The sequence below is a fragment of the Rheinheimera sp. A13L genome (assembly GCF_000217935.1).
In the GTDB taxonomy this organism is placed as follows: domain Bacteria; phylum Pseudomonadota; class Gammaproteobacteria; order Enterobacterales; family Alteromonadaceae; genus Pararheinheimera.
The window spans coordinates 1-57,671 of sequence record NZ_AFHI01000012.1; the positions used below are offsets into that span (position 1 = coordinate 1).

The 57,671-nt window shown below is 45.9% G+C and carries 60 protein-coding genes (1 of these 60 running past the window's edge); 21 read left to right on the forward strand and 39 right to left on the reverse strand.

What is annotated here, in order from left to right:
- Positions 1–42: 42 nt before the first annotated feature.
- Both RHEIN_RS07425 and galU read right to left on the reverse strand, forming a co-directional pair.
- Positions 43–570: an H-NS family histone-like protein gene (locus RHEIN_RS07425; protein WP_008898361.1), complete on the reverse strand. Its 528-nt coding sequence runs from the start codon at positions 568–570 to the stop codon at positions 43–45.
- Positions 571–769: 199 nt separating this feature from the next.
- Positions 770–1,672 carry a UTP--glucose-1-phosphate uridylyltransferase GalU gene (gene galU / locus RHEIN_RS07430; protein WP_008898362.1) on the reverse strand — a complete coding sequence of 301 codons (903 nt, stop codon included), beginning with the start codon at positions 1,670–1,672 and terminating at the stop codon, positions 770–772.
- 190 nt (positions 1,673–1,862) lie between these two features.
- Here galU and can point away from each other — a divergent pair, with 190 nt between their 5' ends.
- Positions 1,863–2,519, forward strand: a complete 657-nt coding sequence (gene can / locus RHEIN_RS07435; protein ID WP_008898363.1) for a carbonate dehydratase — start codon at positions 1,863–1,865, stop codon at positions 2,517–2,519.
- 3 nt (positions 2,520–2,522) lie between these two features.
- Here can and RHEIN_RS07440 read toward each other — a convergent pair whose 3' ends face one another.
- From RHEIN_RS07440 to purU, 3 genes are all read right to left on the reverse strand, one after another.
- Entirely contained in the window at positions 2,523–3,050 is a 528-nt protein-coding gene (locus tag RHEIN_RS07440; protein WP_008898364.1) for a hypothetical protein, read from the reverse strand.
- Positions 3,047–3,532, reverse strand: a complete 486-nt coding sequence (locus RHEIN_RS07445; RefSeq protein WP_008898365.1) for an acyl-CoA thioesterase — start codon at positions 3,530–3,532, stop codon at positions 3,047–3,049. The genes RHEIN_RS07440 and RHEIN_RS07445 overlap by 4 nt, the downstream gene beginning before the upstream one ends.
- Before the next feature lie 97 nt (positions 3,533–3,629).
- Complete coding sequence (gene purU / locus RHEIN_RS07450; protein ID WP_008898366.1) at positions 3,630–4,463, reverse strand: formyltetrahydrofolate deformylase; 834 nt, start codon at positions 4,461–4,463, stop codon at positions 3,630–3,632.
- A gap of 284 nt (positions 4,464–4,747) precedes the next feature.
- Between purU and tsaA the strand changes: the two genes are divergently transcribed.
- The 6 genes from tsaA (at position 4,748) to RHEIN_RS07480 (ending at position 10,588) form a co-directional block, all read left to right on the forward strand.
- On the forward strand, positions 4,748–5,455 hold the full coding sequence (gene tsaA / locus RHEIN_RS07455; RefSeq protein WP_008898367.1) for a tRNA (N6-threonylcarbamoyladenosine(37)-N6)-methyltransferase TrmO: 708 nt from the start codon (positions 4,748–4,750) through the stop codon (positions 5,453–5,455).
- Positions 5,456–5,483: 28 nt separating this feature from the next.
- Positions 5,484–6,539 carry a Kelch repeat-containing protein gene (locus tag RHEIN_RS07460; RefSeq protein ID WP_040554746.1) on the forward strand — a complete coding sequence of 352 codons (1,056 nt, stop codon included), beginning with the start codon at positions 5,484–5,486 and terminating at the stop codon, positions 6,537–6,539.
- A 67-nt stretch (positions 6,540–6,606) separates the two neighbouring features.
- Complete coding sequence (locus tag RHEIN_RS07465) at positions 6,607–8,379, forward strand: proline--tRNA ligase (protein WP_008898369.1); 1,773 nt, start codon at positions 6,607–6,609, stop codon at positions 8,377–8,379.
- Between the two features lie 61 nt (positions 8,380–8,440).
- Positions 8,441–8,734: a DUF6170 family protein gene (locus tag RHEIN_RS07470; protein WP_008898370.1), complete on the forward strand. Its 294-nt coding sequence runs from the start codon at positions 8,441–8,443 to the stop codon at positions 8,732–8,734.
- A 130-nt stretch (positions 8,735–8,864) separates the two neighbouring features.
- On the forward strand, positions 8,865–9,674 hold the full coding sequence (locus RHEIN_RS07475) for a TetR/AcrR family transcriptional regulator (protein ID WP_008898371.1): 810 nt from the start codon (positions 8,865–8,867) through the stop codon (positions 9,672–9,674).
- A 161-nt stretch (positions 9,675–9,835) separates the two neighbouring features.
- Entirely contained in the window at positions 9,836–10,588 is a 753-nt protein-coding gene (locus tag RHEIN_RS07480; RefSeq protein ID WP_202797790.1) for an MlaA family lipoprotein, read from the forward strand.
- Between the two features lie 75 nt (positions 10,589–10,663).
- Here RHEIN_RS07480 and RHEIN_RS07485 read toward each other — a convergent pair whose 3' ends face one another.
- From RHEIN_RS07485 to ccmA, 12 genes are all read right to left on the reverse strand, one after another.
- The gene (locus RHEIN_RS07485; RefSeq protein ID WP_040554748.1) at positions 10,664–11,611 is read right to left on the reverse strand and encodes a Kelch repeat-containing protein; all 948 of its coding nucleotides are present in this window, start codon (positions 11,609–11,611) and stop codon (positions 10,664–10,666) included.
- 159 nt (positions 11,612–11,770) lie between these two features.
- The gene (locus RHEIN_RS07490; RefSeq protein ID WP_008898374.1) at positions 11,771–11,950 is read right to left on the reverse strand and encodes a hypothetical protein; all 180 of its coding nucleotides are present in this window, start codon (positions 11,948–11,950) and stop codon (positions 11,771–11,773) included.
- Between the two features lie 65 nt (positions 11,951–12,015).
- The gene (locus RHEIN_RS07495; protein WP_008898375.1) at positions 12,016–13,434 is read right to left on the reverse strand and encodes a peptide MFS transporter; all 1,419 of its coding nucleotides are present in this window, start codon (positions 13,432–13,434) and stop codon (positions 12,016–12,018) included.
- Positions 13,435–13,676: 242 nt separating this feature from the next.
- Entirely contained in the window at positions 13,677–14,885 is a 1,209-nt protein-coding gene (locus RHEIN_RS07500) for a tetratricopeptide repeat protein (protein WP_008898376.1), read from the reverse strand.
- Complete coding sequence (locus tag RHEIN_RS07505; protein WP_008898377.1) at positions 14,885–15,355, reverse strand: cytochrome c-type biogenesis protein; 471 nt, start codon at positions 15,353–15,355, stop codon at positions 14,885–14,887. Before RHEIN_RS07505 ends, RHEIN_RS07500 begins: the two co-directional genes overlap by 1 nt.
- A 3-nt stretch (positions 15,356–15,358) precedes the next feature.
- Positions 15,359–15,928, reverse strand: a complete 570-nt coding sequence (locus RHEIN_RS07510; protein WP_008898378.1) for a DsbE family thiol:disulfide interchange protein — start codon at positions 15,926–15,928, stop codon at positions 15,359–15,361.
- A complete protein-coding gene (locus RHEIN_RS07515) occupies positions 15,921–17,900 on the reverse strand; it encodes a heme lyase CcmF/NrfE family subunit (protein WP_008898379.1) in 1,980 nt (659 codons plus the stop codon). Before RHEIN_RS07515 ends, RHEIN_RS07510 begins: the two co-directional genes overlap by 8 nt.
- Positions 17,897–18,391: a cytochrome c maturation protein CcmE gene (gene ccmE / locus RHEIN_RS07520; protein WP_008898380.1), complete on the reverse strand. Its 495-nt coding sequence runs from the start codon at positions 18,389–18,391 to the stop codon at positions 17,897–17,899. The genes RHEIN_RS07515 and ccmE overlap by 4 nt, the downstream gene beginning before the upstream one ends.
- The gene (ccmD, locus tag RHEIN_RS07525; RefSeq protein ID WP_008898381.1) at positions 18,392–18,592 is read right to left on the reverse strand and encodes a heme exporter protein CcmD; all 201 of its coding nucleotides are present in this window, start codon (positions 18,590–18,592) and stop codon (positions 18,392–18,394) included.
- On the reverse strand, positions 18,592–19,344 hold the full coding sequence (locus RHEIN_RS07530) for a heme ABC transporter permease (RefSeq protein ID WP_040554750.1): 753 nt from the start codon (positions 19,342–19,344) through the stop codon (positions 18,592–18,594). Before RHEIN_RS07530 ends, ccmD begins: the two co-directional genes overlap by 1 nt.
- 1 nt (position 19,345) lies before the next feature.
- A complete protein-coding gene (gene ccmB, locus RHEIN_RS07535) occupies positions 19,346–20,011 on the reverse strand; it encodes a heme exporter protein CcmB (protein WP_008898383.1) in 666 nt (221 codons plus the stop codon).
- Positions 20,005–20,631, reverse strand: a complete 627-nt coding sequence (gene ccmA, locus RHEIN_RS07540; RefSeq protein ID WP_008898384.1) for a cytochrome c biogenesis heme-transporting ATPase CcmA — start codon at positions 20,629–20,631, stop codon at positions 20,005–20,007. Before ccmA ends, ccmB begins: the two co-directional genes overlap by 7 nt.
- 173 nt (positions 20,632–20,804) lie before the next feature.
- On the opposite strand from ccmA, the gene RHEIN_RS20345 reads away from it, so the two are divergent.
- Both RHEIN_RS20345 and RHEIN_RS07550 read left to right on the forward strand, forming a co-directional pair.
- On the forward strand, positions 20,805–22,838 hold the full coding sequence (locus tag RHEIN_RS20345; protein WP_008898385.1) for a flagellar hook-length control protein FliK: 2,034 nt from the start codon (positions 20,805–20,807) through the stop codon (positions 22,836–22,838).
- 3 nt (positions 22,839–22,841) lie between these two features.
- Complete coding sequence (locus RHEIN_RS07550; protein WP_008898386.1) at positions 22,842–23,171, forward strand: EscU/YscU/HrcU family type III secretion system export apparatus switch protein; 330 nt, start codon at positions 22,842–22,844, stop codon at positions 23,169–23,171.
- Here the strand turns inward: RHEIN_RS07550 and RHEIN_RS07555 are convergent.
- From RHEIN_RS07555 to rnm, 8 genes are all read right to left on the reverse strand, one after another.
- Positions 23,168–23,458, reverse strand: a complete 291-nt coding sequence (locus RHEIN_RS07555; protein WP_158005471.1) for a hypothetical protein — start codon at positions 23,456–23,458, stop codon at positions 23,168–23,170. The two genes, RHEIN_RS07550 and RHEIN_RS07555, sit on opposite strands and share 4 nt — an antisense overlap.
- A 107-nt stretch (positions 23,459–23,565) precedes the next feature.
- Positions 23,566–24,285 (reverse strand): aspartate/glutamate racemase family protein, encoded by a 720-nt coding sequence (locus RHEIN_RS07560; protein WP_008898388.1) that lies wholly within the window; start codon positions 24,283–24,285, stop codon positions 23,566–23,568.
- A gap of 119 nt (positions 24,286–24,404) precedes the next feature.
- Positions 24,405–24,599, reverse strand: coding sequence for a hypothetical protein (locus RHEIN_RS07565; RefSeq protein ID WP_008898389.1), 195 nt, complete (start codon positions 24,597–24,599; stop codon positions 24,405–24,407).
- Positions 24,600–24,770: 171 nt separating this feature from the next.
- Entirely contained in the window at positions 24,771–25,712 is a 942-nt protein-coding gene (rluB, locus tag RHEIN_RS07570) for a 23S rRNA pseudouridine(2605) synthase RluB (protein WP_008898390.1), read from the reverse strand.
- Positions 25,713–25,715: 3 nt separating this feature from the next.
- On the reverse strand, positions 25,716–26,297 hold the full coding sequence (gene scpB, locus RHEIN_RS07575) for an SMC-Scp complex subunit ScpB (protein WP_008898391.1): 582 nt from the start codon (positions 26,295–26,297) through the stop codon (positions 25,716–25,718).
- Between the two features lie 38 nt (positions 26,298–26,335).
- Complete coding sequence (locus RHEIN_RS07580; RefSeq protein ID WP_008898392.1) at positions 26,336–27,157, reverse strand: segregation and condensation protein A; 822 nt, start codon at positions 27,155–27,157, stop codon at positions 26,336–26,338.
- 29 nt (positions 27,158–27,186) lie between these two features.
- Entirely contained in the window at positions 27,187–27,807 is a 621-nt protein-coding gene (locus tag RHEIN_RS07585; protein ID WP_008898393.1) for an L-threonylcarbamoyladenylate synthase, read from the reverse strand.
- Between the two features lie 68 nt (positions 27,808–27,875).
- Entirely contained in the window at positions 27,876–28,739 is an 864-nt protein-coding gene (gene rnm / locus RHEIN_RS07590; protein WP_008898394.1) for an RNase RNM, read from the reverse strand.
- Between the two features lie 515 nt (positions 28,740–29,254).
- On the opposite strand from rnm, the gene RHEIN_RS07600 reads away from it, so the two are divergent.
- From RHEIN_RS07600 to trpA, 6 genes are all read left to right on the forward strand, one after another.
- Entirely contained in the window at positions 29,255–30,832 is a 1,578-nt protein-coding gene (locus RHEIN_RS07600) for an anthranilate synthase component 1 (protein ID WP_008898395.1), read from the forward strand.
- Between the two features lie 70 nt (positions 30,833–30,902).
- Positions 30,903–31,502 carry an aminodeoxychorismate/anthranilate synthase component II gene (locus RHEIN_RS07605; RefSeq protein ID WP_008898396.1) on the forward strand — a complete coding sequence of 200 codons (600 nt, stop codon included), beginning with the start codon at positions 30,903–30,905 and terminating at the stop codon, positions 31,500–31,502.
- Complete coding sequence (trpD, locus tag RHEIN_RS07610; RefSeq protein ID WP_008898397.1) at positions 31,499–32,518, forward strand: anthranilate phosphoribosyltransferase; 1,020 nt, start codon at positions 31,499–31,501, stop codon at positions 32,516–32,518. The genes RHEIN_RS07605 and trpD overlap by 4 nt, the downstream gene beginning before the upstream one ends.
- Entirely contained in the window at positions 32,511–33,893 is a 1,383-nt protein-coding gene (gene trpCF / locus RHEIN_RS07615) for a bifunctional indole-3-glycerol-phosphate synthase TrpC/phosphoribosylanthranilate isomerase TrpF (protein ID WP_008898398.1), read from the forward strand. Before trpD ends, trpCF begins: the two co-directional genes overlap by 8 nt.
- Positions 33,886–35,103, forward strand: coding sequence for a tryptophan synthase subunit beta (gene trpB / locus RHEIN_RS07620; protein ID WP_008898399.1), 1,218 nt, complete (start codon positions 33,886–33,888; stop codon positions 35,101–35,103). The genes trpCF and trpB overlap by 8 nt, the downstream gene beginning before the upstream one ends.
- 10 nt (positions 35,104–35,113) lie before the next feature.
- Positions 35,114–35,917 carry a tryptophan synthase subunit alpha gene (gene trpA / locus RHEIN_RS07625; protein ID WP_008898400.1) on the forward strand — a complete coding sequence of 268 codons (804 nt, stop codon included), beginning with the start codon at positions 35,114–35,116 and terminating at the stop codon, positions 35,915–35,917.
- A gap of 60 nt (positions 35,918–35,977) precedes the next feature.
- Here the strand turns inward: trpA and RHEIN_RS07630 are convergent, their stop codons facing one another.
- The 3 genes from RHEIN_RS07630 to RHEIN_RS07640 all read right to left on the reverse strand — a co-directional run bounded on the left by RHEIN_RS07630 (position 35,978) and on the right by RHEIN_RS07640 (position 37,969).
- Entirely contained in the window at positions 35,978–36,661 is a 684-nt protein-coding gene (locus RHEIN_RS07630; protein WP_008898401.1) for a hypothetical protein, read from the reverse strand.
- A 42-nt stretch (positions 36,662–36,703) separates the two neighbouring features.
- Positions 36,704–37,387 carry a hypothetical protein gene (locus RHEIN_RS07635; protein WP_008898402.1) on the reverse strand — a complete coding sequence of 228 codons (684 nt, stop codon included), beginning with the start codon at positions 37,385–37,387 and terminating at the stop codon, positions 36,704–36,706.
- Between the two features lie 63 nt (positions 37,388–37,450).
- Positions 37,451–37,969: a hypothetical protein gene (locus RHEIN_RS07640; protein WP_008898403.1), complete on the reverse strand. Its 519-nt coding sequence runs from the start codon at positions 37,967–37,969 to the stop codon at positions 37,451–37,453.
- 627 nt (positions 37,970–38,596) lie between these two features.
- On the opposite strand from RHEIN_RS07640, the gene RHEIN_RS07645 reads away from it, so the two are divergent.
- The 6 genes from RHEIN_RS07645 to RHEIN_RS07670 are packed head-to-tail and all read left to right on the forward strand — an operon-like array spanning position 38,597 to position 45,433.
- A complete protein-coding gene (locus RHEIN_RS07645; RefSeq protein ID WP_008898404.1) occupies positions 38,597–39,994 on the forward strand; it encodes an undecaprenyl-phosphate glucose phosphotransferase in 1,398 nt (465 codons plus the stop codon).
- 10 nt (positions 39,995–40,004) lie between these two features.
- Entirely contained in the window at positions 40,005–41,186 is a 1,182-nt protein-coding gene (locus RHEIN_RS07650) for an outer membrane beta-barrel protein (protein ID WP_008898405.1), read from the forward strand.
- 24 nt (positions 41,187–41,210) lie between these two features.
- Complete coding sequence (locus tag RHEIN_RS07655; protein WP_008898406.1) at positions 41,211–41,738, forward strand: polysaccharide biosynthesis/export family protein; 528 nt, start codon at positions 41,211–41,213, stop codon at positions 41,736–41,738.
- Positions 41,738–43,927 (forward strand): GumC family protein, encoded by a 2,190-nt coding sequence (locus RHEIN_RS07660; RefSeq protein ID WP_008898407.1) that lies wholly within the window; start codon positions 41,738–41,740, stop codon positions 43,925–43,927. Before RHEIN_RS07655 ends, RHEIN_RS07660 begins: the two co-directional genes overlap by 1 nt.
- Entirely contained in the window at positions 43,927–44,667 is a 741-nt protein-coding gene (locus RHEIN_RS07665; RefSeq protein ID WP_008898408.1) for a tyrosine-protein phosphatase, read from the forward strand. The genes RHEIN_RS07660 and RHEIN_RS07665 overlap by 1 nt, the downstream gene beginning before the upstream one ends.
- Entirely contained in the window at positions 44,660–45,433 is a 774-nt protein-coding gene (locus RHEIN_RS07670; protein WP_008898409.1) for a hypothetical protein, read from the forward strand. Before RHEIN_RS07665 ends, RHEIN_RS07670 begins: the two co-directional genes overlap by 8 nt.
- Here the strand turns inward: RHEIN_RS07670 and RHEIN_RS07675 are convergent.
- The 11 genes from RHEIN_RS07675 to RHEIN_RS07725 all read right to left on the reverse strand — a co-directional run.
- Entirely contained in the window at positions 45,402–46,832 is a 1,431-nt protein-coding gene (locus tag RHEIN_RS07675; RefSeq protein WP_008898410.1) for a phosphomannomutase, read from the reverse strand. The genes RHEIN_RS07670 and RHEIN_RS07675 overlap by 32 nt on opposite strands.
- A gap of 9 nt (positions 46,833–46,841) precedes the next feature.
- Entirely contained in the window at positions 46,842–48,263 is a 1,422-nt protein-coding gene (locus tag RHEIN_RS07680) for a mannose-1-phosphate guanylyltransferase/mannose-6-phosphate isomerase (protein ID WP_008898411.1), read from the reverse strand.
- Positions 48,260–49,720 (reverse strand): oligosaccharide flippase family protein, encoded by a 1,461-nt coding sequence (locus RHEIN_RS07685; RefSeq protein ID WP_008898412.1) that lies wholly within the window; start codon positions 49,718–49,720, stop codon positions 48,260–48,262. The genes RHEIN_RS07680 and RHEIN_RS07685 overlap by 4 nt, the downstream gene beginning before the upstream one ends.
- Complete coding sequence (locus tag RHEIN_RS07690) at positions 49,717–50,703, reverse strand: glycosyltransferase (protein WP_008898413.1); 987 nt, start codon at positions 50,701–50,703, stop codon at positions 49,717–49,719. The genes RHEIN_RS07685 and RHEIN_RS07690 overlap by 4 nt, the downstream gene beginning before the upstream one ends.
- Entirely contained in the window at positions 50,693–51,091 is a 399-nt protein-coding gene (locus RHEIN_RS21355; protein WP_008898414.1) for an acyltransferase, read from the reverse strand. Before RHEIN_RS21355 ends, RHEIN_RS07690 begins: the two co-directional genes overlap by 11 nt.
- 138 nt (positions 51,092–51,229) lie before the next feature.
- Positions 51,230–52,381, reverse strand: a complete 1,152-nt coding sequence (locus RHEIN_RS07700; protein WP_008898415.1) for a glycosyltransferase — start codon at positions 52,379–52,381, stop codon at positions 51,230–51,232.
- Complete coding sequence (locus RHEIN_RS07705; RefSeq protein ID WP_008898416.1) at positions 52,378–53,493, reverse strand: glycosyltransferase family 4 protein; 1,116 nt, start codon at positions 53,491–53,493, stop codon at positions 52,378–52,380. The genes RHEIN_RS07700 and RHEIN_RS07705 overlap by 4 nt, the downstream gene beginning before the upstream one ends.
- Before the next feature lies 1 nt (position 53,494).
- A complete protein-coding gene (locus RHEIN_RS07710; protein ID WP_008898417.1) occupies positions 53,495–54,550 on the reverse strand; it encodes an acyltransferase family protein in 1,056 nt (351 codons plus the stop codon).
- Complete coding sequence (locus tag RHEIN_RS07715; protein ID WP_158005472.1) at positions 54,525–55,700, reverse strand: O-antigen ligase family protein; 1,176 nt, start codon at positions 55,698–55,700, stop codon at positions 54,525–54,527. The genes RHEIN_RS07710 and RHEIN_RS07715 overlap by 26 nt, the downstream gene beginning before the upstream one ends.
- 56 nt (positions 55,701–55,756) lie before the next feature.
- A complete protein-coding gene (locus tag RHEIN_RS07720; RefSeq protein ID WP_008898419.1) occupies positions 55,757–56,653 on the reverse strand; it encodes a glycosyltransferase family 2 protein in 897 nt (298 codons plus the stop codon).
- On the reverse strand, positions 56,647–57,671 hold the 3' portion of the coding sequence (locus tag RHEIN_RS07725; protein ID WP_008898420.1) for a UDP-glucose dehydrogenase family protein. 334 nt of this gene lie beyond the right edge of the window; only the last 1,025 of its 1,359 coding nucleotides appear in the window; the start codon falls outside the window, past its right edge — the gene reads right to left on this strand; its stop codon occupies positions 56,647–56,649. Before RHEIN_RS07725 ends, RHEIN_RS07720 begins: the two co-directional genes overlap by 7 nt.

The window sequence follows — 57,671 nt, forward strand, 5'->3', positions numbered from 1 at the left end:
CTCAAGCCGGTTTTTTTTACTAAAAAAGTAATTTTAAGAAAATTACTTCTTCGACAGAATTTCTTCGCCATTGGCCTGAGCCCACGCGTTCCACACGTCCACTTTACTATTGAAGTTCTCAACAGCCTGAGTGCCCGCTTCCGCCAATAAAGCTTCGATATCTTTACCGTATTTGCTTTCTACTTTATGGAATGGCACTACGTTGATACCACGGTCTACTAAGGCCTTTTTCATCGTATGGGTTTTCAGTAAATTTAATTTACCTGCGTCCACATAGAAAAACTGACTTTCTTTATTGATGGTTTTGAATTTTGGCTTAACCGGACGCTTGCCTTTAGATTCAGAGTCATCATCATGGCTGACAACTACATCAGCGTTCAACTGATAACCAAGTTGCTCCAGCGTAAAACCTTGTGCTTTAGCTAAAGCACGGATTTGAGACAATACTTCTGTTTCTTTCTGGCGTTCAACCAATACTGAATTTAACGTTTCAATTACTTCATGTAATTTGACCGTTGTGATTTCTTTGGCGGCTTTTTTCAGTTCTTTTTTATCGAGTAACAATGACATGAAAATCTCCCATGGATAAATACTATTAAAGATAGTACAGAATCATTCTTCTAAATTAAAGCTTAAATACAATATTATTCACTAAATAAGATTGAAAGCTACTGAGCTGAGACAAAAGCCAACTGTGCGTTACCACACATACTAAGATTAATGAAAAAAACGATACACAAAAGAAAGAGTGGTTGCACATTTTTTCAATTTAGTCTTTTAACAGAGACAGATCTTTCAAATAGTTACGGAACTCATCTGACAGTTTTTTATCCTGCAACGCGTATTCAACCACAGCTTTGAGATAACCTATTTTACTTCCACAGTCATGTGACTTACCTTGTAAATGATAGGCTTCAATTTTTTCAATTAATAATAAATGATGTAAAGCATCTGTCAGCTGAATTTCACCACCAGCACCAGGGGCTGTGCGACGTAACAAGTCCCAAACTTTGGCTGATAAAACATAACGTCCTGTAATAGCCAAATTGGAAGGGGCATCTTCAATATCAGGCTTTTCCACCATAGTACGGATTAAAGCAGATTGCCCTTGCAACAGCACTTCGCCCGCAATATCGACTATACCGTACTTATTGACGTCCAACGCAGGTACAGGCTCGACCATAATCTGACTGGCCCCTGTAGTTTCAAAACGTTCAATCATGGCTTTTAAATTGTGAATACGGGCATCGGCATGATATTTATCAATTAATACATCGGGTAAAATAACTGCAAATGGCTCATTCCCTACCACGGGTGCCGCACATAACACGGCATGGCCTAAACCTAAAGCCACAGGCTGTCGTACCGAGATCACAGTGACATTTTTTGGGTTAATCGACCGCACATCGTCCAGTAAAGAACGTTTAACCCTTTTCTCAAGCTGGGTTTCCAGTTCAAAACTGGTATCAAAATGGTTTTCAATCGAATTTTTACTGGAATGGGTCACCAGCACTATTTCAGTGATCCCTGCAGCGGCTGCTTCCTCTACTACATACTGGATCAAAGGTTTGTCCACCACAGGAAGCATTTCTTTTGGAATAGCTTTGGTTGCAGGCAACATTCGGGTGCCTAAACCTGCCACTGGGATCACTGCTTTTTTTAGCTTTACCATGCTGTATAGTCCTTGCAATAAGCATTACGTTATTGATAGGGATATCATACCCTGAGCGCCATTAAGCAGCCAGACAGATTTATAGCCGCTGAATTTGTTTCTTTGACGGGTCGGTTTATTGATGGCTGGTCGGTGTTCTCCAACAGGTAAGATCTGTTATGGTAGCGCCAGTTTTCTATAGGGTGATTCCATGCGTTCGTTAAAACACTTATTTGCCAATAACAGATCATGGGCTGAGCGGGTTGAGCAGGAAGCTCCGGGCTTTTTTAAGCAACTTTCAGAGCAGCAAGCGCCTGAATATTTATGGATTGGCTGTTCAGACAGCAGGGTTCCGGCCAATGAAATAGTGGGCTTATTACCGGGTGAACTTTTTGTCCACCGGAATGTGGCCAACCTGGTGCTGCACTCCGACATCAATTGTTTATCTGTGCTGCAGTACGCTATCGATATTTTAAAAATAAAACATATTATCGTCTGTGGGCATTATGGCTGTGGCGGCGTTGCTGCTGCAATGAACAAGCAGCGTATTGGTTTTGTCGACAACTGGTTGCGTAACATCAAAGATGTGTACGCACTGCACAGAGAAGAGCTGGACGGTTTTGCCGATGATGGCGAAAGAGTAAACCGCTTGTGTGAGCTGAACGTGATGGAGCAAGTGCGTAATGTATGCCATACCAGTTTTGTGCAGGATGCGTGGGAAAGGGGGCAACAGCTGACCGTGCATGGTTGGGTCTACAGCCTGCGTAACGGCCACATTAAAGATTTACGCGTCAGTCACTCCAGCGCCACACAAATAGATAATATCTATGCACTGCAACCGACTGAAGAATTTGTCAGCGAAAAATAACAGCTAACGAAACTTCACTTGGGTTTGGGGCACGCGTTTATAAGTAGCACTGTGCCCTTTTACCCAATTTCCGTCTTTTAAATACTCTGAACTGACCTTCAGTGTACCTTGTTCATCCAGTACTGATGAAGAACGCACCTGAGTGATCCCCTGCTTGTTATTCTCAACCTTTTCCAGCGCTTCAATACTTTTGGTAGCCACGTTGTACGTCATAGTGCCATGGGTATAAAAACCTGCTGTAGTGAAGTAGTAATAGGCAATTTTTTGTTGTTTTTGATCCCAGAAAATCATGCTCTCCCCGCCATAATCACCATCATTAATCGAATGCACAGTTTTTATGGCCTGACCGTTTAAAGCTCTGGTCCAGCTTGAGCGATCAATCATTTTTTTCTCTTTGTCCGGTTCTGTTAAATCCCCTTCCCAGTGACTATCCAAAAAAGGCCGGAAAATTTCCAGTTCAGGATGTAACACCGGCTCTGCAGCGGTTAATGAAAAACTAAAAAGCGCAATTATTAAACACAGGGCTTTCATTGGTGGGTCTCCTGATAAAAATCCAGCATGTTTTGTTCTACTTCTTGCGAAAAGGCTTTGGTTTTCACGGCGTAAGCCTGCAAAAATTTATCTTCTTCTGTCTGTGGAACCCAGGCTGGTACTGCCGCTGTATGACCTTCAGCGTCCAAAGCAACAAAGCTGATAATACAATGGTTGGTCTCCAGCATGTCACCCCCTTTGGTATCTCCTGAGCGCACCTGCACCAGCACATGCATACTGGTATTGCCTGTGTAGACAATACGGGCAATCAGCTCCACCTGATGCCCCACCAGAATAGGTCGTCTGAAACGAATAGTTCCTACAGAGATAGTGACACAATACAAACCGCTCCAGCCTGCTGCACAGGCATAAGCCACCTGATCAATCCATTTCATCACCATACCGCCATGTACTTTGCCACCAAAGTTGACATGGGTAGGTTCTGCTAAAAATCTGAATTCAACTTCTCTTTTACCTGACATCTGACTAGTGCCTTATTTTTGTTTTTTTGAGCATAGCCGTTTTAGCAGAAAAATCGAGACAAGCCGCTGATCTGCGGCCCGTTTTATAAAATATCTGCTATAAGATCACTGTTTTATTGCCATGCACAAACACCCTGTCTTCCAACACCAGTTGCAAGGCTTTACTCAGCACGTTTTTTTCCACATCGCGGCCCGCTTTGACCATATCCATAGCGCTGTAGGTATGATCCACTGGCGTCACCAGTTGCTTAATAATAGGGCCTTCGTCCAGATCATCGGTGACAAAATGCGCTGTAGCGCCAATAATCTTGACGCCTCTTTTATGCGCCTGATGATAAGGATTAGCGCCAATAAAGGCAGGCAAAAAGCTATGGTGAATATTGATAATACGTTCTTTATAATGTGCGACAAAAGCAGGGCTTAATACCCGCATAAACTTAGCCAGCACCAGATAATCAGCCTGATAAGGGTCTATCACCTGCTGCAACGCAGCTTCATGTTGCTCACGGCTCCTGTCGATATGACTGACAAAGTGATAGGGAATATCAAACTTCTCTGCCAGGCTTTGCAAATCCGGATGATTACCCACTACAGCAGCTATATCCAGTTTCAGCGAGCCGTCATACACCTTCATTAAAATATCACCCAGGCAATGCGCTTCTTTGGTCACAAGGATCACTACTTTTTTTCGCCCTGCAGCCACTAGCTGACGGCTGCTGCCTTGTGGCAAAGCTCTGTCCAAATCCAGCATCAGGGTTTTGTCATTAAAAATGCCTTCAAGCTGAGTACGCATAAAAAATTGCCCCGAATCCGGGTCTACATATTCGGTATTGCGGATAATGTTCAGCTGGTGTTTGTAGCAAATATTGGTAATCTGTGCGATCAAACCTTTTGAATCCGGGCATTCAATTAATAAAACTTTCTTTTCCATTATCAACTCTCGTCAAGCCATAGCAAAAACGCAGCAAAACGCTGCATAAGTAAAGTGGATTCAGGTGGTTTTGGTTGTTCTCACTTGGGTATAATCCGGCAGCTTTAACCGCTCTTTGCTCTGTGCTACCTGTAAAGTGCAGCACCTGCCTGCTATTAATCCCAAGTTTTAACACTATTGTAAAGTTATTTTCAATCAGAGCTTTGCTTGTCCTTTAAGTCTTGCAACGCCATAATAGACTCCGTTTTTTGCCTATTGCTGGCTTTTTATCTACTGAGGAACTGATGCCCTCTTATCAAATGCAGGTGCTGGGCACCATCCGCTCTCCCTACAAACAAAAGTTCGCCATACCCCGTCAGCCTGGTCTGATTGCCGAAGCTAAAGCTGAACTGGTGTTGGAACCTGGCTATGACGATGATGCTATAGTGCGGGGCATCGAAGCCTTCAGCCACTTATGGCTGGTCTTTGTATTTCATGAAACGGCCGATAAAGGCTGGTCACCGCTGGTGCGGCCGCCACGTTTGGGTGGCAATGAAAAAAAAGGCGTTTTTGCCACCCGCGCCACATTCAGACCAAACCCAATTGGCCTTTCTGTCGTAAAACTTGAAGGCGTAGTACGCAAACAAGGCCGTCTGATCATTCAGTTGTCTGGCGTTGACCTGCTTGATGGCACACCAATACTGGATATTAAGCCTTACCTGCCCTACGCAGATGCCTTGCCGGATGCCGCAGGTGGTTTTGCCGATGCAGCACCAGAAACCGACATGACGGTCAGTTTTGAACCTGCAGTGCTGGAATTTTGTCAGCGGCAAAAAGATCAGCCGGAATTAGCAGTATTGATAGAAAAAGTGTTAAAACAAGACCCGCGCCCTCCTTACAAAAAACAAAAAGCGGAACAACAAAGCTACGGCATGACGCTGTATCACTTTAATATCAAATGGACAGTGAACGGAGTACATAACCATGTTACAGAAATCAGGCAAGTTCCATAAATCAGCCGGGTTAACGAGCAACAGGCTCATGAAATTCAGTCTTTGTCTGAGTCTTAGCGCGCCTTTGTTGCTGAGCGCGGCACAATTGCCCGCATTGCCCGAAGCCGTCAGTAACAATTTGGTGATGAGCACCAGCGTAGCGGGCCGCACTTATGTCAGCAGTTTTATGGGGCTCTCATCAGGTAAAACCCATGCTGATGTGCATAACAGAGTGTGGCAATGGACTGTAGGCGATCCGACCTGGCTGAAAGCGCCAGTAGTTCCAAGCCGCCAACGTTTAAGTGGCCGGCTGGCCAGTACTGGCGTTACCTTACAAAATCACTTTTTTATATTTGGAGGCTACACAGTAGCGGCCAATGGCACTGAAGTGTCCAGCAGCGAAGGCTACCGTTACAGCCCTGTCACCAAAGCCTATAACAAGCTGCCGGATATGCCGGTGGCTGTAGATGATAGTGTGGCTTTGGCTTACAAAAACAGATATATCTATCTGGCCAGCGGCTGGTCTCAGGATGGCAATGTAAACTTAATACAGCTGTTTGATAACTTCACTCAGAAATGGAGTCAGGCGACACCTTTTCCGGGTACCCCCACTTTTGGTCTGGCAGGCGCTTTATCAGGCCAGCATATGCTGTTGTGTGATGGAGTCAAAGTCAGTTATCAAACCTTACCACGTCAGTATGAAACCGAAGCTCAGTGCTGGTTAGGTGAAATCAACACATCCAACCCTAACAGGATCAGCTGGCAGCAAATTCAGCACCCGACAGGCAAAGCCCGTTACCGCATGGCAGCTGCTGCGGTAAAACAGGATGGCAAAGAGTTGATTGTATTTATTGGTGGCAGCGAAACCGCTTATAACTACAATGGCATAGGCTACAACGGTACTCCGGCTGAGCCTTCTGCCCAGGTCTGGGCTTATTCAATTACAGACAAAAGCTGGCTCAAGGCTGAAAATACCACTGCGGTGATGGATTTACGCACTTTAGTGACGATGAACAATGAGCTCTACAGTCTGGGTGGTATGGTGGCGGGGCAAAATCTGACCGCAGAGTGGATAAAACATCAGATTAAACTTCTGCCGCAGTAACGAGCTTGTTACAATAACGGCCAATTTCCAAAGCAATTAAACTTAAAAAACACGGAACTATTTATTTATGCGGACAAGTCAGTATTTACTCTCCACTATGAAAGAAACCCCGGCCGATGCCGAAATTATCAGCCATCAGTTGATGTTACGTGCCGGTATGGTGCGTCGTCTGGCATCAGGTTTATACACCTGGTTGCCCAGTGGCTTGCGGGTTTTACGCAAGGTTGAGAACATTGTCCGCGAAGAAATGAACAAAGCAGGTGCTATCGAAGTACTGATGCCTGTAGTGCAGCATGCTGAGCTGTGGCAGGAATCGGGTCGCTGGGAAAAAATGGACGCTGAACTACTGCGTTTTAAAGACCGTCACCAGCGTGATTTTGTTTTAGGCCCAACTCATGAAGAAGTGATCACCGATTTAGTCCGTAAAGAAATCAGCAGCTACAAACAGCTGCCTGTTAATTTGTATCAGATTCAAACCAAATTCCGTGACGAACGTCGTCCACGTTTTGGTGTGATGCGTGCCCGCGAATTTTTAATGAAAGACGCTTACTCTTTCCACTTAAGCCAGGAAAGTTTGCAGCAAACTTATGACGCTATGTATCAGGCGTACTGCAATATCTTTACCCGCCTAGGTTTGGATTTCCGCCCGGTATTGGCTGATACCGGCGCTATTGGTGGCAGCATGTCACATGAATTCCATGTACTGGCCGCATCAGGTGAAGACGCTATTGTATTTTCTGATGGCAGCGATTACGCCGCCAATATCGAAAAAGCTGAAGCTTTGCCTCCTCAAGGCCAGCGCCCTGCAGCAACGCAAGCCAAAACCGAAGTGGCAACCCCACATGCCAAAACTATTGAAGAGGTCTCTGCCTTTTTAACAGTGGATGCTTCAGCAGTCGCCAAAACTTTGTTGGTTCAGTTGAACCCGGAACTTAGCTTTGATGAGTTAAAAGTCTTATTGGCCGATGCAGATGCTGAAACACTGGAAAACACCTGGCGATCTAAAGTCGTGGCTTTAGTGCTGCGTGGCGATCACGATTTAAACGAAATCAAAGCGGAAAAACACCCACTGGTGGCCTCCCCGCTGCAGTTTGCTTCAGAAGAAGATGTGATTGCAGTCACAGGCGCTAAACCAGGTTCTGTGGGCCCTGTTGGCTTAGCTATTCCTGTTATTGTGGATCATGCAGCCGCCCATTTGGCAGATTTTGTCACTGGTGCTAACAAAGATGGTTTCCACTTCACTGGGGTGAATTTCGACCGTGACATCACGGCTTATCAGGTCGCTGACTTACGTAACGTGGTAGAAGGCGATCCAAGCCCATGTGGCCAAGGCCATTTAGTCATTCGCCGTGGTATTGAAGTAGGTCATATTTTCCAGCTGGGTGACCGTTATTCATCAGCCATGAAAGCTGGCGTATTAAACGAAGAAGGCAAACACCAAATTATGACTATGGGCTGTTATGGTGTGGGTGTGTCCCGTATTGTTGCCGCTGCTATTGAGCAAAATCATGACGAATACGGCATTAAATGGCCTGTGGCTATAGCACCGTTTCAGGTGGCTATAGTGCCGATGAATATGCACAAGTCGGTGCGCATTCAGGAAGCGGCAGAGCAGCTTTACAAAGAACTGACTGCAGCTGGCTTTGAAGTACTGTTTGATGACCGCAAAGAGCGTCCTGGTGTGATGTTTGCCGATATGGAACTGGTAGGTGTGCCTTATCACATCATAGTAGGCGAGCGTAATCTGGATGAGCAGAAAGTTGAGCTGAAAAACCGTCTGACGGGTGACAAAGTAATGCTGCCACTGACCGATGTAGTGGCTCAGTTAAAATCACTCTGATTGCTGCTGTCTGTATAAAAGGCCCTGTGTTCGCGGGGCCTGTTTTTTTGGAGTATGCCCCATGTATTTTAGTAGCCAAACTATTCCTGAACTCAAAGACCTTAAATTTGCACAGCGGATGCAGGTGATCCGAAGTGCAACAGAACAAGTGCCCATACCACAAAAACTGCTGCTGAACCTGCTGAAACTGGCTATTTTAATTCCGTTGTTTTTAGTGATAGCCCAATGGGATTCATGGCAAAGCACCCTCACTATACTGGTGTTGCTGGCCGCTTATCCGCTGTTGACCCGACCTCTGACATTTGCTTTATGCCGCCCTCACTTACAACAAGCCCGCACTAAGCTGAAGTTGTAGTACTTTAGCTATATCCTCACTAAACGCAGGGTTTTGTTATTCCAACAGATAACAAACCCCTGATGAACACAGTTTGGGGTATGCTAAATCAGAGAGTTCTGATGTAAGTGAACAGGAAAAATCATCTTTTATGCTGAAGTTTTTGTGTGACATCACCACTGCAGCTAAGGAAAGCCGCAGCTGCCCTTTACAGCAAAGGTTTAGCAAAAAGCAGCAGGCCATTGCCGATCGTGAACAGGAATTGCTGCACATAGCACAGCAACTGGTTGAAGCTGAAAGTTATGCCAATCTGACAATGGATAAACTAACGGCAGCCAGCCCCTATTCCAAAGGCACTATCTACAATCATTTTTCCAGTAAAGAAGATGTGATCACAGCCTTGTGTAATGCTTCCTTGCGTCATGAAATCAGTTTATTTAAAAAAGCCCTGCGGTTTGAGGGGAATACCAGAGAAATAGCGCTGGCATTGCATCAGGCCTATTTATTAGCGGCAAAACTGCAACCTGTTCTGTTTAGCTGTGTGCTGACGGCCAAATCGCCCTGGGTCCAGGAAAAAAGCTCACCTGCTCGTCTGACTATGCAGCAGGAGCTGGAAAAAGAAGTCACACAGATGATCGATGTTTTACTGCAACAAGCCATAGATGCCAATGAGCTGCAACCTAAAGCCGGGGCTACAGTCGATCTGATGGCCTTTGCAAATTGGGCAATCTCTTTTGGCAGCATAGCTTTGCTAAGCAGTGCCAGTGAAACCTACAGCATCGAACGGCTGCAAGGAACCCATCCTTTTTTGTTTAACTTAAACTGCGTATTGGATGGTATGAACTGGTTGCCATTAAGCTCTGACTGGGATTACAGCCAAAGCTGGCTGAGAGTTGAAAAAGAGATCTTTAGTCTCGAGCAACAACAGTTCTCTGTAGCTGTACCAGAGGTATTAAAATAAGGTATTGTGTTGGTTCAGCTGTATTTTTCAGGCTGTTACAAGTTTTTTTACTAATGAGTACAAATCAATGCAGTAAAGCTGATGATCCAAATCCTGCTTTACAAGTATAATCATCAACCTGTTATTTCCCCCTCAACGGATGCAAATTTATGGTCTTACGCATGAAGCCTGTTTTAGTGTCGTGCCTGGTACTGCTGATGGCAACGGGTTGCGCCAGCAAAAAGGCAGTGGACGAACAACAAGCACAAACCAATTATCAGGATCCCCGGGACCCTTTAGAATCCGTCAACCGTGATATCTGGGATTTTAACTACGATGTGCTGGATGCTTATGTATTGCGCCCTGTCACTGTGGGTTATATGACGGTCGTACCAAAACCAGCCCGTACCGGTGTTGCCAATATGGTCAATAACCTGAGCGAACCAGCCAGTTTCGTCAATGGATTACTGCAAGCTAAACCTAAAAGTGCAGCCATCAGCCTGGGCCGTTTTGTATTAAACAGCTCCTTAGGTTTATTTGGTTTATTTGACGTCGCAAGCCGTATTGATTTAAACGCACAAGATGAAGACTTTAATCAGACACTGGCGGTCTGGGGTGTCGGCGATGGCCCTTATCTGATGATCCCTGCCATGGGGCCAACCACAACAAGAGGTCTGGTTGCTGGTGTGGTCGACGGCCTGTATTTCCCGTTAGGCATGTTAAATTCAAATCTGACCATAACACGTTTTACTGTGTCTGCTTTGGATGGACGTGAACAAATGATGTCGATGGAACAGCTGCTGAACGATTCAGTGGATCCATACGCCTTTATTAAAGAAGCTTATTTCCAGCGGGTTGAATTTAAAGTCTACGACGGCAATCCACCGAAAAAAGCCGAAGAAGATGAAAGTTATCTGGACGAATATTTACCTTAACCAGGGTTTACCTTAAGGGCCAGCTTATGCTGGCCATTTATTGAACCGCTGTTCACACTTTTATGCTGACTAATTTTATTGCAGGCTAAGCTGTTCCAGCACAGCACTGGTCTGTTTTAACCCAGCAGCTGTAGCACCCCCTATCAGATAAATGCTGTTATCCAACACCACAACGCCTAAGCCATGACGTGGTGTGGGCATCTCACCCAACTGCTGCCAACGTCGCTCTGTAAAAGAATAAGCCCATACTTTGCTAAATACGCCACCTCCCTGCTGAAAAAACTCACCGCCCAGTGCCCATAGTTTGCCATTGAGCACTGCAGCAGCTAAGCCGGCCTGAGCTTCCGGCATTGGAGTCAACACCAGCCATGTTTGGCTTTTAGCATCATAACTATGCACATCAGCCTTATTGCCAGCCTGAACTTGCCTTCCACCCAGCAAATAACCTTTTCCTTCATAGACTACTGCAGCAGCACTATTTTTGGCTTGTGGCACTTTCGGTGCTGTTGTGATTGTAAAGCTCTGTGGGTCAAAAACCCAATGTATAGCCACATCGGCCTGATCCTGCCACTGAGCATTTGCTTCAGGTACAGGCGAGCGACCAGAAAGCAAATGAACTTTATCCTCAAGCATTTCACTTAATGGCTGCGGCAGGCTGGCTACTTTTAACCAGCGCTGCTGTTGCAGATCCAGCTTCAGTACATCAGCGCTGGCACTCCAGTTGCCACCATTGGCCTGAATAAAACCACCAAATAAAAACAACTGCTCTTTTACAGCGACCAGTTGGCCATGGTGACGCCCTTCAGGCAAAGCAGGGCCATAACGCCATGTATTGGTTTTTGCATTGTAGATTTGCACTGCGGCCGTCATCTGGCCCTGTTGTTTTGGCAGCTCAGAGCTCAGGCCACCCGCTACATAAATTTCTCCCTGAAATACTGCCGGATAAATTTCCTGTACCGTTAGAGCGTGTTGACGTTTCAGGGTTATTTTTGCAGCAGTCTGGCCGGTTTTTATGCAAGGCAGCGCGAGTGCAGTGTAGTTATTCTACATAAACGAGTGCTAACGCAGCAGAAAGGCCGGCCAGGCGCTGCCCTTCGGGTTCGTCTGGCGGCGCCCTGAACTTTGTTGCCTACATGGATGTAGGTAAGGGGCGTGAGCAGGAGCGGAAGCTTCACTCGTCGCTCATTTAGAATAACTAAACTTCGCTCCTCGTTTCGCGTTCAAAGCGGCGCCAGAACGAACAAAATTTAATCTCGAAACGTCAACACGCTCTAGTAACAGATCCGCTTTTTTCTGCCAGGTCAGGCTGCCTGCCATGAGCTGAAAACTCAATAAACCACAGAACACATAAACTAATTTCATCTTTTACTCCAAAAAATAAGGCCAGAGGATTGCTCCGTCTGGCCTTTATTTATAGCTTTATAGCTTTAGCTTTGCATACGCTCTGCGCCATGCATCCAGCGTACTAAAGTACCGGATAACATCCACAGCAATGCAGCGAAAAATACCAGTGCTACAGCTATGCCACCAAAGACTACCAGTAAACCAGCGTGAGCAGCCTGTACGCCAAAGGAAGCAGCAAATTCAACCACAGCGTTGTTATCACCGGCAGTATCTGAATAAGCGCCAACATAACCTGCCAGATAATGAGCCACAGCAGGCATCAGGAACCAGACACCCATGATAAGCGAAGCTAATTTCACCGGAGCCAGCTTGGTCATTAAAGACAAGCCGACAGGAGAAATACAAAGCTCACCTAAGGTATGGAATAAGAAGGCTAAAGTTAACCACATCATGCTGGATTTAGCTGAAGGATTCACCTGCATTTCAAATACACCAACAATCAGGAAAATAAAACCGATAGAGGTTAGCAACATACCAAACAAAATTTTGATAGGGGCGTCAGGCTGCTTATTCATTGCATTCAGCTTGACCCATAACCAAGCAAATAAAGGTGCAAACATCAGGATAAATAACGGGTTTAAGGACTGGAACCAGCCTGCAGGAACTTCAAAAGCACCTACCATACGGTCGGTATGTTCCGCAGCAAATAAACTCATTAGACCACCAGCTTGTTCAAAGGCCAGCCAGAACATAGTGACAAACACAAACAGGAATAACACTACTCTCAAACGGTCAAATTCAACTTTGGTTAAAGGAGTTGGCGTACCAGATGCGCTGCGGGATGAAATACGACCTGGTACTTTACCTAAGTCACCTAAGTACTTTTGAGCAAACAACAGCTGAATAACCACAGATAAGGTCATACCTATACCTGCAGCTAAATAACCATAACGCCAGCCGAAAGCATCACTTTCACCTAAAGAAGAGGTCACTAAAGGCGCAATAAAAGCACCTAAGTTAATACCCATATAAAAAATAGTAAAACCACCGTCACGACGGGCATCGCCCTGAGGATACAGGTCGCCTACTATGGCAGAGATATTGGGTTTAAATAAACCGTTACCGGCAATAATAAAACCTAAACCTACATAAAATAACGACATGCTGTGTGGCGTGGCAGCAAACAAAGTGTACTGACCAATAGCCATTAAAGCGCCACCCAAAATAATAGACTTACGCTGGCCTAACAGGTTGTCTGCAATCAAACCACCAAACAAAGTAGCGGCATAAACCAAACCTGTGTAGTAACCATAAAGTAATAACGCATCACCATTACTCAGACCAAAGCCCGGGTTAGTGGATTCAGTAGCGGCAACTAAAGTCAGAATAAGTAAAGCGCGCATCCCGTAGTAGGAAAAGCGCTCCCACATTTCTGTGGAAAAAAGCAGGAAGAGTCCTTTCGGATGACCGAATAAAGTCCCCGAAGCTGGCGGTTGATTCATAACGTGATCCTAGATTGTGGGTTTATTTTAATTATGGTTTGGAGTACATACTACCTGTGCAAGCCCATAGTACAGGGGCCAAAACAGCAGGACATAGTTTTTTAGCTGCCGTGTTATAGCCTATTGGACATCAAATGAAAAGAGGCAAAAGGACAGAAGGGGAAAGCAAAAGGCCAGAGCCTGACCTTTTGCTTGTTTAAGCATCAATTTAAAGCGGTATTTTTAGCGAACTTCAGCATGGGTTAAGGCTGCAGGCTAAGGCTCAGACGAAGTGCTGCTTCGTCAAAACTGAGTTCGTCAGACTGTACCTGCGGACCATTTTCATCATTCAGCACCTGACCTGACAACGACAAACGGGCACTGATTTGAATACGATCGGCGTTGGCTAAAGTCCAGCCCTGTTGCATCGCCTGAGCTTCACTGAGGGTAATGGTCTGAGTGCCACTGAATACCGGCAGTTTTTGCACAGCCAATGGCAAAGGTGGCCCGTCCACTGCTTTGGCAAATACAAACAAAGTGCCTGTTTTGTATTTCTCTGCCAGTTCAGGGCTGATGGTTAATTCGATATTAACCTGACGACCTGATACTGGTGTTTCAAAGTTTTGCTCCTCTGCTGGCATCAGCCCCAGCTTTTGTTGCACCAGCGCATAACGTGGGTCAGAGGTCTCCAGCTTAGGCAACAATAACTGCCATGCTTGCTGTGCCTGCTCTTTATCGCCCCGCTCTTCTGCCACCATCGCCAGCATAGAAAGTGCATCCGTGTTGTCCGGGTCCTGTTGTAAGACGTTGGACAAACTGCGCGCAGCTTTCGCCAGATGTTCATCACCAGCAGCCACTAACAAGGCCTGACTGTAGCTGATCAGCACATTGATGCGGTTCGGTGTTAAAGCCAGCGCCTTTTCAAAAGCTTCAATGGCATCATCTAACATGCCTTTGGATAACCAGATGCGGCCAATCACAAACCAGGCAACGGCGTCATCGCCTTCTTTACTGATTTTAGTGCGCAGCGCCAAAGCAAAAAGGTTAATTTCTTCTTCAGTTAAGGGTTCACCTTTATTCAGTAGTGCACGCTCACCGTACTCTGGCAATAGCTGCTGCGCAGTTTGCCAGTTTTGCAGCGCGGTAAAATGGCCGGTCAGACTGTAAAGCCACACTGTGCCTAATAACACCAAAACACTGGTGCCCAGCACCCATGCAGTTGGCGAACCAGAAACCCGCTGTTGGTTTTGTTGCTGCTGCAGGTATTGAGTTTTTAATTCAGCAGCCGCCAGCGTAAAGTCCTGTTCAGCTAATTCTCCATTGTCCCTGGCCTGGGATAACAGCTGCAGTTTTTCTTCAAACTGAACCGCAGGGCTTAGTTGCACTCCAGCCCCTTTGCGGCGGAAAAACAGCAGCAACAGCACAATAAGTACCAGCATTAAAGCGCCAGCAAAACTTAACGACATCAGCATCAGCTTTTTCTCCTGTACTGCTCAATCAACTGATCCAGTTGTTGTTCCAGTTGCGGCGTTGCCTGCTCAGCTGACTCAGTCACAGCACCACTGCGCTCAGCTCTGCGTCGCAGCAGCAATACCAGCACCAGACCAAAGGCCATTAATGCAGGCAACAACCATAAAATCAGCGTAAATTTATTCAGTGGTGGCTGGTAATGCACAAAGTCGCCGTAACGGCTTTTCATATAGTCCAGCACCTGATCTTTGTCTTGCCCTTGCTGCACCAGCTCCAGCGTTTTATTGCGCATATCCACAGCCACTACAGCGTTGGAGTCAGCAATATTCTGGTTTTGACACTTAGGGCAACGTAATTCCTGAGTAAGCTCTTTAAACAAGGCTTGCTGCTCTGGGCTTTGAAACTCAATCAAAGCTTGCGAGGCTTGAGTTGTTGCAGTGAACAACAGCAGGCTTAGAAAAAATGCTTTCATGCCCTACTCCTCTAAACTTTGATAAGCAGCGGCCAGCTTCTGTTGCCAGACTTGCGGATTAATATCACCTATATGGTGATAACGAATAATGCCTTTAGCATCGATCAAAAAGGTTTCCGGCGCGCCTGTGACCCCTAAATCAAAAATCAGGCTGCGGTCTTTATCCAGAATATTCCACTGATAAGGATCGCCTTGTTGTTCGAGCTTCAATGCCACTTCCTGCTGCAGTGCAGTCAGGTTAAATACCTCGCCAAAAGCCGCATCGCTCGGTTGCTGATAATACAAACCTATAATCATCACACCCTGCTCACGCAGTTCGGTCAGATAAGCCAGTTCGGCATTACAGGTCACACACCAGGTGCCCCAGACATTCAGCAAATAAGGCTTACCTTTAAGCTTCTCTGCAGTCCAGAGGTTATCCGGCTGCTGCAGATCAGGTAAGGTAAATGCCGGAAGTGGTTTATTTAATACCGAGGACTCACGCTCCATAGGATCAGAAAACAAACCACTGAATAAAAATACCGACAAGCCAATAAAGAGCACAAAGGGGATAAAAAAAGCCAGTTTACGCATCAGCTTTGTCCTTCTGTTCGGTGGTATCTTTTCGATCAACAGTACGACGACGATAGCGCTTATCACAAAGCGCTATCAAAGCACCCAGCGACATCAGTAAACCCCCTAACCAAATCCAGCGCACAAAAGGCTTCACATACAAACTCAAAGCCCAGCTGTCTTCTGAAAGCGACTCGCCTAAAGCCACGTACAAGTCACGGCTTAAACGGGCATGCACAGCAGCTTCGGTCATGACACTGCGCTGCACTGTATAAAAGCGTTTTTCTGCATGTAAATGAGTAACATAGTCGCCCTGATAACTGACATCCAATTCAGCTGCTTCGCCGCTGTAGTTAGGGCCTTTTAAGTCGTAGACTTCCACCAGCTTAAACTGGTAACCAGCCAGTTCGACCTGATCACCGGCTTTCATTCGGACCTGAGTTTCCACACTGTAGGTTTTGGTCATAGCAACCCCAACCACCAGCACAGCAAAACCAATATGCGCCAGCGTCATACCAAAATGACTGGCATTGAGTTTCGTCAGGCCTTGTGTGATGGAGCCAAACTGCTGCAAACGCTGCAGCAACTCAAAAATAGCGGATGAACCAACCCAGGCGCCTAATAACAAACCTAGCAAGGCCAAATTAGCCTGAATACTTTGGGTTGCAGCCATAGTTCCTAAAGCCAGAATTAAAGTGGCGATAGCAATTAAACTCATCGGCTTTAACAAAGGTTGGACTTGTTGCTGTTTCCAGCGCACCCAGGGGCCTAAACCCAATAACAACGAAAATGGGATCACCAGGTAATAAAACAGTTGGTTAAAAAACGGCTCGCCAATAGAGATGGAACCTAAGCCCAACTCTTTATGCACCAGTGGGAACAAAGTGCCTAGTAACACCACCAAAGTGGCGGTTAACAGGAAAATATTATTGCCCCACAGCAGCACTTCACGGGAAAACAATTCGTAACGGGCCTGGCTGCGTACTGAGTTCATCCGAATGGCGTACAGCAATAAAGAGCCGCCGACCACCACCAGTAAAAATGCCAATAAATACAAACCCCGATCCGGATCGGCAGCAAAAGAATGCACAGACACTAAAACGCCTGAACGCACTAAAAAGGCGCCTAACAAGCTGAGCGAAAATGCGCCTATCGCCAAAAGCACTGTCCAGGATTTAAAAGTACCGCGTTTTTCTGTCACAGCTAAAGAATGGATCAGCGCAGTACCAACCAGCCATGGCATAAAAGAAGCGTTTTCAACCGGATCCCAGAACCACCAGCCGCCCCAGCCTAATTCAGCATAAGCCCACCAGCTACCGAGCATAATGCCCATCGTCAGGAACATCCAGGCCGCTAAAGTCCAGGGTCTGGCCCAACGTGCCCAGGTACTGTCAAACTTACCGCCCATCAGCGCAGCTATGGCAAAAGCAAAAGACACCGCAAAACCTACATAACCCATATACAGCATAGGAGGGTGAATGATCATGCCAAAATCCTGCAACAGCGGATTTAAATCACGGCCATCGACAGGGTAATATGGCAGACTGAGCATAAAGGGATTGGACATAAAGAGCACAAAGGCATAAAAGCCCACTGCTATTAAGCCCATCACACCTAAAATACGGCCCTGAAACTGCAAAGGTAAGCTGCGGGAAAACAAGGCAACTGCACCAATCCATCCTGCCAGAGTAAGCAACCACAGCAGCATGGAGCCTTCATGTCCTCCCCAGACGGCCGTTAAACGGTAGTACCATGGCAATAAAGAATTCGAGTTGCTGGCCACATAAACGACAGTAAAATCATTGGCCCAAAAGGCGTAAGACAAAGCCCAGAATGAAAAGGCAGTCAGAAAAAACAGTGCATAAGCCAGCGGATTACCCAGCTCTAATGCAGTTTGATTGCCTTTAAAGCTGCCATACAAAGGCACTATAGCTAAAGCCAGAGAAACACAAAAGGCAAAGGTTAGCGCCAGTTGACCATATTCTGCAATCATGGCTGCTGACCTTTATCAGACTCTTTATACAACTGCGAAGGCGGTACATGCTTAATACCTTTTAAGGCTTCAGCCACTTCAGGCGGCATATACTCTTCATCGTGTTTGGCTAACACTTCTGAAGCTAAAATGGTGGTTTTATCCACCAGCACACCTTGAGCCACTATGCCCTGCCCTTCACGGAATAAATCCGGCAATATGCCTTCATACTCCACTGTCACTATTGGGCCTGTGTCGACTAAATCGAAGCTGACTTTCAGCGAGTCAGGAGCACGGCGCACCGATCCTTTAACCACCATGCCACCTATACGCAGGCGCTGGCCCACTTCAGGTTTTACTTTTTTATCCCCTATGCCTTCGATCAACTGGCTGGGCGTATAAAACAAATCAATATTTTGTTGCAATGCATACAACATGGCGCCTATAGCACCACCTAACAACAACACAAAGGCCGTTACAGCCACTAAGCGTTTCTGACGTCTCGGATTCATCTACTTCTCTTTCTCCTGATGTTGCCGCACCCGTTGTTCCCGCGCTGCTTTGGCGCGGATTTGTTGTTGTATGTTTTTATGTTGCTGCTTGCTGTACCACCACAAGCCAAGCAGCAATCCATAAGTGGTACCAAATGATAACCAGACAAAAAGAGCGTAACCGCCCATGGCCCAAAAGTCTGCCCAGGATGTAAAAGCCATTAGTTCTGCTCTCCATTCTTTGACTCAACCAGTTGTCGTACCCAGGGTCTGTGTTGTTCAAACATCAAAATCTGACTGCGTAATCGTAAACAGGTGAGCGCCGCCAGCAACAAGGCAAAACCTAAAAGGCTGATCAACAGTGGCCATAACATCGACGGGTCAATCGAAGGTTTGGCAAACTTCGTAATAGTGGCGCCTTGATGCAGGGTATTCCACCACTCTACCGAGAAGTGAATAATAGGCAGATTAACCACACCCACTATGGCCAGCAAAGAGGCTACTTTAATGCCACGCGCCGCTTCTGAAAAAGCACCAGCTAACGCAATCACACCTAAATACAAAAACAGCAACACCAGTTCAGAGGTTAAACGTGCATCCCATACCCACCAGGTGCCCCACATAGGTTTGCCCCAGGCAGCTCCGGTAATTAACGCAATAGCGGTATACACAGCTCCTATTGGAGCTATGGCTAATACGGCCCATTGCGCCACCCGGATTTGCCAGACTAAGCCAATAAAAGCAGCAATAGCCATACTGCTGTATGCGCCCATGGACCAGATGGCAGAAGGCACATGAATATAAATAATGCGGTAACTGTCGCCTTGTTGATAATCGGCAGGACTAAAAGCCAGGCCCCAGATATTGCCCAGCACTAAGGTAAATACAGCCAGCGCCATCAGATAAGGCAATAAGCGGCCACACAGATGGTACAAAGTCTCAGGTTTGGCGTAAGGATCTAACCAACGGAACATACTACCCCACATTCATTCGAAGTGCCTGACGCACGGCCAGAGGCACCAGCGCTAAGGCGAATAATAAAAAGGCCAGCAGTACAGCCAATTGCCCTGTATAAGGCAAAGCTGTTGCTGCGGCTTCCATAGCACCACTGGCAAAAATCAGCAGCGGAATATACAAAGGTAAAATAATCAGTGCCTGCAATATACCGCCTTTGTCTGCGGCCATAGTTAATGCAGCACCCAATACACTCAATAAACTTAATACGGGCGTACCCAGCATCAGGGTCACTACTAAAACCTGCCAGCTTTGCCAGTCCAGCCCAAGCAACACCGCAATTAAAGGCGACACCAGAATTAAGGGCACACCTGTCGATAACCAATGGCAACAAATTTTCGCCGTGACATAGCTAAACAAGCCCTGTCGTCCTGCCACTAATTGTTCTATCACCCCATAACGGTAATCATCTTTAAATAAACGTTCAGCCGACAACAACACACTTAAAAGTGCAGCTATCCAGACTAAACCTGGCGCTATTTGTTTCAGCATACCCGGCTCCGGGCCAATCCCCAGCGGGAACAAACTCAGCACCAACAAAAAGAACACCAGCGGATTGAGCCAGTCGGCTTTTTGCCGCCCCAGCAATTGTAATTCGCGTTTGATTAAAGAACGCCACATCACCATCTGTACTCCAGTTCTATCGCCTGAAGCTCTGGGTAAGAAGCGGACAAGGCCTGATGACTGGTCAAAACAATGACGCCACCTGCAGACAGATGCTGTAAAAAATGTTGTTCCAGTCTGGCAATCAACTGTTGATCCAGGGAGGTAAAAGGTTCGTCCAGTATCCAGAGTGGTTTAGTTGTGAACCACAGTCGAGCCAAAGAGACACGGCGCTGCTGACCGGCAGAGAGCATAAAACAAGGAATATCCTCTAAACCAGCTAAACCTAAAGAGCCTAATAACTGATAAGGATCTGCCACCTGTTGTTCGGTTAAAGCCGACCAGAACGCTAAATTTTGTAAGGCAGTCAGTTGAGGATGGATACCACTCTGATGACCAATAAACAGCAGTTGTTCAGAAAAAAACTCAGCCACAGAGCTTAAAGGTTTACCGTGGAATAAAATCTGACCGTCTTCAGGCAAGGACAAACCGGCCAGCAGTCGCAACAGCGAACTTTTACCGGCTCCGTTTTTTCCTTGAATATAAAGCACTTGCCCTGCATTTAACTGAAAATTTAAGTTCTCAAATAACACTCTGTCCTGGCGGACACAGCTTAGTGCTTCGGCGGCCAAAATTATCGACAAAGGGTAAACTCCCAAAAAAAGTCGCGGCATCTTAGCATATTGGCAATAGAATACGAATGCGCTATAACCTTGAAACAGCGGGCTTTATAGAAATTAATGTTTCAGATCAAAACCACAACTGCCGATATATCTGTGCAACTATGCCTGATAACCAACAATGGACCTGAATAGAAGTGAACCAGATAACGATAGATAGCGCGTTAAGTGCCCTGACCAAAGGGTCTGTACCCGCTGCTGTGCTGGTGGAAGAGCAGAATTATCAGGCCTTGCTGAATATTGGCAAAGACGGTATAGGTCAGTTAAAGCTGCATACAGCCTCTGGTATGGTGCTTATTCAGGACGCCAAACTGAACTTACCTGCCTTGCAAGGTCAGCTCATGGTGCAATTGAGTCAGGCCTTGTCAGGTCAGTTGCAGTTAAAGCTCAGTCAGAATGGCCCTCAGCCTATGCCAGTGCAGTTAACTCAGCCGCAATTGCAACAGCTAGTAACCCAGCTCAGTAGTCAGCTCAGTTCGCCACAGGCCACGCAAAGCTCAACTCAGGTATCAGCCCAGTTAACGGCTCAACTCACCAGTCAACTGCAACCGCAGCAAAACGGCAGCAGCGCCAAAGTAGTACAAGTGCCAGTGCAAATACAGCGTCTGGAACAGCAACTGATTTTGCAACTGGGACAAAATAAAGTTCAGTTGCCCTTACCCGCAGTTCTGCAAAGCTTGCCGGCCACGCAATGGCTAAATGCAAAACTGCAACTAAAAGCTGGTCAGTTAAGCCTGGTATTAGCAAAAGCGGCTTTGCAACCAGAGACTGCAGGCAGCAAAGCTACGGACCTACCACAAAGCAAAACTGCTTCTGCTGTGGTTCAGGGAAAAAACACAGAGCTGCTAACGGTGCCGCTTAAACACGAAACCACATCAGGTCCTGTAAAAAATCAGCCACAGCCTGTCGTGGTAAAGACCCAGACTCAATCTCAGCCTCAGGTTCAAACCCAGGCCCAAAGCCAGAGCAAAACTCAAATCAATACCCAAGCCCCTGTGGCTTTGCAAGCTCAGACTATTATTCCGTTACCAGCGGTTGTACAGCAGCGTATTTTGCCTTTGGTATTACCAGCGCTGACCACAGCTGTCTCTGGTGTGGTGCTGAGTTTAAACGAATTAAAACAGCTGCCTTTGCCTGCGGCAATGAAACAACAACTGGCAGACCCTGCGTATCAGTTACAACTCAACCCTCAGGGCCAGTTGCAACTCAAAGCTATACCAGAACAAAAAACCATACAGATAGAGCCTCAGCCCAAAGTACTGCAATTACAAAGCTCTAAAACCGCACAACCCCAGACTGTATCAGGCCCAGTGGAAGCGACTAAATTTGTGAAACCACAAATAGAACCTGCTGTGCTTAATCAGGCCTGGCGACAGTTATTGCCTATGCTCAATCCCGAATGGGAAAATCTGGCCGAAGTGCCGGAGTTACCGGAAGCAGTCAAAGCTATTTTACAGTTAGTGCGGCAAAGCCAGCCCGACGCCAGTAAGATGACTAATCTGGCCCAACTACCGGCTCAGCTACAGGCCTTATTGCAATTTAACCCGCTGCAGAATGTGACTATGCCGCAAACTGCAGCTGGCACCTTAGCTGTGGCTATTCAGTTATTATTAGGCCGTTTGGGGCAAAGCCTGCCACAAAATGACAAAGGAGTGAATAAAGAGCATAAGCTGAAAGAATTTGTCGCTCAGTTGGATCAAAACCAAAGCAGTCAGTTATTAAAACAGCTGTCGAGCCAAAGCTCATCGCTGCAACATGCCCAGTTGTCTACGCTGGAACAACAAAGTAAAGATCCGCTGCAACAGCTGTTTTTAACTCTGCCGATCCAAAATCAGCAGGTATCAGATTTTTGCCAGATCGCCATCACCCAACAGGAAGAGGATCAGGACAAAGGCAAAGGTAAATCAACCCAATGGCAGTTATCGATGAAGTTTGATTTAAAACAGCTGGGGCAGTTGCTGGCGATCAGCAAGTTTTCAGGAAACTCCTTAGCCTTGCAGCTCTACACCGACACCACAGTACTCAAACTGTTAGCCGAAAAATACCTGCCGCTGTTAAAAGACAGATGCAAAGCTCAGGGCATAGAAGTGACAGAAGCACATTGCCAGCTTGGGAAAATTCCGGATAGTTTAATGCCCAAAACCACCAGCTTGCTGGCCATTCGGGTGTAGAGCATGAAAGACGTGACTAAAACTCCTGATCACACAGACATAGACGCCAGCGCAGTAGCTCTGGCTTATGACGGTAAAAATGCACCGCAGATTGTTGCCAAAGGACATGGCGAACTGGCGCAGGACATTATCGCCACAGCCAAAGAACATGGCGTACTGGTGCATGAAGATGAAGAGCTGGTGAAAGTACTGCAACGTATTGAGCTGGGCACTGATATCCCAAAAGAGCTGTATGTTATCATCGCTGAGCTCATCGCCTTTTCTTATGTGCTGCAGGGCAAATTCCCGGACGAGTGGCACAATATTCACCAGCGTATTGATTTAAAAAGCTAACTTTCTTGTTTATCACTAACCAGCATAGTGCGGCTGGCGGATACAGCCGGGTGTGAAATCTGCACCTGGATGTCACTGATCAACTGGTGCAGCTCAGCCTCTGCAACTGGCTCTTTCATCTCCAGCTGAAATTCCAGACAAGCATGACCATGCCAGTCAGTTACACCCAGCAAATGCCAGTCAGTTAATTGAGGATGCTTTAGCGTATGACCACAATCACGCGCAACTTCAGCTAAATCGGCATCATCATCCGATAAATCCACTTCGAGGTATAAATACAACATCATCAATTCCTTATTCTACCCACAGCCCCGATCTCCTAAGTAATTGGAGTTGCAGCGCGGCGACCTGTAGGGGCGTGGTCTATCCGCGCCCGTCTCATCAAATCAAAAAATCAACAAAGCTGCGGCTTCAAGAACGACGGGGATAATGCCCAGTCTGCAGCCTTTTGTGCATGCAAAGCTGTGGTATCAAATAACGGCACTGTACAGTCCTCAGCGCTTACCAATAAACCTATTTCAGTGCAGCCCAAAATAATAGCTTCTGCGCCCTGAACTACCAAATCGGCCATGATCTGTTGATACAGCAGACGTGACTCCGGCTTCACTATCCCGAGGCATAATTCCTGATATATCACCTGATGTACCCCTGCCCGAGCAGCTTCGTCCGGCACCAGCACCTCTAAACCATAATGCTCTGTCAGACGTTTTTTATAAAAATCCTGCTCCATGGTAAAACGGGTGCCTAATAAGGCGACTTTTTTCAAACCAGCTTGCTCTATAGCTTCGGCCGTCGCATCAGCTATATGCAACAGTGGAATAGTAACAGCGGCTTCAATGCTGGCTGCTACTTTATGCATGGTGTTTGTGCAAAGCACAATACAATCAGCACCAGCTGCCTGTAACCTGAGTGCGGCATGCGCTAACACCTCACCGGCTTTGTCCCACTCGCCACTGCGCTGCAACTGCTCTATTTCCGCAAAATCCACACTGTATAAAATGATTTTGCCGCTGTGCAAACCGCCCAGTTGCTGCTTAATGCACTGATTGATTTGACGGTAATAAGGAATAGTCGACTCCCAACTCATGCCGCCTATTAAGCCTATGGTTTTCATTGATATTTCTCGAAGGGGATGATGGAGTTACAGTAACAAGGTAGGCAGATACAAGTAAATAACAAAACCCGTTGATGGGTTCAACGGGTCTTTAGTAATAAAGGACTGCTATCACAAGCTCAGTAATAAATATCCGCTTTCTGATGCAGTTGAGGTTCGTCCTGCAGATCGTCAAAAGATACAGCTATATGCTGATCTTTATTGTCCAGATCAGATAAATACACAGCTCTGTCCTGCGCATCAATCCAGCTTACTATACCTATACCTTTTTTGGTCTGGCATACCATGCCTAATTTAAGCTCTAATACATTCATCGCACATCTCCTCAGGCTTAATAACTTAACTTCAGTACTAAGTTAGACGCGCAAAGATGTCATTTTGATGTCCGACCAGATAAATTAATGCTAACTGAATGAAATAAAGCGGAATTTAGTTTGGGTCAGAGTGTTTCCTCTGACCCGAAAGTTACAAAAGTCAGGGCTGGATCAGATGCGGGTACGTTTTTTCTGAGTTTGTTTTGGTTTTTTCGCTTTGGCTTTTTCAGCCGCTGCTGCTTTTTCTGCTCTCACCACTTCAGGTTTAACGCCCGACTGCACCATGATCTGATGTTTACGTACCGCACGTTTAATACCAGCCATACGACGGCGACGTTCATCGCGGTCTTCCGGTTTCATTAAACTTTCAGTTTCGGCCGACAAATGCACCAGCTTACGTAAGTAGTTCACATCTTCCAGCGGGTATTCGGCATAACCACCTGCAGGTAAATGTTTAGGCAATAACAAATCACCGTAACGAATACGAATTAAGCGGCTGACTACAGCGCCCTGAGATTCCCACATACGGCGAACTTCACGGTTACGACCTTCCGTCAGTACTACATGGAACCAGCGGTTAATACCTTCGCCGCCCATAGCTTTTACTTTTTTGAAGTTAGCTTTACCATCTTCCAGCTCCACGCCTAAACGCAGTTTCTGGATCATCGCATCGTTGACATCACCAAATACCCGTACTGCATATTCACGTTCTACTTCAAACTTCGGATGCATTAAACGGTTGGCCATTTCACCATCTGTGGTGAACAGCAATAAACCGCTGGTATTGATATCTAAACGGCCAATGGCAATCCAGCGGGAGTCTTTAATTTTTGGCAGGCGGTCAAATACAGTAGGACGGCCTTCAGGGTCGATACGCGAACAAATTTCGCCTTCAGGTTTGTGGTAGGCAATCACACGGCATACCTGTTCAGCTTCAGCCGCAATTTTGACCGGATGGCCGTCGACCCGCACTTGTTGATTTGCATTGATGCGGTCGCCTAATGACGCCACTTTGCCATCCACAGTCACACGTCCAGCACTGATGTATTCTTCCATCTCGCGGCGGGATCCAACACCGGATCGCGCCAGCACTTTCTGTAGTTTTTCACTCATGATTTAATGTATCTCTTCAGTCATCACGACTGGGTTAAAAAAATCCGGCGTTGCTTGAAACTCGGCCAGAGCAGGTAAATCGCTTAAATCCTTTAAGCCAAAATAATCTAAAAATGTTGGCGTCGTGGCATACAAACCAGGACGACCCGGTACTTCTTTATGCCCTACCACTTTGACCCAACCACGGTCGAGCAAAGTACGCATAATCTGACTGCTGACAGTCACGCCCCGTACTTCTTCAATTTCACCGCGGGTAATAGGCTGACGATAGGCAATCAAAGCCAAAGTTTCCAGCACAGCACGGGAATAACGCGGCGAACGCTCCGGCCAGAGTAAGGCCAGATATTCACTTAAATCAGCGCGGGTTTGAAACCGAAAACCAGAGGCGGTTTCAATCAACTGAATACCCCGGCCTAAATAATCCTGTTGCAACTGACTTAAGGCCTGTTGCAAACGTTTACGGGTTAACTCAAAACTTTCCAGCACTGTGCTTTGTAAGTCATTCACAGACAAAGGTTTATCAGAGGCAAAAATAGCGGCTTCGACTAACTGCAGCAGTTGTTGCTCGTTAATTTTTTTCGCCATGCCCTCTCCTTTGCCTGTAGCTTCAAATACGGCCGCTATTATGAAGATTTGATATGGATTTGACCATAAGCTTCTACTTGTATGACTTGGATCAGCTTCTCTTTCACCAGCTCCAGAATAGCTAAAAAGCTGACGACCACACCTTGTCGCCCTTCGGCTAACTCAAAACACTCGGCAAATTCAAGGTAGTCAGAGCGGCCTTTTAGCAACTCCAGAATTTTGCTCATACGCTCGCGGGTAGATAAATGCTCTTTTTTAATTTGGTGATGCTGAAAATCTTTGGCGCGTTTGGCAATGTCTTTCAGTGCCAGCAAAATTTCCTGCAAAGACACTTCTGGCAAAATCACATAAGGTTCAAAGTTATCATCTAATCCAGCTTTAGCCTGAAAATAATCCCGCTCCTGGCGTGGCAATAAATCCATGTCAGTGGCGGCTTTACGGATAATTTCGTATTCCTGCAAACGCCTGACTAAATCAGCTCTGGGGTCGGTTTCGTCATCGGCTTTATGATCATGCTGCGGCAGTAATAAGCGCGATTTAATTTCCGCCAGCATAGCGGCCATTAACAAATATTCTGCTGCAAGTTCAAAGTTCATATCCTGCATTAAATCAATGTATTCCATATATTGCAGGGTGATTTCGTTGATAGGTAAATCAACAATATCAAAGCGGTGACGACGAATTAAATACAATAAAAAATCCAGCGGGCCTTCAAAACTTTCCAGCAATACCGACAGCGCTTCAGGCGGAATATATAAGTCTTCCGGCTTATCCAGCACAGCCTCGCCGCGAACAAAAGCCAGCGGTAACGGCTGCTGTATCGTCAGGCTGGAAAAGCTGTCGGCTAAAGACTCAGACATCACTGTTCAACCGGATTTCCAACCCAAAGTTAGATGAAAGCACTGCTATCGCCTGCACCCTGACGAATAACTACAGGGTTGTCTTCGGATAAATCAATCACTGTGGTGTGGTTTTCAGCAATCACGCCACCGTGAATTATTAAATCCACCTGACGCTCTAATTGGTCGCGCATTTCTTCCGGATCCGCTTCAGCAAAATCATTGCCAGGCAAGACTAAAGAGCTCGACATCATAGGTTCACCCAGCTCTTCCAATAGCGCCAACGCAATTTTGTTTTGCGGAATACGTAAACCTACGGTCTTTTTCTTGTCGTTTAACAAACGCTTAGGTACTTCCTTAGTGCCTTTTAAAATAAAAGTATAAGCACCAGGGGTGTGGTTTTTAATTAAACGAAAGGCACTGTTTTCTACCTTGGCATACACAGATAACTCAGAAAAATCGCGGCACATCAACGTAAAGTGATGTTCTGTACTCATCTGACGGATTTGCAAAATGCGCTCCAGCGCCGCTTTATCGCCTATATGGCAACCCAAAGCATAACCAGAATCTGTAGGGTAAATCACCACCCCACCTTGCTTGATAATATGCACAGCCTGTTTGATTAAACGTTGCTGCGGATTCTCAGGATGAACATAAAAAAACTGGCTCATAAATTCTTCTTATTCTCTGCACTTGTCACTAAAGTATGTTTAAGCAATAGCAATAAATTTGTTAAAAATCAAGATGAAAGCTGCGCTGATTCAGGTTCTGGCAACAACCAGTCGTGCCACACCGGAGTCACATCATCGGTAAAATACAGTTGGCGGCCCAGCTCATTCCATGGCGTTTCCTGATGAAAATCAGACCCAGCTGATGCCGTTAAACCAAACTTCTGACAGAGCATCCAGACCTGACGTTTTTGCACTGGCGTCATCTGGGCAGACGCCACTTCCATAGCTTTGCCACCAGCGGCAGAAAACTCTTCCGCTAAACGGGTCAGCCAACGGCCGTTCAGTTTGTATTTCAACGGATGGGCTAAAACCGGAGTACCGCCTGCGGCTAAAATCCACTGTACAGCGTCTTGCAGTGGCACCCAGTTGTTTGGCACATAACCCGTATTACCGCGGCTTAAATACTTTTTAAACACTGAATTCATTGAGCTGGCTTTACCAATCTGTACCAGATAACGGGCAAAGTGAGTGCGGGTTAACGCAGCGCCATTGGCAATTTTCAACACGTTTTCCAGCACGTCCGGTATTTTGTTTTTCTCTAATCGACGTGCCATTTCTTCAGCACGTTCTACTCTGCGTTGTTGCTGGGCAGCTAAATGCTGTAAAAACACCGGGCAGTCGGTATTGATATTTAAACCCACTATATGAATTTCAAACTCGTACCAACTGGTGGATATTTCCACACCAGGGATCAAGGTTAAAGGCAGCTGTTTTTCGACAATAGCGGCACGGGCTTCGGCGAGTCCAGCAATAGTGTCGTGGTCGGTAATGGCAAGCACATCCACGCCTTTACTGACGGCTCGCTCAACCAGTTCGGTTGGGCTTAATACGCCATCTGAGCAATAAGTGTGGCTGTGTAAATCAATTTTCATGAGAAGTACCTGAATAAACGGCCGTCATTGTGCCACAAAAGCACATTGGAGGCTCGATTTTCTGAAGTCAGAACTGGCCACAGCTTTTAGCCTTCTATCCACTTATACGTTTTTATTTACTGTTATAACCAAACAGGGCTTGACGGCCATTTGAATTCAGGGTTTTATAGAGGCGTTTTCAAGATAAAGCACAAGAATGGATTTATAGCCAATGCAATTTCAGACAACAACTCAAACTCACATTTGGTGGTGGCATACTCCTTAACGGGCGTGTGGAGGCGTTGTATTCGCTATAAAACCAGGCCCGTTTCGAAAGATGCGGGCTTTTTTTATGTCTTTTTACAGAGTTTTATCAAGGCTTTTAACAAAAACAGGTTTGCAAAAATGAAAATGGCACAACAAAGATTCTGGCGTTGGTGGCGATTTCCTGGTTAGCGGGCCGGACAATTATTGTCCGAACACAGCCAAAAAGCCCGCTTGATGCGGGCTTTCTAATATAAATTTCAGGATAAAACATGAACTTACAACAAATCACCAGTACCACAGGGCAAGTAGCCAGCTTTAGCCAGACGCTGAGTATTCAGCCTGATCCGCTACAAAGCTTCAGGGCCCTGACCAATCAGGGCCAAATGGCGTTATTGTTAGAATCAGCTGAAATTGACAGCAAAAACAGCTTAAAAAGCTTGATGCTGATTGATGCGGCTTTACGTATTGAATGCAACGGCTTACGGGTTCAGGTTGAAGCTTTAACCGATAATGGCAAAACCTTATTACCTTATCTGGCGTCCTTGCTACAAGGCAAAGCAGAACTGCAACTTGAAGATCGCGGGTTGACAGTACAGTTTGCCAAAGCAGACCCACTGCTGGATGAAGAAAGCCGTTTATTATTGCCCAACTCACTGACAGTATTGCGTTTGCTGCAACAGCAACTGCAGAACAACAGCGACGAGCCACTGGCAGTTTTTTTAGGGGGTGTGATTGGTTACGATTTAGTGGCTATGGTAGAAGACTTACCTGAAGTGCCTACTGCTGAAAACCAATGCCCTGATTATCTGTTTTATTTGGCTGAAACCTTGTTGGTGGTTGATCATCAGGCAGGCAATAGCCGCTTGATTGGTAATGTATTTTGTGGCGCTGCAGCCCAGCAACAGTATTTTGTGATAGGACAGCGTCTGTCAGAACTACAGCAACTGTTGCAACAGCCTGCTCAGGCAACCACTGCACAATCTGTAGCTGCAGCTGAAGTGAAAGTCGACATCAGTGATGCAGATTTTGTCGCTCAGGTGGAAGCGCTGAAACAAAACATAGTGGCAGGTGATGTATTTCAGGTGGTGCCATCACGCTGTTTCAGCTTGCCCTGCCCTGATCCACAAGCAGCCTACGCCAAACTGAAACAACAAAATCCCAGCCCTTATATGTTTTACCTGCAGGACAGAGATTTCAGCTTATTTGGTGCCTCTCCTGAGTCGGCGTTGAAGTATGAAGCGGCCACAGCCCAAGTAGAAATTTACCCTATAGCAGGCACTCGCCGCCGTGGTTTTGCCGAGAATGGCAGCATAGACCGCGATTTAGACAGCCGCATTGAGCTGGAGCTGCGTCAGGACGAAAAAGAGAAAGCCGAACATTTAATGCTGGTCGATTTGGCCCGTAACGATGTAGCCCGTATTAGTGTGCCGGGCAGTCGTTATGTTAAAGAGCTGCTGAAAGTAGACCGTTATTCCTACGTCATGCATTTAGTCTCCCGTGTGGTCGGCACTTTAAAAACTGAACTGGATGCACTTCATGCCTATCAGGCCTGTATGAATATGGGCACTTTGGTGGGCGCGCCTAAAGTACGGGCGGCGGAACTTATTCGTGGTGTCGAGAAAAAGCGCCGTGGCAGTTATGGCGGTGCTGTCGGATATCTGGCTGGCAATGGCGATTTTGATAGCTGTATCGTCATTCGCTCGGCTTATGTGCAAAACGGCATGGCGTATATTCAGGCTGGCGCAGGTGTGGTGTACGACAGTGTGGCGCAAGCCGAAGCAGATGAAACCCGCAGCAAAGCTCAGGCGGTGATTAACGCTATTCAGTCTGCAGGAGCTTTCGTATGAGTGTGGTCTATCTGTTAGATAATTTAGATTCCTTCAGCTACAACCTGGTCGACTTTGCAGGAGCGGCGCAATGAGTGTTGTGTATCTTTTAGATAATTTAGATTCGTTCAGCTACAACCTGGTCGATGAAGTGGCGCAGTTAGGTTTTAGCTTAAAGCTGTATCGTAATACGGTGCCTGCTGCTTATATATTCGAAAAAATGGCGCAGGAACAACAGCCTGTGGTTTTGCTGTTATCCCCAGGCCCTGGTGCACCAGCACAAGCCGGTTCCATGCCAGAGCTGATAGCACTGTGCGCAGGCAAATTTCCAATGCTGGGTATTTGTTTAGGCCATCAGGCGCTGGTTGAACATTATGGCGGTATGGTGGGCCGGGCCGGTGAAACTGTTCATGGTAAAACCTCTGTTATTACACTTCACGATCACCCGGTGTTTGGCGCTTTACCTAAACAATTTCCGGTTGCTCGTTATCACTCCTTAATGGCAACAGAAGTCCCCAATTCGCTGCAGGTGATAGCAGCCTATCAGCATATTCCTATGGCGGTAGTGCATGAAGAACATAAAGCTTTGGGTTACCAGTTCCACCCTGAGTCTATTCTGACCACTTTAGGAAAACCTTTACTGAAGCAAAGTCTGGACTACTTAATGAACAGCGCAGGAGCGAAAATATGAGCCAGCCAATTTTAGCTTTAGTGCAGCAAAGCCTGAAAGGTGAAGCTTTATCTTTTGAACAAAGCCACGCTTTTTTTAGTGCTGTAGTTCAAGGCGAAGTTGAACCTTTGCTGTTAACAGCACTTTTGGTAGCGCTGAAAATGCGTGGCGAAACCGCAGAAGAAATAGCAGGTGCTGCCGCTGCTATGCGTGCTGCAGCTACCGTTTTCCCTGCTTCAGTTGCAGGAGCCATAGATTGTTGTGGCACAGGCGGTGATGGCTCCAATACCATCAATATTTCCAGCACTGCAGCACTAGTGGCGGCCAGTATGGGATTGCCTGTGGCCAAACATGGCAACAGAAGCGTATCCTCTCAGTCCGGCTCTGCCGACTTGCTGGAGCAATTGGGCATTAACATTCAGATGAGCCCGGCAACAGCAGCCAAAGCCCTTCATCAATGCAACAGCAGCTTCTTATTTGCACCTTTGTATCATGCTGGTATTAAGCATGCGATGCCGGTGCGTACAGCACTGAAAAGCCGTACCATTTTTAACTTGCTTGGGCCACTGATTAACCCGGCTAAACCTGATTATCAGTTGTTGGGAGTGTACGATCCGGCTTTAACCGCTGTGATGGCGCGATCTCTGCAGCAACTGGGAGTCAAAGCAGCCTGGGTGGTGCATGGCAGTGGTTGTGATGAAATTGCTTTGCACGGTGTGACCAACGTCAGCGCTGTAACAGCAAGTGCTATTGAGCACTTTGAACTGACAGCCTCAGATTTTGCTTTACCTTCAGTCAGCTTAGCCGAGCTTGAAGGGGGCAATCCGGCAGACAATGCCAAAGCAACGCTGGCCATTTTGCAGGGCGCTGGCAAAACAGCACACAATCAGGCAGTGGCGGCTAATGTAGCTTCAATGCTTTATATCAGCGGCAAAGGCAAAGATTTAAAACAGCTCACCCAATCTGTGCTTGAACATTTGGCTTCAGGACAGGCTTTTTCGACATTGACGCAGTTAAGGGAACTTAGTCATGGCTAATGTGTTAACCACTATTATCGATCATAAAAAACTGGAAGTGGCTGAACGCAAGCAAAAGCTGCCGCTGCAACAGTTTCAGGAGCTGGTACAACCCAGCCAGCGTAATTTTTTAAAAGCGCTGCAACAAAAAGGCCCGCGCTTTATTCTGGAATGCAAAAAGGCTTCACCTTCTAAAGGTTTAATTCGCAGCCCTTTTGATTTAGACGAAATTTGTGCCGCTTATGGCCAGTACGCTGATTGCATTTCTGTGCTGACCGACGAGAAGTTTTTTCAGGGCAGTTACGATTATCTGGCGAAAGTCAGAGCTAAAGTGAACCAGCCGCTGCTGCATAAAGATTTTATTATCGATGCCTACCAGATTTATCTTGGCCGTTTGCAGGGCTCTGATGCCGTGCTGCTGATGTTATCTGTGCTGAACGATCTGGAGTATCTGGAACTGGTCAAGGTTGCCAAAAGCTTAAAGCTGACCATATTGACTGAAGTCAGTAACGAAGCTGAAACCCTGCGTGCTGTGGCTTTAGGTGCAGAACTGATTGGCATTAATAACCGAGATTTGCGCACCTTAGATACCAACCTGGAAACCAGTTTCCGGCTGGCGCGTCTGATCCCGGAGGGTATTACTATCGTATCTGAATCAGGCATTTACAGCTCACAGCAGGTACGACAACTGGCTAAAGTGGCCGACGCTTATCTGGTAGGCAGCTCGTTAATGGCGCAGCCTGATTTAGCTACTGCCTGTCGCGCTTTAATTCGCGGTGAACATAAGGTCTGTGGTTTAACCCGCCCTGAAGACAGTGCTGCTGCTTATGGCGCCGGTGCTTATTTTGGCGGTCTGATTTTTTATCCAAAATCACCACGTTTTGTCAGCATTGAGCAAGCCAAAACTGTGCAACAAGGCGCGCCACAACTGCATTATGTCGGGGTTTTTGTTGATGAAGCGGTGGAAACCGTAGCAGCAACAGCACGGGATTTAGAACTGGCAGCAGTGCAGCTGCATGGTGATGAATCCGACTTGTATTTACAAAAACTGCGACCTTTATTGCCAAAAACTACAGAGATCTGGAAAGCCTACCGCGTGCAACACCAACTACCTGCACTGACACGCTACGCTGACCGTTATGTACTGGATGCGTATCATCCGGAGCAGCCAGGCGGTACAGGAGAGCAATTTAACTGGCAGTTATTGGACGAACAATTATTGGATAAAAAGGTGATGCTGGCTGGTGGTTTAAATCCGGACAATGTGATTGCAGCACTGAAACATCAGGTACTGGCCGTGGATCTTAATTCAGGCCTCGAATCCGCTCCCGGCATCAAAGATGCGGGCAAAATTCAACACGCATTTGTGAACATCAGAGAATTCAGTCATGACTAAATTAAATTTAAACCCTTATTTTGGCGATTTTGGTGGCATGTTTGTGCCTGAGTTACTGGTGCCCGCTTTAGTGCAACTGGAACAGGCTTTTGTTGACGCGCAGCAAGACCCGGCTTTTATTGCCGAATTTCAGGCGCTGTTAAAAGACTATGCCGGACGCCCTACGCCTTTAACTTTATGCCGTAATGTGTCCCCTAACCCACTGGCAAAAATTTACTTAAAACGTGAAGACTTATTACACGGTGGCGCGCATAAAACCAATCAGGTATTAGGTCAGGCCTTATTGGCTAAACGTATGGGCAAAAAAGACATTATTGCCGAAACAGGTGCCGGTCAGCATGGTGTGGCTACAGCTTTGGCCTGCGCTTTATTAGGCCTGAATTGCAAAATTTATATGGGTGCTAAGGATATTGACCGTCAGCAACCTAACGTATTTCGGATGAAGCTGATGGGCGCTACTGTTATTCCTGTAACCGCAGGTTCAGGCACCTTAAAAGATGCAGTCAATGAAGCCATGCGTGACTGGTCCGGCAGTTATGCCACCAGCCATTATTTATTAGGTACTGCAGCTGGCCCTCACCCATTCCCGACCATAGTGCGCGAATTCCAGAAAATGATTGGTGAAGAAGCCAAACAACAAATTCTGGAAGCCGAAGGTAAATTACCTGACGCTGTGCTGGCTTGTGTGGGTGGTGGCTCCAACGCTATAGGTATGTTTGCTGATTTTATTAAAGAAGACGGCGTGCGCTTAATTGGTATTGAGCCAGGTGGTATGGGCATTGAAACCCATCAGCACGGTGCAGCCTTAAGTACTGGCAGCTTTGGTATTTTGCACGGCGCTTATACCGCTATTATGCAAACCAAAGATGGTCAGATTGAAGAGTCCTATTCTGTTTCTGCTGGTTTAGATTACCCTGCTGTTGGGCCACAACACACTTATCTGCAAAGCATAGGCCGCGCCGAATATGTGGCTATTAACGACGATGAAGCTTTGGCCGCTTTTCAGCATCTGGCAAAATCAGAAGGCATAATTCCAGCGCTTGAAAGCTCTCATGCTTTAGCTCATGCGCTGAAAATGGCAGCTGCTGCCACAGAACCTTTGGTGCTTTTAGTTAACTTATCCGGTCGTGGTGACAAAGATTTAAACCACGTCTATTCGATTATCGGCGAAGCCCATATCAAACCTAACAACATGGCAGAGCGCAGCTAAGGAGATTTTTATGCAACGTTATCAGCAGTTATTCAGCCGCCTTAGCGATACCAAACAAGGTGCTTTTGTGCCATTCGTCACTATGGGCGATCCGGGTCTTGAGCTGTCTTTTGACATTATTAAAACTTTAATAGACGCAGGTGCCGATGCGTTGGAGCTGGGTATTCCCTTCTCCGACCCAATAGCCGACGGCCCTGTGATCCAAAACGCCAATATCCGTGCTTTAGCCGCAGGTGTCACTCCTGCTCAGTGTTTTGAGCTGATAGGCCGTATTCGTCAGTACAACAAAGACATTCCTATCGGCTTGTTGCTGTACAGCAATCTGGTGATGGCTAAAGGCATAGATAGCTTTTACCAGCAGGCACAACAAGCCGGTGTCGATTCTATTCTGATCGCCGATGTGCCACTTCATGAAAGCAAGTTATTCAGAAACGCTGCTATGAAACATGACATAGCACCTATTTTTATAGCGCCGCCCAATATCACTGATGACAGCTTACGTGAACTGGCCTCTTATGGCCGTGGTTATACGTATCTCCTGAGCCGTGCCGGTGTCACAGGCACTGAAACTCAGGCCACTATGCCTGCCAGCACATTGATTAACAGATTAAAAGAATACAATGCAGCCCCTACTTTACTGGGCTTCGGTATCTCCAAACCAGAGCATGTTAAAGCTGCGATTGAAAGTGGTGCAGCAGGTGCTATTTCAGGTTCAGCTATAGTGCAAATCATTGAAAAACATCAACATCAGCCAGAAACCTTACTCAGTGAACTGTCTGCTTTTGTTCGAGAGATGAAAGCGGCTACTAAATAAGGCAAAAGTTTGGAGAGCTGGTTTTTCAGCTCTCCAATTACTACAGCTGCACTATTTAAATTAGTACAATAAATCGTTAAATACGCAGACGACTTCCTGCGTTATAGTTTCTTCAGCTGCAAACCGGGCTAAAACCAGAGTTTTTGATTGAACACCATCTGCTACAAGGTAAAACTCATTATCAATATGAGCTAAAGATAACCGCCATGGGTCATCCGCCTTTTTAAATTTGAGAATATGTTCAGACAGCGAAAGCCTGACAGATTCATCATTAATGTCACTGATAGGATCCCAGACAAATTTGTCAGTCATCTTTTTCATTAAAGACTTATGATATGGGCTTTTAAATTTATTATCAATCAAACTACGTGCAACATCTTCACTAAGTGAATCAAGAATATAAACCTTAGTTTCAATATGGTAAGGCGAGGTGATATCTACTATATAAATCAGCTCAGTAACCCCGTCCCGATTTAAATCCGCCAAACGCATTGAAGCCATGACTCTTTTATCACCTGATTTAAAGGATACAGGCACACGAGGCACGGTTGACAATAGCTCCCCACGGTCCAGCGCCCCCTCTTTAACAAAGCTATTCAAATGTTTTTTGTAATAACTGCAACTGCTCCCATTTGTATAAAGATCATCTTTTGGCATAGTTTCTTTTAGACTATCAGCATTACTATGCATTGAGAGAACAAAAGCAAACGCCATAGCGGAAGAGAAACACAATCGACTACACATACATATCCTTTACATAGTCTAATTAAACCGATGCGATTTAAATTAATACAATAAATCGTTAAATACGCAGACGACTTCCTGCGTTATAGTTTCTTCAGCTGCAAACCGGGCTAAAACCAGAATTTTTGATTGAACCCCATCTGCTACAAGGTAAAAATCATTATCAATATGAGCTAAAGATAACCGCCACGGGTCATCTGGCTTTTTCAGCTTAAGAATATCTTCAGACAACGAAAGCCTGACAGATTCATCATTAATGTCACTGATAGCATCCCAGACAAATTTGTCAGTCATCTTTTTCATTAAAGACTTATGATATGGGCTTTTGTATTTTTTATGCATTAAGCTAAATGCAACATCTTCACCAAGTGAATCAAGAATATACATTTTAGTTTCGATATGATACGGAGAGGTTATATCTAGCATGTGAATTAACTCACTAAGCCCATCTCGATTTAGATCTGCTAAATACAGAGGAGTAATGATTCTATTATCACCAGATTTAAAAGATGCATATGCATATGGTACGGTTGACAATAGCTCCCCACGGTCCAGCCAACCATCTTTAACAAAGCTAGTCAGATATTTTTTGTAATAAGCACAACTGCTCCCATTTGTATAAATATCATCTTTTTGATTGCTATCTTTTAAACCATCAGCATTACTATGCATAGAAAGAAAAAAAACAAACACCATAACGGATGAAAAACACAATCGCCCAAACATAGAAGCCCCTCTTAAACAGTTTATTTAAACCGCATTAACCAACAAACCCATCACATGAAACATTTAGACATAAAAGCCTTCCTCGCCCCTTAAATCACACCTAATGGAACGGACACAGAAGTAAACAATAAAAAACAGAATTGAAAAGTTACCTAACGCAACCCACTTTTCAGACTTGTAACCATTATTTGCCATGGAAACCCCATCATTTAATTCAAGAATCACAACTCCATTTTGACGGATAAAAACAACTCGTTCTTCGGGTTCCTTTACGTATCCAGCTTCAAATAATTTCTCATGATCTAATGAAGGTTTATTATGGTAAAGACTGTAAGCCCAACCACCAGGAGAAACAGATATGGTGTCCCCCTCCAAATTATTAAGTTGATACTTCTGTCCCATGCCTTTATGGTTTGAGCCATATCGGGAAATAAAAAATTCATCATAAAACACATCTGACAAAATAATATCGGCACCAAAAATTTGGTTTTTGTATTTAAAAAAATGAGAGAACGAATAAAATAAAAAAAACACAACTGCAAATAATAAAATTATTGAATCCCTGCTTAGATGCTTTTTCATTCACACATAACTCCATCTAATAGTTTTAGTCATCCAATAAATCAGTTGTTATACCCATAACTGCAAGCAACCACCAGCTCAAACTAAAGACAAAGCCAGACATTAGCAGCCTTAGCTAAGCTTCCACGCGTCAAACAATAGCCCCAGAGGTTATTGCTCCTGCATTGTATTGACAACGGGATCTGCTGGCCAGGTTGTGAGGAAAATATCATAACAAGCCAAATTCTGCCTACAGTTCAGAGCGCCGTTTATTTTTCAGGTTATTTTTTAACTCATCACCGGAAGAAATCTGCTCCTGCTTTATCAGTATCTTGACGAAAAATAAAATATGAGCAAGACCATCAGCTCATCAGCACAGCCCCCATCCCCAAAAAATTCCTCTGAATCAACACTCTTAGCCTCACAGCCCCTGTTGCAGCTTCCGGATTAACAGGCGTGAAGGATCTGCTGTGTGCGGCTGCGCACACACTTGTCAGATTTGGCTGTGTATGGTGACGGTGAAGACTTGTGATCACAGTCATTGGAATGGCAAATGAATAAAACCAATACCTTATTGGTTTGTTTTTTTGCTACAGCAACTTCACCCTGAGACAGTCAACCTCTCAGGGTGGTTAACAGGATGTAGCTATGAACACGCCCACAAGTTTTAAAACGGAAGACAGCGGTTTTGGCTTCCTGAACAGATTTTTAGACGTCATCGCTATAGGCGCGGCCTTATACCTGAGCCTGAAGTTATATGGCGAAGTCGTGACGACCAGTTACATTATGTTGTATTTCTCGGTCATGGCGGTTTATCTCTATACGGCGGAGTCGGTTCAGTTGTATCGCTCCTGGCGTATCAGCAGTGTGACCAGCAATATAGCTGTGGTCATGCTGTGTTTATTCGTCGCTTTTAGTTTGATGCAGCTTGTTACCTTTGGCTTAAAAAGTACCGCAGACTATTCAAGAGTGGTGATAGTCGGCTGGTTTGCGTTGTCTTTTTGTTATACCTCAGTCTGGCGTATCGCTGCCAGGATCCTGAAAAACACCCTGCATAAAAATGGCTACAATCTGCGCCGTGTGGCAGTGATTGGTTGCACCGTTAATGCAAAACGCCTGATTGATGAAATGACCAACAGACCACAACTTGGCCTGCAATTCTGCAATGTGTACGACGACAGAGAACTGCACCGTCTGCCTGAATGCGGTAAAACCATCACGGGAAAGATTGATGAATGCGTCGAGTCCGCCCGCGAGGGAGCCTTCGATAAACTCTACATTACCTTACCTTTATCCGCAGATAAGCGCATTGCAGACATTATTCAGCGCCTGGGCGATACCACAGTCGATGTGCACATAGTGCCTGATTTCCTGCTGTATAACCTGATGCATGCCCGACTTAGCACTATAGGTGATGTCGAAACCTTAAGTGTATTTGAGTCGCCCTACTATGGTGCCCATGACTGGTTAAAGCGATCTTTTGACGTCACAGTCAGCTTTATCGCTTTGTTAGTACTGGCCATTCCTATGCTGGCGATAGCAGTAGCCATCAAAATCACCAGCCGTGGTCCGGTGTTGTTTAAACAGGATCGTTACGGTTTGGATGGCAAAGCTATCCGGGTGTTCAAGTTTCGCAGCATGACAGTGCAGGACAACGGAGCCCATGTGGTCCAGGCGACAAAAGGCGATGCCAGAATAACCCCTTTAGGCGCCATGCTACGCCGCACCTCACTGGACGAGTTACCGCAGTTTCTCAATGTACTCAGAGGTGAAATGTCTGTTGTAGGACCTCGCCCACACGCTGTTGCCCACAATGAGCAGTATCGAAAGCTGGTCGCCTTTTACATGCTCAGACACAAAGTGAAACCAGGTATTACCGGTTGGGCTCAAATCAATGGCTGGCGTGGTGAAACAGATTCATTAGAGAAGATGGAAAAGCGTGTGGAGTTTGACCTGACGTATATCAAAAACTGGTCATTGTGGTGGGATACGAAAATTGTATTTTTAACCTTTTTCCGCGGCTTTACAGGAAAGAACGTTTACTAAAGGATCAATCATGAAATCAAGGTTAACTATGATGACAGTACTGGCATGCGCCAGTATTGACGCATTTGCAGTCGATCCTCAGTCTATTCAGACAGAGTCGGGCTTCGATATTACACCGCTTCTGAGCAGTGGCTTAAAATACGATAACAATATCGCCAGCAGCAGTAGTAACGAAACCGAGAGCTGGATTTTCACCCTGACCCCTTCAGTCAGGGCTGTTCTGGACGATGGCGTCAGCAAAACAGAACTCAGCGCCGCGGCCTTTAACGGCACTTATTTTGACAGCAGCGGCGATAATTTCACCGACGTCTTGCTAGGCGGCCTGTTTGACACCAGTTTGTCTGAACAAGGCAAACTAAACCTTAAAGCAGACTTAGTCTGGGGCCATGAAGACAGAGGCACAGGTATTACGGAAGGCCTGAATACAGATCAGGACCAGCCTACCCGCTTTAACACCCAAACTGTCTCTGGTTATTATGAATACGGCAGCACCATGGCTCCGGCCCGGCTGCGTTTCGGCACCAAATACTACAACAAAGAATATATGAACCAACACGAAGTGACGCAGTACCGTGACTACGACTCGCTGCTTGGTGGTATTAACTTTTATTACGACACCCAATCTGGCACCACCGCAGTTTTTCAGAGCAGTGTTGAGGATATCAGTTACGACTTAATTGACCCACAAGCGACACGCGACAGCAAAGATAGCCATGTCAAAGTGGGTGCCGAATGGCAAATCACCTCCATCACCTCGGGTGACATCAAAATTGGTTATCAGAATAAGAAATTTGATGACAGCAGCCGGGAAGACTTCAGCGGTTTAGCCTGGGCAATGAATGTGAACTGGTCACCCTTTAGCTACAGCCATTTTAACCTTGGTACGGGTCGCAGAGCCAAAGATCCGTTGCAAGACGGAGATTACGTCAAGGAAACCACCTACCAACTGGGGTGGACCCATAACTGGACAGAGTCCGTTCAAACCCAGCTGAACTACAACAGAATGGAAGAAGACTATGTCGGCGTCAGCCGCGAAGATGAAGGTGATGCTTATACGGCCAGCGTCAAATATGCGTTTCGCCGCTTTATTGATGTCACATTTTTTACCACTATGACAGACAAAACCTCCTCTGTTCCGGGTATCGAATTTGATCGCAACATCACAGGCATTAGCTTCAACTTTTCGCTTTAACTTAATTTATTACGGGCTAAATTCATGCAACAACTCGCATCATTGCTGGTTACTTTGTGTCTGAGCTTCTCGTCCTGGCTTTATGCCCAGGATGATGTGGCGTATCTGTTAGGTCCTGGCGACAAAATTATTATCCAGGTCTACGGTGAAGAAGAACTCAAAATAGAAACACAGCTAACCGACAGCGGTAAAATCAACTACCCCTTTCTTGGTGAAATAGCCGCTAAAGGCCTGACCATCAAACAGCTGGAAAACCGTATTTACACTGGCTTAAAAGGCGATTTTTTTATTGAACCTAATGTCTTTGTTGGCATGGTGGAATACAGGCCATTTTTTATTCATGGCGAAGTCAAAGTACCGGGAGGATTCCCTTACAAACCTGGTATGACAGTCAATCAGGCTGTGGCTTTGGCTGGAGGCCTGACAGAGAGGGCCTCAAAGGAGAAAATATTTATTACCCGTGAAGCCAGTAAAAACCAGCAACAAAACGCCACCCTGAACACTAAAGTGAATGCAGGCGATACCATTACCATCGATCAGAGATTCTTTTAATGACCGCCTTAACGGATTTAACGGGCTCCCCCCAGCAGACTGTGCTTGATCTGCGAAAATACATTTCCATCATCAATATGAATAAATGGCGCATTCTGAGCATGGCTGTGCTTGTCAGTATTCTGGCTGTGCTGGTGGTGCTGAATATCCAATCCAGATATGCCTCCACTGCCACTTTACTGATAGAAAGCCAGCAAGCAAAAGCTGTGTCTATTGAAGAAATTTATGGCATGAATTCCAGCCAGCAAGAGTATTACCTGACTCAGTTTGCCATACTAAAATCGCGATCCATAGCTGAAGCAGTGGTAGATACGCTGAAATTAAAAGACCACCCTGATTTCGCAGTTAAGCCAGGCTTGGTCAGCACACTGAAAGAAATGTTGCCTTTTATCCCGGTAAAAGACACTGAATTCACTGCAGAACAAATGGAGTTTCGAGCCAGAGAAAAGCTGATCACTGAATTTCAACAGCGTTTACATATCAGCCCTATTGCAAAAACCCAGCTGGTACAAATCAGCTTTACCACCTTTTCAGCAGAGCTGGCCTCGCAGGTCGCCAATGCAGTCGGAGAAGCGTATATCCATAGCCAGCTTGAAGCTAAACTCGGCATTACCCGCAGAGCATCCACCTGGCTTGGAAGTCGTTTAGCCGAGTTACGTATCCAATTGGACGAATCAGAAGCGCAACTGCAAGCCTATCGTGAAAAAGAAGGCCTGATTGATGTCGAAGGTGTACGTGGTTTAGGCGCAAAAGAGCTGGCAAGGTTGTCGGATGAATTAACCGAAGCCCGCTCACGCAAAGCTCAGATTGACGGCTTTATCCGGGTGATACGCCAGTATGGCATCAACAATATGGAACAACTGGAAAGTCTGCCGGAAATTACCGCGCATAAAGGCGTACAGGATGTAAAAACCCAGCTGGTGCTGACAGAACGCAGGGTATCAGAGCTGTCAAAAATTTATGGTCCCAGACACCCCAAACTGATGGCGGCCCAAAGTGAACTGACAGCGGTGCAGGACAATCTGCATGGCCAGATCAGAAAGCTGATTGCAGGTATTGAAAATGAAGCCCGCTCTGTTGAGGAGAATGTCAGCTCGCTGGATTCAGAACTGTCAAAAGCCAAACTTCAGTATCAGGATGTGAGCTTAAAAGAAACCTCCTACCAGCGGCTGGAGCGTGAAGTCTTAACCAATCGCCAGCTGTATGAAACCTTTTTAGCAAGGCAAAAAGAAACCCAGGTGACCAGTGACTTTAATTCAGCTATTGCCCGTTTTACCGATCTGGCTGTGACAGCAACAGAACCGGTAGCGCCCAAACGCAAGCTGATCCTGATGCTGGTTTTTATCGCCACTGTAGGTTTTGGCATACTGGTGGCTTTTGCTCTGGATGCGTTAAATGACACCATCAAATCGCCTTATGATGTAGAAAACCATTTAGGCCAGCGCGCTTTGGGTTTTATGCCTGAACTTTCACATAAAAAGCATCAGGATTTGCCTTTATACAGTTTCTTTGCCGAGCAGCAAAAACAATATGCCGAAGCAGTTCGCAGTATCAGAACCAGTCTGACGCTGTTGTCTTTAGATAAGCCCATGAAGTTAATAGAGCTAACCTCTTCAGTGCCCGCCGAAGGCAAGTCTACTGTGGCTGTTAATTTAGCTTTTGCTTTTGGCCAGATGGAAAAAGTCCTGCTGATTGACGCAGATATGCGCCGGCCTTCGCTGGCCAAACGATTTGGCTTACCGGCCTATCAGCCAGGTCTTGCCAATTTAATTGCCGGTCGTGAACAACTTGAGGATTGTATTGTACTGGACGAAAAATCAGGGATCAGTCTATTGCCAGCCGGTAACGTGCCACCCAATCCACTGGAGCTGTTGTCCTCTCCCCGCTTTGCTGAACTGTTAAAACAGCTGGCACAAGGCTACGACAGAATTATTATTGATACACCCCCTGTGCAGGCGGTGAGCGACGCCTTATTGATTGCCAAACAGGTGGATGCGGTGGTCTATGTGGTCGCCGCCGATCAAACCCGTGGCACTGCAGTACAAAGCGGCATAGCCAAGCTGCTGCAAACCGAAAACAACTTTTCTGGTGTGATACTGAACAAAATCAATATGAAAAAAATGACGCAAACTTATGGCGATTACAGTCATTACGGCTACGAGCACTACCATAGCAATGAGACAAGTTAATGTATGACCTGCATTGTCATTTACTACCAGGGCTGGATGACGGTGCCCAAACCGCAGCAGAGGCACTTTGCCTGCTGCGGCTGGCTCAGCACAATGGCATCAGCCATATGGTGATGACACCTCATATCAACCCTGGTCATTTTGACAACACCAAAGCGACGATCCATCAGGGCCTGGTTGAGTTACAACAACTGGCCAGAGATCATCAGCTGCCAATGCAACTGGCCGCCGCTGCAGAAGTGCGTTTATGTACAGAGCTGCCGGCCTGGGTGGAAGCCGAGGCCTTACCTTATCTGGGCGAATATCAGGGCTATAAGGTGTTGCTGCTTGAGTTTCCGCACAGCCATATACCTACAGGCACGGATCGCTTAGTGAAATGGTTAGTGGCTAAAAATGTACTGCCGATGATCGCTCATCCGGAGCGGAACAGGGAAATACAAACAGATCTGAACAAATTGCTGCCCTTTCGGCGTTTGGGCTGTTTACTACAGTTAACCGCCAGCTCAGTGCTGGGTGATATGGGAGAACGTAGTCAGCAGACTGCGTTTGAGCTGCTGAGTCAAAAGGCATTTCATATAGTGGCTACCGACAGTCACAATCAGCACCGCCGCCCCCCTAAGCTGGCTGAAGCCCGGGACCTTATCGCCTCACTTTTTGGTGATGACTACGCCCGGCAATTGGTGATTGAAAACCCTAAAGCAATCAGCCAGATCCATTTTAGTGAAGAGTCTTATGCCTGAATCTGATCTCTTACCCGACGACAGGCTAAAAGCTCCGGGTTTTGGCAGCACGATAAGCCGCGCTTTTGCTCTGCCTGCCCTGCTGTTGCTCGCCGCTTGCGTCTGGCATATAGCTCCGACAGGACTTGCCAGTGTCTGGTATTTTAAAGCCAATAACGCCATAGAGCTTTGGTCAAAGCAACCGGTTTTATTGAGTTTGGATAGCTGGCAGCACGCAAGCAGTGCTATCGATCAGGCCATCCGGCTGCACCCAAAACACCCGCATTATTTGTTAACCAAAGCAAAAATCAATGAATGGGGCTGGTATGCAGGTTTTATGACAGGCAAAGAGCTGGAAGCGACTGAGCAGTTTTATCTGGCGGCCATCCACACCAGGCCCAACTGGCCCAATGCTTACGCAGATTATGCTTATTATCTGGCGGTGACCCAGTTTCGGCTCACTGAAGCTTTTGAGCAATTAAAGCTGGCGAAACGTTACGGTCCTTATATGCCGGAAACCTTGTTACGTCAGTTAGCTGTCGGATTTTTACGTTGGGACACCCTGAACCCAACGCAAAAAACAGACACTCTTCAGGCCTTAAAAGCAGTAGTGCTGACAGGCTACCCTTTGCATAGCAAAGCCCGAGTCATAGTCAAAGAGGCAAAACAACAGCTGGCAGCTTGCATTTATCTGACCGCCCATAAAAACGACTTTCCGGCGGATATTCAACAACGCATCCAAAAAGATTTTTGTCTTAAAGGTGCAGAATCAACGCAGGCACTTTAGCCAGCACTTTCGCGACCAGCGCTTTGGCTTTTGGTTCAGATACAGACTCCGCATAACATCTAAGCTCAGGTGCATTACCTGAAGGGCGCAAATGCACTATATCGCCATTCGTCAGAGTGAAACGCAGCCCATCTGTTGTATCAACAGACAGCACTTTTGTATCCAGCCCTAAGTCAGAGACAAAATGATCTGCGTTCATCGCCGCCTTGCTCAGCAGTTGCTGACTCAGCTCTGTGGCAAAGTCACTTAAGCGCTGACTGGCAGTAAAACGCTTTGGTAACTCTGATAACAGCTCTGACACAGCTCTGCCTCTGGCAAGCTCAATAACGGCCAGTAAAGGTAAAATCGCATCTCTTGTCGGTAAAGCCGTCAGATATCTTTCCTGCTTTTGTAAATCACTGGCCAGTAAAAAACCACCATTGGCTTCAAAACCCGCCACAGCCGGATACTGCTCTAACTGATCAAATGCTTCAATCACATAAGGTGAACCAATACGGGTTCGCAGTACCTGCAAAAACCAACCTGACTGCTCAATAGCGCTATTACAACTGACGGGTACAGCCAAAGCCTGAATCTTTAATGCTTTGGCAGCCAGCAAACCAAGCACATCACCGCGTAGCCAACAGCCCTGTTCGTCCGCAACCATAGGCCTGTCGCCATCGCCATCGGTAGAAAACAGCAAATCCAGTTGATGTTCCTGAGTCCACAGCACAGCTTTTTGTTCATCTTCTTCAGATACAGCTTCGGTATCTATAGGCACAAAGTGATCTGAACGCCCTAGCCTTATCACACAAGCCCCTAACTGCTGCAGCAACTCTGCGTAAATATCCCGTCCGGCGCTGGAATGCTCATAAATGCCTATGGTTAAGCCTTTGGCCAGGTCCTGTGGAAACCAATCCAGATAACGTTGTTTATAGTCGTGGGCAGCAGCAGGGTTCAGCGTCAATTCTGCAGCATGAACAGGCAGGCTGAAGGGCACCTCCACAGACAGCATCTTAAGTTCGTCCTGCTTGGTAATTTCACCTTGGGGGCGATAAAATTTCAGGCCATTGCGGTCAAAAGGAATATGGCTGCCTGTCACCATAATAGCCGCCACGCCTTGCTTCATAGCAGCGTAAGCCAAAGCGGGAGTAGGAATAACCCCATAATAATCCAGTTCAAGCCCCAACTGCTGCACAGCGGCGGCACACCAGGCTGCTATTTCAGGGCTGCTGGGTCTGTTGTCTATGGCCAGAGCTATACGCTGCACATCCTGGCTTTGCTGCAGTAATTTGATAAAAGCCAGCGTAAAGGCACAACATAACTCTGGCGTAAAATCGACCACCAGGCCACGGGCGCCACTGGTACCAAACTGCACTGAGCTCTGTCGGATCAGTGTGCTGCTGATGAAGTGATCCATCTTTCCTCCTTAAGTTCTGCCATATCTGTCCTCAAAACGCACTATATCGTCTTCACCTAAATAACTGCCCGATTGCACTTCAATCAGTTCCAGCAGCACTTTTCCCGGATTCTCCAGCGCATGCACAGCGGTGACAGGAATATACACCGATTGGTTTTCAGTAATAAATTGTTCAGTCCCATTAATAGTCACTTTGGCGGTACCAGACACCACTATCCAGTGCTCAGCCCTGTGATGGTGCATTTGCACCGACAGTTTGGCACCAGGTTTAACGCTAATACGTTTGACCTGAAAACGCGGTCCTGTATCAACAGAGTCATACTTGCCCCAGGGACGGTACACTTCACGGTGAACATTCACTTCAGGACGGCTGGCCACTTTTAACTGGCTGACAATATGTTTAATGTCCTGGGTATGATCTTTATGAGCCACCAGCACCGCATCCTTGGTATTGACGATCACCAGATCCTGCACCCCAACCACAGCAATCAGTTTGTCATCCGAATGCACATACAGATCATGCGAATTGTGCAGGAATACTTCGCCACGCAGTACGTTATTTTGCTCATCTTTACTGGCTATTTGCCATAAGGCGGCAAAGCCCCCTACATCGTTCCAGCCAGCGTCCAAAGGCACAACCACTGCATCTGTGGTTTTTTCCATCACCGCATAGTCGATGGACTCTGCAGCGCAACGGCTAAAAGCTTCGGTATCAATACGGATAAAATCCAGATCTTTTGCCAGTTGTGCCACAGCCTCACTACAGCACTGATAAATATCAGGCCTGTGCTGCTTCAGCTCAGCTAAATAACAGGATGCTTTAAACATAAAGATGCCGCTGTTCCAATAGTAGTCACCACTAGCCAGATAAGCTTCGGCTGTGGCCAGATCAGGCTTTTCAACAAAAGCCTCAACCAGATAAGCAGATTCACCCGACAGATTGACTGCGGCGACCTCACCTCGCTTTATATAGCCGTAACCTGTTTCAGCATGAGCAGGCACCACACCAAAAGTAACCAGCTTGCCCTGTTCTGCCAGAGCTGTGGCCTGAATCACTGCAGCGTGAAAAGCAGCAACATTCTGGATCAGGTGATCAGCAGCCAGTACCAGTAACAGCGGATCCTCGCCCTGTTGCCGGGCTATAAAAGCGGCCAGCGCTGTAGCTGGCGCTGTATTGCGCCCTACAGGTTCAAGCAAAATAGCGGTATTCAGCAGTTTTAACTGCTTCACCTGCTCCGCCGTAATAAAGCGGTTTTCTTCATTGCAGATAATCATAGGGGGCTGGTGAGGTAAGCCATTTAACCGCAACAAGGTTTCCTGCAACAGGCTGTATTCACCACAAAGCGGGATAAATTGTTTTGGATAATTGCTGCGGGATAAAGGCCACAAACGGCTGCCGGTTCCGCCGGCAACAATAACAGGATAAATCACAGAACCTCCTTGTCAGAATTAGGGTACAAAAAATCGAATGCGTATTGACCAGCAAATACTGCTACGCACAAGACCAACGATAACAATGCTGACTGCAACAGCAGCAGTATGGAGGTCAGATAATCCGCCTTTGACAAGGGAAACATCGGCTCAACACTGTACATAACAAAAGGCAGCATGATTAAAAAACATACCTTGTAGAAGGCATAAGAAGGCCTGGTCTGAAAAACAAAACGGTACATCACAAAAAAACAAAACAGGTAGTTGATCACAAAAGAGCAGACAATTAACAGGCACAGCAGCAGGATATCTTCATAATAAGCTCCCACTGCTATCGCCATGAAGGTGGTAACAACAGAAAAAAGCCCACAATAAAACTGTAATCTGGACTGGCCAAAGGATTGATAAATAGCCCCTGTTGAACTCAACACCATCTGAAGCGGAATAGAAACCGAAAACACTGTCAGAATAGGCTCCACCGCCTCCCAGCCCGGGCCAAACAAAAGATAGACCAGAGCGCCTGAGCCATTATAAAAAACGATGGAGACAAACAGACCTAAATAAGCCAGTGGTCTTAGTACCCGTAAAAATTCTGAGGCTACAAAACTCACATTGGCTTTGTGTTTAGTCAGGGTTGGCTGCAAAGCTGGCGTAATGGCAAAGGTAAAGAGTTGCAACGGATAACGCATCACCTGATAAGACTTGTCATAAAAGGCCGTCACACTCAGGCCAAAAAATTTTGCCACTATGATGGTATCGAGGTTTCTGGAGAAAAAATTCACCAGGTTAAACAAAAACTGAAATTTGACAAAACTCACTATGGTTTTAAACACCGCAAGGTCGCGCCCTAAAGCTGGACGGCCTACTTCTGTGTGTGCAGACATTTGATAATAAAAAATAAATCTGAACACAAAAGGCGAGCAGACTTTGAATAACAGCGCATAAAATCCATAGGAAAAATAAAACAGCAGCATACACATCAACAAAGACGCTGTTTCAGCATAAATTTCCGCCCGTGCAATCAGGATAAATTTGGAGCCACGTTGCAATGAGGCCAATGGCGACGTCGTCAGGCAGACAAAAAATACCGTGACAGCAATAAAAAGCGCTGCATAAGGCATGTCTTTCATACCAATCCATAAGCAAACCAATGGAAAAGCAAAAAAACTTAACGTTGCCAGCAACAACCCCATCAGCAGGCTTAATGACATCAGGCCATTACGCTGACTCACCGAAACATCATCCAAATACACCAGAGCCGGAACAATGGAGGTGGAGCTGATCAGCACCATCAGGGTGATAAATACCTGAACAATAGCGACATAACCAAAATCGCCGGGAGCAAACAATCTGGCCAGCAACACCATAGAAATAATCTGAAATGCATAAAGGCTGTATTTGCCCAACAAGCTACGCTTGATTGCCTGGTTTAACTCCAGACCAGATTGGATGCTCACAGGCCGCCAGCCAGCTTTCTGATTTCTTCTGCAAACCTGTAATTGACGATATCTACCGGTGTTTTAATGATTTTTGTGGCAGCCAACTGCTCATAGCTGATATCAGGCATGTCGCTTTGATTGCTGACAATGTAAAACTTGTCATTCACCAGCTCTTCGGCGATCTGCAACTGATGATCATCAGAAAACTCGTTCTGAGCTTCCAGTCGGGGTATAAAAATCACAGTTTTGCGGTAAGACAGCATTAAATTGATACTGCCTATGCCGCAATGACTGATCACCAGCGCTGCCTTTTGTACATAGTCTTCCACATCAGGCCGGCTCAGATTACTGACCACCCTATGAGTGGCTGCTGTGGCATGGATCAGATTAGGACCTGACTGGATCACCCAGTCGACCCGTGGGTCTTTATACAGCGGCATGGCAGCTATGTACTCAAAGAGTCGGGCAAACATATAGACATTGGTGCCGACAGTCACAAAGATTAAAGGCCGTTCCACATTGATTTCTTCATCTTTGGGGTACGCATTTTCTGATAAGATATCGAAACACTTCCCCAAATAGATACAATCAAACTTTTCTGCCATGGCTTTCCACTGGCAAATAAAATAATGTGCCAGTTTTAACTTTTTAATCATTTTCCCGGTGTTTGATAATTCTTTTACCCTGGATAAGGTGTCGATAAAGATCACCTTGCAGCCAAACAAACGGGCCACTACAGCAAAAGGTAAAAAGATGGGGCCTCCGGTGCTGATCACCACTTTGGGCATTAAACGGGCAAACAAATAAAAGCCAACAAAGAAGTTCAGCAGATGAACAAAAAAGTTAAATTGAGTCGATCTGACCACTATCACTTTGTTTGGAATACCCACCAGATTATTTAAGTTGGTGATGATGGTAAAATCATCCAGTTTTGAACATGCACACAAGGCCTGAGTCAAATGACCACCGGCTGATGCAATCACCACTATTTTATTCGGCATACGTTGCTCCTGCAGGGTCTCTGAATCTAATAATTTTTGCCGGTACACCGGCCACAATGGCAAAATCAGGCACTGAACGGGTGACTACAGCGCCGGCCCCGACAATAGCGCCTCTGCCAATGGTCACTCCAGGCAGCACTACCGCATTTCGGCCAATCCAGACATCATCAGAAATGGTGACCTCCAGCTCCTCGCTGTAGCCTTGTTGGCTGATCGGAACATCAGTCCGGTCAAAGGCGTGCATCCTGCTTAAAATGGACACATGAGGTGCAATCAGCACATCATTGCCCAAGGTTACTTTTTCTAAATACACATTTTCATTGATCCGGCAGCCGGAGCCCATTTTTATATTCTTCCCATTGCCTATATATAAATTAGGGCCAATCATAGAATGACGACCGCCTGGTTGAATTATTTTTATAATCTTGGTCAGATACCAGACTCTGAAATCACAAAAAAATGAAACAAATCTGGCCGAAGGCAACTTTGATATCAGCATGTAATATAAAATCAGTTTAAACATAACTCACCCATGAAGAGCATTTGTGTAACTATTAACAATATGCTCAGATTTAAATATATTAAAAAAACCTGACCGGATCAGCTCTGCAATATGAAAGCGGAATTCATCCCCCTTTTCGATCAATACTAAAATTGCTCTGGCAATTTCCTCCGGGTCTTGCGTTGTTACTGACACCCCTATTAAGTTCTCTCTGAAAAAACCATCAATACCGGTTTCTTTCATATACAAAATTGGCGTCTGAGTGGCGATGGACTCCAGATAAGCCATACCAAAGGTCTCATCCAAAGCAGGAAGTAACATGGCATCCGATGCGGCAATAGTGCGCAGCACAGCGTCATGGCTCAGAGAGCCACTGAATACAATCTGATCGGACAAACCCAGGGAGGCGCTATGAGACTGGATGAGGTTCAGCACCGAATCATCCCCGGCCCCTATGATAGTCAGCCGGATCTGCAGTGCAGGAAATTTGTCTCTCAACAGCCCTATGGCACTGATAAGAGGTAACACGCCTTTTCTTTTGTACTGATGGAAGCTCAGCACAGTTGTGTATTCAATACTGCTGTTTTTCTTTTTGGCATGCCCGGAACTATCAGATGTCATAGTGAATCGGCATAAGTTAGGGATGACGGTTGAATTCTCTAAAGGAAAACTAGTCAGTTTTTCCATATTTTTCTGAGCAGCCGGAGTTAAAAATATGACTTTTTTTGCCGCTTTAAGGATCTGATCAAATAGCTTTTTACAGTCATGCATTCTGCTGTAAAACCTGAAATCCGTTCCGCCCCGCACGCTGATCAAATACTTCACGCCCCATGCTGAAGCTAAGTACTTCGCAAACAGGCCTTCAGAGGTTAATTTATGCGCATGAATAAGGTCGAACTTCATGCTGTTCAGGTAAACAATACGGATCAAACTGGCCCAAAAATACAGCATAAATCGATGGATATAAGGCAAAGGCAAGGAGAAATACACCAGACTAAGACCACGCTCAAAGGGCTTCACAGAGACCCGGAACGGATTACTGGTTCTGTGCAGCGACAGCACATAACTGGTTATATTGGTATTTGCTTCGACCGCTTCAATCAAATTCAGCACAGCTTTGGTATGTGGATATGCACTGCCGTCCGGAAAGTCCTGATGAATATGCAAAATCTTCATCGTGCCTCCTTCAGGAATAATTCAATGCGGTATTTCAACTTCTCTCTGAAGGTGACATTAGAAAAGGTTTCACTATGGGCGCGGATCGCGGCGGCATCAAAAGAAGCTGGCATTTGCTCGAATCTGTGGATGCAATCGATGATGCTCGCTGTCGACTGCTCGCTGAAAAATAACCCTGTTACGCCATCCACCACAGTTTCCAGACTGCCTCCTTTGCCATAAGCCAGCACCGGAGTGCCGGTGGCCTGAGCTTCGACGGGCATAATGCCAAAATCTTCTTCAGCGGCAAAAATAAAGGCTTTGGCCTTGGATATATAAGACAAAAGACTTTTATCGTCCTGATAGCCCAGTATTGAAATGTTTGGATAACCACTGGCCAAAGCCGCAATTTTTTTCATCTCAGGGCCATCCCCTACTACTATTAATTTTTTGTCTTTAAGCTGTTGAAAACTCGATACAATCAAATCAATTCTTTTGTAGGGAACCAGTCTGGAGGCCGCCAGATAATAGTCGTCTTTATTCTCGTTTAATCCAAAGCGGCTGGTATCCACAGGCGGATACAAGGTCTCGGATAATCGGCCATAGCATTTTCTTATTCTGGCTTTTATAAAGTTTGAGTTGCTGATAAAGAGGTCGACACCGTTTGAAGTTCGGGTATCCCAAATTCTGAATTTATGCAAAAAGTAGCGTGCCAAAACAGATTTCAGGCCAGAGTGCAGCTTAGCTTCCCGTAAATACTCGTGCTGCAGATCCCAGGCATAACGGGCTGGCGAATGGCAATAACAAATATGAGTTTGCTTTGGTCCTGTGATCACCCCTTTAGCCACAGCATGACTGGAAGAGATCACCAGGTCATAACCGGACATATCAAATTGTTCTATCGCTATGGGGAATAGCGGAAAATACAGCCGGTATTGTTTTCGGGCAAAGGGTAAAGTCTGTATAAAAGACGTATGGATAGTGCAGCCATTTAACCATTGAGTATCTTTTTCAGGCAGAAAATTAACCAATGTATAGAGGTCTGCTCCAGGGTATAAAGTGATAATCTCCTGAAGAACCTTCTCTGCCCCGCCATTGACCACAAGCCAATCGTGAATGATTGCAACCTTCATGTTATTTATTCCTTGAGCTTGGGCGCTCTGCAAATACGAGAAGCGAATAGAGACACAGCATCATGATGATAAATGCTGTTATTTCCAGAGTTTTATTGGTATGCCCAAAGGCAAACTGAATAATAAATGATGAAAGAAATAGTGTGTAGTGCAGCGTGTAAGCAAGCAGACTATTCCTGCCTATTGTATTTAATACATTTTCAATCCAGACCGGAACGTAATTTCGTTTAGTGAGATAAGCGTTTGTTGAAACAATAATGATCACAACACCAATATACAACAACATGTATGACGCAGCGGGAGGAGATTTTAATTCCGCATTCGCCAACTCCCTTAACACATCACCGGATGTCTGCATCAGAATCAAAAATGAACAGAGTATAGAAAACATACTGATGCTTAAAAAGAATAAAACCCGCTGCCGGTCAACAGACCAAAACGAATACATTCTGGAGAAAAAGAAGCCTAATAACACCAGGCCGTAAAACGGGAAAAACGGATAAACATCATAAAAAAACAATCTGAAAAACGTAGCTTCACGCAAGTGTTCAAAATGACTGCCAATGCCATATCCAAAGCTGTACACCCCTATAGAAATACATAAAAGCCATAGCGGATTGATGGATTTCACCAGGTAAAGCACCAGCGGAGACACCATAAGTGCAAACATATAAAACGTCAGAATTTCGCCGGATCCTGAGGTCTCTCTGTACAGCAAAATATCGATCAGATGCTCAGAGGCCCTTTCATATCTGAAGGAGCTGATCAATACAATAAACTCCCTGGCCAGAAATATATAAAGTATCTTTATCGCTAATTTTTTGTATAAGGAAACTACATCCGTTATATGTTCAACTTTTCTGGAGAAGAACGTAAAAAATGTAAAGCCAAATATCAGTATAAAAAACGGCGTTGCCACTCTTAAAACAGACTTAATGCCGAGCATCATGGCTTCAGAAATAAAATCGCGGGTTTCAAGCGCTCCGACATAATGGATCAGAATAATCATTAATATTGCCAGGCCTCGACTACTATCCAGCCAACCGATTCTTTGCATTAAAATCTCCCTTTATGCAGCTGTACGATATGATAAAAATCATAAAAAACCATACCATTGAGTCATCTTTGACGACTGAGCTTTCAGTAAAGTTATGAACAACAGGCAGAATTAACGCAGCAAAGAAATATTTGTCTTTTATATAATTCGCTAATTTAAAAAACACACACATCACACACAGAGAAAGCACTGTCCCCACATGAAGCAACATATCTAAGTATCCGTTGTGTGTACTACTGATGAATCTGAGAAAACTAAAGCGGTTATCAAAAAAATAAGGCAACTCAGGCACACCGAAGTAAGAGCCGTAGCCATAACCCAAACCAAATTTATCGAAGTAATGCAGGTCGTAATACAATGTATTCCAGATAAAGCCTCGCCCTGTTAAGGTCTCATCGCTGACAACGCCAAGCAACGTATCCATAGAGCCAAAATAATGCATATAACTTGGAAAAATGATAAAGAGCGTTACAAATAAAACAAACAAAGACGCCATCACCAGTCGTAGACTGAAGGAAGGCAGCAGGGTTAACAGAGCAAACAATAACAAGATAAACATCGATGTTTTGCTCTGCGACAGCAGCAAGACCACCAAAGCTATAGCTATCAGATAACTTGCATTTTTTACCTTTTCATTCACGCTTTTATAGAACAAAGTCAGCATCAAGACCAGGCATAACATGTTCATACCCAAGGCATTTTTACCTTTTGCGTATCCAACCATGTCGCCACTTGGATGAAAGGCTGTACCTAAAACAACAGTAACTGCCAGCATAAAAAATGCACTATAGGCTGCATACTTAATGTTTCTACCGATCAAGCCATGTTGATAGCTATACAGGGTGGCGGACATCACAGTAAAAACAAATATCAGTTGAAAGATGGTTCGTTTTATGGACACAGCCGGATAGCTGGACCATAAGGCACTGATGAAAAAGACTAAACAAATCACTAAAAGCAGCAACAAGGCCAGCTGGAATCTTTGTCCTTCAGAAATTAATCTGGTATTCAGGCAATGTTTAGCCAAAAAAAATAAGAACAATCCGCCCCACAACACTTGCTTTAAAATACTTCCGCTTGATATTTCAGCTATTTGCACATCTAAATCAGTGTCGACCAGGCTAATTTTCGCCGCCAGTTGCGGCTCCATTAAGCCCATACAAAACAGCAGGATAAGCAACAAAGAGTATCGTTCTAAAAAGATACTCATTTATAAAGTTCCACTTTTTTCCCATTCAATACAGAGGTAACTTTTCCATATTTATCCAGGGCTTTCAGATAAGACTTCAGATACAACTGTTTATTCAAAGGGTAGGAAAACAAGCTGACGATGGATATGCCGCACAGCAAGAGCACATTTTTAGCCGTAAACAGAAACTTTTGCCGGGCCGTGGCTTGTTCTAAGCGGTAGCGCGCATAGGTCTGGCCTATTCTGAGTGCACGTTTTTTCAGATAGCTTGACGTCAGCCTGTTCCTTTCCACAGACTCATGCACTATGGCTTCTTTGCAATACACCAGTTTGGCGCCTAAGCGAAACATTCTGTAAAACAGCTGAACATCTTCACCGCCTGTTGTACCGTAAGCGAGATCAAATTTCAGCTGATGTCTTTCTAAAAACAATCTGTTGATCAGGGTACAGCCGCTGCCGCCGCTGCTTACTTCAGTGCCGGTTTTATGGGTTCTTCTTGAGAAATAATTGCCTTCTTTAATCCAGGCTGGCGTATTGTCCGGAAAATCAGGAATGACCTGGCCAAAGACAACATCTGCACTGTAGTGGTCAGCAGTCGCTGTCAAAGCGGCCAGCCATAAGGGATCAGCCACTTCATCATCGTCAATAGAAGCTATCCAGTCTCCACGGGCTTCTTCCAGCAGCTTATTTCTGGCGGCTGCAATATTTTTTACCGGCTCTGAGTAATAGTTCAGTGGATGTGGGAAATCCCGCCGTACTGTATCAATGATGGCTTTCGCACTCTGCAGTTCATCGTTATCCACCACCAGAACTTCGACACTCACCCCCTCGGGGATCACCAAAAGAGCAATGCTGTCTAAGGTGTGTTGCAAATGCTGCCTTTTGTACGTGCACATAGATACCGAGATCAGCATAAAGCGGGTCTGCCAATGGAGTAGTACTTCACTCCCTGGTCGCGCATTCTTGCAACGTCAAACAGGTTACGCCCATCAAACACCAGCATCTCTTTCATATTGCTGGCTAAGATGTCTGCATTCAGTGTTTTAAACGACTTCCATTCAGTGCAGATCACCAGCGCATCCGCACCTTTTAACGCAGACTCTTTGGTGCCGGTTAAAGCCAGTTTGTCGGTACTGCCGTAAATACGCTGAGTTTCTTCCATAGCTTCAGGATCATAAGCCTGAACTGTGGCACCTGCTGCCCAAAGCTGTTCTATTAGCACCCGGCTTGGCGCTTCGCGCATGTCATCTGTATTGGGCTTAAAGGCCAGGCCCCATACAGCAAAAACTTTTCCTTTCAGACTGTCTTTTACCCCAGCTTTAGCTGTGTCCACGCCGTAGTGCGTGCAGATCAGTTCAAACAGCTTTTGTTTTTGCCTGTCATTCACAGCTTCAACCGCATCCAGGATGCCAGGCTCGTAGCCATATTGTTTCGCGGTTTGCGCCAGCGCCTGCACGTCTTTTGGGAAACAACTGCCGCCGTAACCACAACCGGCGTAAATAAAGTGGTAACCAATGCGGGGGTCTGAGCCTATGCCCTTACGCACGTTTTCAATGTCCGCCCCTACCCGCTCTGCAATATTTGCCATCTCATTCATAAAACTGATTTTGGTGGCCAGCATACAGTTCGCTGCATATTTGCTTAATTCACTGCTGCGTACATCCATCACTATTATTTTTTCGTGATTGCGGTTAAAAGGCGCATAAACCTCACGCATAATGCCTTCCGCAAAGTCGGAACTTGTGCCTATCACAATGCGGTCTGGCCGCATAAAGTCAGCCACAGCTGCACCTTCTTTTAAAAACTCGGGGTTGGATACAACATCAAACTCAGCGGCACAATCCCTCTCCAGCAGCGCCTGCTGGATCACAGCTGTTACTTTGTCCGCTGTTCCTACAGGCACAGTGCTTTTATTGACCACCACTTTATAGT

Bases quoted from the DNA above. Each gene is read 5' to 3' on its own strand.
- RHEIN_RS07645 (WP_008898404.1), top strand. From the start codon at position 38,597: ATGAACACGCCCACAAGTTTTAAAACGGAAGACAGCGGTTTTGGCTTC.
- RHEIN_RS07550 (WP_008898386.1), top strand. From the start codon at position 22,842: ATGAAAGACGTGACTAAAACTCCTGATCACACAGACATAGACGCCAGC.
- trpD (WP_008898397.1), top strand. From the start codon at position 31,499: ATGAGCCAGCCAATTTTAGCTTTAGTGCAGCAAAGCCTGAAAGGTGAA.
- RHEIN_RS07475 (WP_008898371.1), top strand. From the start codon at position 8,865: ATGCTGAAGTTTTTGTGTGACATCACCACTGCAGCTAAGGAAAGCCGC.
- galU (WP_008898362.1), bottom strand. From the start codon at position 1,672: ATGGTAAAGCTAAAAAAAGCAGTGATCCCAGTGGCAGGTTTAGGCACC.
- RHEIN_RS07605 (WP_008898396.1), top strand. From the start codon at position 30,903: ATGAGTGTTGTGTATCTTTTAGATAATTTAGATTCGTTCAGCTACAAC.
- can (WP_008898363.1), top strand. From the start codon at position 1,863: ATGCGTTCGTTAAAACACTTATTTGCCAATAACAGATCATGGGCTGAG.
- RHEIN_RS07530 (WP_040554750.1), bottom strand. From the start codon at position 19,344: ATGTTCCGTTGGTTAGATCCTTACGCCAAACCTGAGACTTTGTACCAT.
- RHEIN_RS07505 (WP_008898377.1), bottom strand. From the start codon at position 15,355: ATGAAAGCATTTTTTCTAAGCCTGCTGTTGTTCACTGCAACAACTCAA.
- RHEIN_RS07500 (WP_008898376.1), bottom strand. From the start codon at position 14,885: ATGCTGATGTCGTTAAGTTTTGCTGGCGCTTTAATGCTGGTACTTATT.
- RHEIN_RS07465 (WP_008898369.1), top strand. From the start codon at position 6,607: ATGCGGACAAGTCAGTATTTACTCTCCACTATGAAAGAAACCCCGGCC.
- rluB (WP_008898390.1), bottom strand. From the start codon at position 25,712: ATGAGTGAAAAACTACAGAAAGTGCTGGCGCGATCCGGTGTTGGATCC.
- RHEIN_RS07585 (WP_008898393.1), bottom strand. From the start codon at position 27,807: ATGAGCCAGTTTTTTTATGTTCATCCTGAGAATCCGCAGCAACGTTTA.
- rnm (WP_008898394.1), bottom strand. From the start codon at position 28,739: ATGAAAATTGATTTACACAGCCACACTTATTGCTCAGATGGCGTATTA.
- RHEIN_RS07440 (WP_008898364.1), bottom strand. From the start codon at position 3,050: ATGAAAGCCCTGTGTTTAATAATTGCGCTTTTTAGTTTTTCATTAACC.
- RHEIN_RS07655 (WP_008898406.1), top strand. From the start codon at position 41,211: ATGCAACAACTCGCATCATTGCTGGTTACTTTGTGTCTGAGCTTCTCG.
- RHEIN_RS07705 (WP_008898416.1), bottom strand. From the start codon at position 53,493: ATGAAGGTTGCAATCATTCACGATTGGCTTGTGGTCAATGGCGGGGCA.
- tsaA (WP_008898367.1), top strand. From the start codon at position 4,748: ATGCCCTCTTATCAAATGCAGGTGCTGGGCACCATCCGCTCTCCCTAC.
- RHEIN_RS07720 (WP_008898419.1), bottom strand. From the start codon at position 56,653: ATGCTGATCTCGGTATCTATGTGCACGTACAAAAGGCAGCATTTGCAA.
- ccmB (WP_008898383.1), bottom strand. From the start codon at position 20,011: ATGGTGATGTGGCGTTCTTTAATCAAACGCGAATTACAATTGCTGGGG.
- RHEIN_RS07495 (WP_008898375.1), bottom strand. From the start codon at position 13,434: ATGAATCAACCGCCAGCTTCGGGGACTTTATTCGGTCATCCGAAAGGA.
- purU (WP_008898366.1), bottom strand. From the start codon at position 4,463: ATGGAAAAGAAAGTTTTATTAATTGAATGCCCGGATTCAAAAGGTTTG.
- RHEIN_RS07555 (WP_158005471.1), bottom strand. From the start codon at position 23,458: ATGATGTTGTATTTATACCTCGAAGTGGATTTATCGGATGATGATGCC.
- RHEIN_RS07560 (WP_008898388.1), bottom strand. From the start codon at position 24,285: ATGAAAACCATAGGCTTAATAGGCGGCATGAGTTGGGAGTCGACTATT.
- RHEIN_RS07710 (WP_008898417.1), bottom strand. From the start codon at position 54,550: ATGCAAAGAATCGGTTGGCTGGATAGTAGTCGAGGCCTGGCAATATTA.
- RHEIN_RS07600 (WP_008898395.1), top strand. From the start codon at position 29,255: ATGAACTTACAACAAATCACCAGTACCACAGGGCAAGTAGCCAGCTTT.
- RHEIN_RS07580 (WP_008898392.1), bottom strand. From the start codon at position 27,157: ATGTCTGAGTCTTTAGCCGACAGCTTTTCCAGCCTGACGATACAGCAG.
- RHEIN_RS07715 (WP_158005472.1), bottom strand. From the start codon at position 55,700: ATGGAGCCGCAACTGGCGGCGAAAATTAGCCTGGTCGACACTGATTTA.
- RHEIN_RS07425 (WP_008898361.1), bottom strand. From the start codon at position 570: ATGTCATTGTTACTCGATAAAAAAGAACTGAAAAAAGCCGCCAAAGAA.
- RHEIN_RS07565 (WP_008898389.1), bottom strand. From the start codon at position 24,599: ATGAATGTATTAGAGCTTAAATTAGGCATGGTATGCCAGACCAAAAAA.
- RHEIN_RS21355 (WP_008898414.1), bottom strand. From the start codon at position 51,091: ATGATTGGCCCTAATTTATATATAGGCAATGGGAAGAATATAAAAATG.
- RHEIN_RS07445 (WP_008898365.1), bottom strand. From the start codon at position 3,532: ATGTCAGGTAAAAGAGAAGTTGAATTCAGATTTTTAGCAGAACCTACC.
- scpB (WP_008898391.1), bottom strand. From the start codon at position 26,297: ATGGCGAAAAAAATTAACGAGCAACAACTGCTGCAGTTAGTCGAAGCC.
- RHEIN_RS07675 (WP_008898410.1), bottom strand. From the start codon at position 46,832: ATGGATCACTTCATCAGCAGCACACTGATCCGACAGAGCTCAGTGCAG.
- RHEIN_RS07660 (WP_008898407.1), top strand. From the start codon at position 41,738: ATGACCGCCTTAACGGATTTAACGGGCTCCCCCCAGCAGACTGTGCTT.
- RHEIN_RS07690 (WP_008898413.1), bottom strand. From the start codon at position 50,703: ATGCCGAATAAAATAGTGGTGATTGCATCAGCCGGTGGTCATTTGACT.
- RHEIN_RS07630 (WP_008898401.1), bottom strand. From the start codon at position 36,661: ATGTGTAGTCGATTGTGTTTCTCTTCCGCTATGGCGTTTGCTTTTGTT.
- ccmE (WP_008898380.1), bottom strand. From the start codon at position 18,391: ATGAATCCGAGACGTCAGAAACGCTTAGTGGCTGTAACGGCCTTTGTG.
- RHEIN_RS07700 (WP_008898415.1), bottom strand. From the start codon at position 52,381: ATGAAGATTTTGCATATTCATCAGGACTTTCCGGACGGCAGTGCATAT.
- trpCF (WP_008898398.1), top strand. From the start codon at position 32,511: ATGGCTAATGTGTTAACCACTATTATCGATCATAAAAAACTGGAAGTG.
- RHEIN_RS07490 (WP_008898374.1), bottom strand. From the start codon at position 11,950: ATGAAATTAGTTTATGTGTTCTGTGGTTTATTGAGTTTTCAGCTCATG.
- RHEIN_RS07460 (WP_040554746.1), top strand. From the start codon at position 5,484: ATGAAATTCAGTCTTTGTCTGAGTCTTAGCGCGCCTTTGTTGCTGAGC.
- RHEIN_RS07640 (WP_008898403.1), bottom strand. From the start codon at position 37,969: ATGAAAAAGCATCTAAGCAGGGATTCAATAATTTTATTATTTGCAGTT.
- ccmD (WP_008898381.1), bottom strand. From the start codon at position 18,592: ATGGCTTTTACATCCTGGGCAGACTTTTGGGCCATGGGCGGTTACGCT.
- RHEIN_RS07470 (WP_008898370.1), top strand. From the start codon at position 8,441: ATGTATTTTAGTAGCCAAACTATTCCTGAACTCAAAGACCTTAAATTT.
- RHEIN_RS07510 (WP_008898378.1), bottom strand. From the start codon at position 15,928: ATGCGTAAACTGGCTTTTTTTATCCCCTTTGTGCTCTTTATTGGCTTG.
- trpA (WP_008898400.1), top strand. From the start codon at position 35,114: ATGCAACGTTATCAGCAGTTATTCAGCCGCCTTAGCGATACCAAACAA.
- RHEIN_RS07515 (WP_008898379.1), bottom strand. From the start codon at position 17,900: ATGATTGCAGAATATGGTCAACTGGCGCTAACCTTTGCCTTTTGTGTT.
- RHEIN_RS07670 (WP_008898409.1), top strand. From the start codon at position 44,660: ATGCCTGAATCTGATCTCTTACCCGACGACAGGCTAAAAGCTCCGGGT.
- RHEIN_RS07665 (WP_008898408.1), top strand. From the start codon at position 43,927: ATGTATGACCTGCATTGTCATTTACTACCAGGGCTGGATGACGGTGCC.
- RHEIN_RS07650 (WP_008898405.1), top strand. From the start codon at position 40,005: ATGAAATCAAGGTTAACTATGATGACAGTACTGGCATGCGCCAGTATT.
- RHEIN_RS07635 (WP_008898402.1), bottom strand. From the start codon at position 37,387: ATGTTTGGGCGATTGTGTTTTTCATCCGTTATGGTGTTTGTTTTTTTT.
- RHEIN_RS07480 (WP_202797790.1), top strand. From the start codon at position 9,836: ATGAAGCCTGTTTTAGTGTCGTGCCTGGTACTGCTGATGGCAACGGGT.
- trpB (WP_008898399.1), top strand. From the start codon at position 33,886: ATGACTAAATTAAATTTAAACCCTTATTTTGGCGATTTTGGTGGCATG.